This window comes from Pseudotabrizicola sp. L79, assembly GCF_036553525.1.
Lineage (GTDB): Bacteria > Pseudomonadota > Alphaproteobacteria > Rhodobacterales > Rhodobacteraceae > Pseudotabrizicola.
On sequence record NZ_JAZHDA010000041.1, the window covers coordinates 55,716 to 112,061 of the forward strand.

Here is a 56,346-nt window from a genome sequence, read left to right on the forward strand (position 1 = left end):
ACCACATGTATACCGTTGGCATGTCGCTGACCCAGCAATCCTACTTCATGCTGGCAACGATGGTCATCGCGGTGCCAACCGGCGTCAAGATCTTCTCGTGGATCGCCACCATGTGGGGCGGCTCGATCGAGTTCAAGACGCCGATGCTTTGGGCCTTTGGCTTCCTGTTCCTGTTCACCGTTGGCGGTGTGACGGGTATCGTCCTCAGCCAAGCTGCCGTGGACCGGGCCTATCATGACACCTATTACGTCGTGGCCCACTTCCACTATGTGATGTCGCTGGGCGCCGTGTTCGGGATCTTTGCCGGTATCTACTACTACTTCGGCAAGATGTCGGGCCGTGAATATCCCGAATGGGCAGGCAAACTGCACTTCTGGACCATGTTCATCGGTGCCAACCTGACCTTCTTCCCGCAGCACTTCCTGGGCCGTCAGGGCATGCCGCGCCGTTACATCGACTACCCCGAGGCCTTTGCCTACTGGAACTGGTTCTCGTCGATCGGCGCCTTCCTGTCCTTCGCCTCGTTCGTGTTCTTCATCGGCGTGATCTTCTATTCGCTGCGCTATGGCAAACGCGTCACCCAGAACAACTACTGGAACGAATATGCCGACACGCTGGAGTGGACCCTGCCGTCACCCCCGCCAGAGCACACCTTCGAGCAACTGCCGAAGCAATCTGACTGGGACAAAAGCCACGCCCACTAAGGCCTGACCTTCCCGCAAAAGGCCCCGGAGCGATCCGGGGCCTTTTCACATGACAGGATGCCCCCAATGCTTATGACTGCCCTGCCGCTGCTGTTGATCTGGCTTGCCCTGCCCCTTGCGGCCGTGCCGCTGTTTCGCCGCAGCAGCCTGCCAACGGTGACCATGGCCCTGACCCTGACGGCGGCCGTGCTGGCGGCGCTTGCCGTTGGCCTTGCGCCCGTTCTGCCGCCAGATCTTGGCACCACAGACCCAGCCACGATGCCCAGCAGCTTTCTGACACTGGGCCGCAGCCACTATCTCATTGGCCTCTCTATGTGGTTGCTGGGGGCCGGTGGGCTGGTCTTGCTTGCGGGTGGCTTGGCCAAGGGGCGCACCGCCGGGCTGATGCGCAATCTTGGGGCCGCAGGCCTTGTGCTGCTGCATCTGGCTGCGGCCTTGCAGATGCTGCGCCTGTTCTTGCCCCTGCCCGCGCCCCAGAACGGCAGCACTGACATGCAAAGCCTGTATTTCACCATCTCCATGGCCGACACCGTCACTGCCCTTGGCTTTTTCACCGGCAGTCTTCTGATCCTTGGCCTTGCGGTTCAGGGGCTGCTGTCGCTGCTGCGCAGGGGGTGAATTCCAGACCGTGACACGCCCGGTCTTTTGCGCCACCCTAAGACAGTCTCGCCCAAGGAACCCCGCATGCGCCGCCGTCTTGTCCTTTGCCTTGCCCTGACCGCCAGCCTTGCCCAAACCGCCTGCCAAACCACCCCAGAGGCAGAGCCGGACTTCAACGTCACCACCATGCCGACCACCGGCACCGAGGCTGGTGCCCAGGTCCATCTGCTTGACATCGAGCGCGCCTATACGCTGGAAGACCCGCGCGAGTTGGACTTCAAGGCCCGCATTGCCGCCGAGGCCGCGCAATATTGCGGCACCGCCCGCCACACGATCCAATCCACCCGCCCCTATGGCCCCGAACGGATTGGCGAGGATTTTCTTTACCGCATGGTTGAGGTTGGCATCACCTGCGCCCCCTGACAGCGCGTCGCAGCCCCGGCGGTTGGACATTGCGCCAAGCCACCCTAGACTCTGCCCCGCGCGACATTCAGGAACCCGGCCCCATGCCCTATCAATGGCTCCCCCCCCAAGGCGAGATCCGCCGCCTGCATCTCTGGCCCTATCGCTCTTTGCCCCGGCGTGGCTTTGTGCTGTTCATTGGCGCAACCGCCGCGCTTATCACCCTGCCGCTGCTGACTGTCATCGGCTCTCCGGTGCTGTGGGGGCTGCTGCCGTTTCTGGTTCTGGCTGTGGCGGGTGTGTGGTGGGCGCTGATGCGCAGCTACCGCGATGCCCAGATCATCGAAGACCTGACCTTGGCCCCTTCACGCCTGCAACTCACGCGCCACGGCCCGCGTGGCAAACGTCAGGAGTGGGAGGCAAACCCCTATTGGGTGCGGGTCGAGGTGCATCCGCAGGGTGGGCCTGTGGCCAATTACATCACCCTGCAAGGTGGCCCGCGAGAGGTGGAAATCGGCGCTTTCCTGTCCGAGGAAGAGCGCCTGACCCTTGCCCGTGAATTGCGCCAGACGCTGGCCGAGACACGGCGCTGATGCATCAGGGGGCCGCGCCGTGCCGCCCCCCCGTGCCGCGCCCGTGTCGGCCCGTCAGCTTAGCCGTTCTTTCACCATCGGGCCAACGGCGCCGAAATCCATCTGGCCGGTGTATTGGCCTTTCAGCACGGCCATCACTTTGCCCATGTCGCGAATACCGCTGGCGCCCGCCGCGCTGATTGCGGCTTGAATGGCGGCCTCAACCTCGGCTCTGTCCAACTGGCGGGGCAGGAATTCCTCGATCACCTTGACCTCGCCCAATTCCTTTTCCGCCAGTTCCAGCCGCCCGCCCTCTTCATAGGCGCGCGCCGATTCCTGGCGTTGTTTTACCATCTTGCCCAGAATGGCCATGATGTCGGCCTCACCCACCTCTTGCTCAGCCCCATCGCCCCGCGCTGCAATCTCGCGGTCCTTGATGGCGGCATTGATCAGCCGCAAGGTGGAAAGACGATCTGCCTGTTTTGCCTTCATTGCCTCTTTCAAAGAGGTCTGCAAACGCTCGCGCAGCGACATGGGATACCTTTGGGTCATTGGCCTATGCCAGCACCATACAGCGAAGCGCGGCCAAGCTCAACCAGATCGGAAATCACCAAGCCATTGATTAATATGAAAAAATCAATTGCACACATGGGCTTGACCCGGCCGCCTATCCCCCATAGGTTCCGGCAAATTTGCCCAAAGGAGAGTCGTGCCATGCCTGCCTCGCAGAAGCCAACAGCCTGCCTTGCACTTGCGGATGGAACACTGTTCTACGGGCACGGGTTTGGTGCGCCCGGCGATACCGTTGCCGAACTGGTCTTCAACACCGCGATGACCGGCTATCAGGAAATCATGACAGACCCGTCCTATGCCGGGCAGATCGTCACCTTTACCTTCCCCCATATCGGCAATGTCGGCGTCACGACAGAAGATGACGAAACCGCCGAACCCTTTGCCGCCGGGATCGTGGTGAAATGGGATCCGACCGAGCCGTCAAACTGGCGCGCCATGGGCGATCTGACCGAATGGCTTGAAAAGAAAGGCCGGATTGGCATCGGTGGCATCGACACCCGCCGCCTGACCCGCGCCATCCGCCAGCAGGGCGCCCCGCATGTGGCCCTAGCCTATCACCCCGACGGGGTGTTCGACATTGAAAAACTGGTTGCCAAGGCCCGCGCGTGGAAGGGTCTGGTCGGCCTTGATCTGGCCAAGGATGTGTCTTGCACCCAATCCTACCGCTGGGATGAAAAACGCTGGGCCTGGCCCGAAGGCTATACCAAGCGCGACGGCGATGGCCTGCGCGTGGTGGCCATCGACTATGGCGCGAAACGCAACATCCTGCGCTGCCTTGCCAGTGCGGGCTGCGATGTCACCGTGCTGCCCGCCACCGCCACCGCCGAGGATGTGCTGGCGCTGAACCCCGATGGTGTCTTTTTGTCCAACGGCCCCGGCGATCCGGCGGCCACGGGCACCTATGCCGTGCCGATGATTCAGGGCGTGCTGGCGGCTGACCTGCCGCTGTTTGGCATTTGCCTTGGCCATCAGATGCTGGCCTTGGCGCTTGGGGCCAAGACCCGCAAGATGAACCACGGCCATCACGGCGCCAACCATCCGGTCAAGGATCTGACCACCGGCAAGGTCGAGATCACCTCGATGAACCACGGGTTCACCGTTGATGCCGACAGCCTGCCGCAAGGCGTCAGCGAAACCCATGTCTCGCTGTTTGACGGCACCAATTGCGGCATTGCGGTCGATGGCAAACCGATCTTCTCGGTGCAATATCACCCCGAGGCCAGCCCCGGCCCGCAAGACAGCTATTACCTGTTTGATCGCTTTGCCGCCGCCATGCGCGCCCGCCGCGCGGCCTGAACGGCCTTTTGTTTCGGGCAGAGACCAACCTCTGCCCGAAGCTTAACCCCCTGTTAACCTTGAGTGCGCAGTGTCGTCCCCGAACATGGGGCCCGGATGAACGCACGGTCAGCACATCTTAGCATCGCCACAGCCGCGCCCATCGGGTTTGCGGCCCCGCCCGCTTCGTCCGATACCCTGCCGGTTGCCCTGCTGCGCGATGGCCTGATCAGCGGGGATCAGATGGTTCAGGCCCTGTCGCTGCAAACGCGGCGCAACGGGCGCATTGTCGATATCCTGCTGGCCCGCAATCTGGTGCCTCGGGGGCTGCTCTATCAGGCGCTCGCCCGGCAATGGGAAACCGATCTGGTCGATCCGCGCCAGATCAACCCGGATGTGCGCCTGCTCGACAAACTGGGCGCGACGGCCTGCCTGCGCCAACAGATCCTGCCGCTTTACCAGCGGGGCGGCGTTACCGTCATTGCCACCGCCTGGCCCGAAGATTTCTTCAAACAGCGCCCTTATCTTACGGCCCTGTTTGGCCCCGTTGCGATGACCATCGCCACCCCCGATGGGATCGAGGCCGCCGTGTTGCGCCTGCGCGGCCACCATCTGGCCCAACTGGCCGAAAAGCGGGTGCTCTCGGCCGAAAGTTGCCGTGATCTGGCGGGCCGGCAGTTGACAGCCCCGCTGCTGGCCATCGCTGTGGTATTGCTGGCCATGGCCCTGATCGCCCCCACGGCGCTGCTGTGGGGGCTGACGGTCTGGGCGGTGGTGACGCTGATCCTGGCCGCGGCGCTGAAAATCGCGGCCGCGGTCGCGTCTTTGCAGCCCGAGGCACCTCGCCCCCCGCCTCCGGTGATGGCCCGCCTGCCCGTGGTGTCGGTGATGGTGGCGCTCTATCGAGAATCTGATATTGCGCCTCGGCTGATCAGCCGTCTGGGGCGACTTGATTATCCGCAAGAACTGCTCGACATCGTTCTGGTGGTCGAGGCCGAAGATCAGATGACTCGCTCGGCCCTTGCCATGACCGACCTGCCCTCGTGGATGCGGGTGGTCGTGGTGCCTGATGGCAAGGTCAAGACCAAGCCGCGCGCGCTGAACTTTGCGCTGGATCACTGCCGGGGCACGATTGTGGGCGTCTATGATGCCGAAGATGCGCCCGAACCCGACCAGATCCGCAAGGTGGTTGACAGATTTTGCAGCCTTGGCCCCGAGGTTGCCTGCCTGCAAGGGGTGCTTGATTTCTACAACCCGACCACCAACTGGCTGTCGCGCTGCTTTACCATCGAATATGCCACTTGGTTTCGCCTGATCCTGCCCGGTTTGCAACGGCTGGGCCTGCCCATTCCGCTGGGGGGCACCACGCTGTTCTTCCGCCGCTCGGTGCTTGAGGATCTGGGCGGCTGGGATGCCCATAACGTGACCGAGGATGCCGATCTGGGCATTCGCCTTTATCGTCACGGCTACCGAACCGAATTGATCGACACCTCCACCGGAGAGGAGGCAAACTGCCGGGCCCTGCCTTGGGTCAAGCAACGCTCGCGCTGGTTGAAGGGTTATATGATGACCTGGGCCACGCATATGCGGGATCCGCGGCTGTTGTGGCGGCAGTTGGGGCCATGGCGCTTTGCCGGGTTTCAGGTGCTGTTTCTGTGCACCCTGTCACAATTCCTGCTGATGCCGGTGCTGTGGTCGTTCTGGCTGGCCGTGCTGGCGGTGCCGCATCCCGTGGCCGACGGCCTGCCCAGCATCGCGCTGCAGGGTCTGGGCGGCCTGTTTCTGTTCACCGAAATCGCCAACATCACCCTTGGCTGCATCGGTCTGCGCCGCACCAAGCACCGCCTCAGCCTGCTCTGGGTGCCCACCTTGCAGCTATACTTCCCGCTTGGCGCCCTTGCCTCTTACAAGGCCCTTTGGGAAGTGGTGCGCAACCCGTTCTACTGGGACAAGACGATGCACGGCAAATTCGACCCGGTCGAGGCGCCGCCCAGCCCCCAGCAAGGCTAGGCCTTTAACCGCAACTCGCCCGCATCCACCCGCAGCCGCGTCTCGAACGCCCGGCTGATATGGGTTTTCAGCGCCTGAAACGCCGCCTCGCCATCGCGCGCCTCGATGGCGGCGACGATCCGGTCATGCTCGGCCAAGGCCACTTCGCTGCGCCCCTCGGCCGCCAAGGACGTGGTCGCCATCAGCGCCATTGACCGATGCACCAGATCCAGTTGCTGCACCAGAAACCGGTTGTGGCTGGCCAGATGAATCTGCCGATGAAACCGCTTGTTCGCCCGCGCCAATTCGCGCGGCTGGTTCAACAGCAGCCGGTCTTCCTCAACCATCCCGCGCAGCACCCGGATCTCCTCATCCGTCGCATGCCGCGCCGCCAACCGTGCCGCAAGTCCTTCCAACTCGGTCCGCACCACATAAAGCTCGGCCAGTTGGTTGTGATCCAGCGAGGCAACAATCAAACTGCGGCCATCCCGCGTCAGCATCGACTGCGTCTCCAGCCGCTGCAACGCCTCGCGCACCGGCGTCCGGCTGACGCCCAGCCGCTCGGCCAGTTCCGATTCAACCAGACGATCCCCCGGCTTGTAGGTTCCCGCCTCGATCGCTTCGAGGATCAGCGTATAGGCATCTTTCTGCACCGGCTTTCCCATCCCTTGCCTTGGCCCGCGACGCTACATCCCAAGCCGCAGCCTTGGCAAGCCATCCGGGGCTATCCGTCGCATCCTGCCATTGCCCCCCGGCCCCCATCGCTCTATGTGCACTCCATGATGCAAGACAGTTTCTCTCATGTGACCACTTGGGTGTTCGACCTCGACAACACCCTCTATCCCCCCAGCATGCGCCTGTTCGATCAGATCGAGGCCCGCATGACCAACTGGGTGGCCCGCACCCTTGGCGTCAGCCATGACCATGCCAACCACCTGCGCGCCAGCTATTGGGCGCTTTACGGCACCACGCTGGCCGGGTTGATGCATGAACACGGGATCGAGCCGATGGACTATCTGATGGATGTTCATGACATCGACTTTACCGCGCTGACCCCCGATCCCGAATTGGCCGACCATATCGCCGCCCTGCCCGGCCGTCGCATCGTCTATACCAATGCCGATACCATCTATGCCGCCAAGGTGCTGCGCGCCCGTGGGCTGGATGGCCTGTTCCATGCCGTTTACGGCGTCGAAAACGCCCAGTATCGCCCCAAACCCGAACGCGCGGCCTTTGAGACGATCTTTGCCCTTGATGGGCTAGACCCCACCCGCGCCGCGATGTTTGAAGATGATGCCCGCAATCTGGCCGCCCCGCATGACATGGGGATGCGCACGGTGCATATCGCCCCCGAACCGGCCCCGGCCCCGCATATCCACTTTCACAGCCCCGACCTGACGGCCTTTCTGGCCCGCCTGCGCCAAAGCTGACTCTGCGCTGCGTCATTACGCCTTCTGGTGGGCCAGCCCCCCCATGCCTATCTCGGTCCCACCTCAAAACACGGAGAGACCGATGGCAACCGCTGAAACCACCCAGGCCCAACCCACGCAACGCCGTGGACTGCAGACCACCACATTGGTTCTGTTGGGCATCCTTCTGGCGGTTGTGGTGCTGGCCGGTGCGACCTTCCTGTTCGGGCCTGTGGCGCTGACCATGGCCGCGCTGGTGCTGGTGCCGGTGATGTTCATTCTGTTCCTGATGATCAGCCGGCCCTGATCGGCCGCTACGCTTTGTCGCTTCGCTTTGCCCGGCCCCAACTCTATGTTGGGTGGAAAGAGGGTGAACCATGACGCGCATCGACACTGATATCCTGATTTCCGGCGGCGGCGTCGCCGGTCTGACTGCGGCGGCGGCCTTTGGCTCGGCCGGGTTTTCCGTTGTCTGTGTCGATCCGTCGCCCCCCGTCACCGCAGCCGATGACGATGGCGCCGATCTGCGCACCACCGCCTTTTTGCACCCATCCATTCCGGTGTTGCAGGCCGCCGGCCTTTGGGCGCGGCTGGAACCCCATGCCGCTGCCCTGCAGGTGATGCGGATCATTGATGCCGGTGGGGCCGAACCCGAACCGCGCATCATCAAGGATTTCGACGCCGCCGATCTGTCAGACCTGCCCTTTGGCTGGAACCTGCCCAACTGGCTGTTGCGGCGCGAAATGGTGGCCCGCCTGGCCGAACTGCCCAATGTCGATTTCCGCCCTGGCACCGCAACCCAAAGCCTGCTTGCGCGTGAAACCGAGGCGCTGGTCGGCCTGTCTGACGGCACCAAGCTGCGCGCCCGCCTGGTGATTGGCGCCGATGGCCGCAACTCCACCGTGCGTCAGGCCCTTGGCATTCCGGTGGAAACCATCCGCTATGGCCAAAAGGCACTGGCCTTCGCCGTCACCCATCCGGTGCCCCATAACAATGTCTCGACCGAAATTCACCGCTCGGGCGGCCCCTTCACACTGGTGCCGCTGCCCGACCGCGATGGCAAACCCTGCTCGGCCGTGGTCTGGATGGAAACCGGGCCCGAGGTCGCGCGCCTGCAAGCCCTGCCGCAGCCCGAATTCGAAGCTGCGATGAACCTGCGGTCGTGCCATATTCTGGGGCCGCTGACGCTTGCCAGCCGCCTGACCGCCTGGCCCATCATCAGCCAGATCGCGGATCGCATGGCAGGCGAACGCACCGCCCTGATCGCCGAGGCCGCCCATGTCGTGCCGCCCATCGGTGCCCAAGGCCTGAACATGAGCCTCGCCGACCTGCGGGTGCTGCTCGATCTGGCCCAGGCCGCGCCCGACCAGATCGGCAGCGCGGCCATGCTGGACCGCTATCACCGCAGCCGCCACTGGGAAGTGCAGGCCCGGCTGCGCGGCATTGATGTGCTGAACCGGGCCTCGATGATGGGCGCCCAAGGCCTGCGCGACCTGCGCGCCACGGCCCTGAACGCCCTGTATTCGGTTGCGCCTGTGCGCAAGACATTGATGCGCGCAGGGCTTGGGGTGCGCTAGGGCCAAATTTCTTGCAAGAAATTTGACAAAATCCTGTGCAGGATTTTGGCGGTGCTACAGCACCGCCTCGGCCGCCCGTTCCAGCCGCGCCACTGTGCCCGGCACGTCTTTCAGCTTGTCCAGACCGAACAGGCCGATGCGAAAGGTCTTGAAGGCCGGGCCTTCGCCCACCTGCAACGGCACGCCGGCGGCTATCTGCAACCCCTGCTCGCGGAACTTGGCCCCGGTCTGAAGGGCCGGATCGTCGGTATAGCAGACCACAACCCCCGGCGCGCCAAAGCCCTCGGCCGCGACCGAGGCCACGCCCTTGCGCGCCATCAGCTCACGCACAGCCCGGCCCAGCGCCCATTGCGCCGCCTTGGCTGCCTCAAAGCCCATCTCTTTCGTTTCCACCATCGCATCGCGAAAGCCCACGATGGCATCGGTCGGCATGGTGGCATGATAGGCATGGCCCCCGCCCTCATAGGCCGCCATGATCGCGCGCCATTTCTTCAGATCAATGGCAAAGCTGTTCGACGTGGTGTCGTCCAGCCGCGCTTCGGCTGCGGGCGACAGCATCACCACCCCCGCCGAGGGCGAGGCCGACCAGCCCTTTTGCGGCGCACTGACCAGCACATCCACGCCCGTCGCCGCCATATCCACCCAGATGCAGCCGCTGGCGATGCAATCCAGCACCATCAGCGCCCCCACCTCATGCGCGGCATCGGCCATGGCCTTGATATAGTCATCAGGCAGAATGATCCCGGCACTCGTCTCGACATGCGGGGCAAACACCGCCTCGGGCTTCACCTCGCGGATCTTGGCCACCACCTCGTCAATCGGCGGCGGGGCATAGGGCGCACGCGCCTCGTTCCCGGTCTGGCGCGCCATCACCACGGTCTGTTCCTTGGCAAAACCGCCCGCGTCAAAAATCTGCGTCCAGCGAAAGCTGAACCAGCCATTGCGCACAATCAGCACCCGTCCCTGCCCGAACTGGCGCGCCACGGCCTCCATCGCATAGGTGCCACCGCCGGGAACCAGCGCCACCGCACTGCCGTGATAGACCTCTTTCAACAGGCCCGACACATCGCGCATCACCTGTTGAAACCTGGCCGACATATGGTTCAGCGACCGGTCGGTGAACACCACCGAGAATTCTTCCAACCCATCGGGGTCGATATGGGCGTGCATTCCTGCCATGCTGCATACTCCTCTTTGCTGCAACATGCCCGAAAAGCCTGCAAAGGCAAACCTTTCCTCTGCGCAAACCCGCCTCGGGCAGGCCGTCACCCCAAGGGGCCGGGACGGCGCTCTTCTGTCAACAGCACATTGGCCTCGACGTTGCCCACCCCCGGCAGCGTCATGATCCGCCGCCGCAGCACCCTCTCAAAATCCGAGATGTCGCGCGCCACCACCCGCAGCCGGTAATCGAACAGCCCCAACACATGCTGCACCACCTGCACTTCGGGGATGGCCTGCACCGCGCGTTCGAAATCTTCCAGGCTCACCCGCCCCTTGGTCGCCAGCTTGACCCCCAGAAACACCGTCACCCCAAAGCCCAGCGCCGCGCGGTCCACATCCACCCGCTGCCCCGCCAGCACCCCCGCCTCTTCCAAGCGCCGGATGCGCCGCCATGCCGCAGGCTGCGACACCCCCAGCCGCCGCCCGATTTCCCCCGCCGACAGCGTGGCATCGCCCGACAACAGGCGCAGAATCGCGCGGTCGGTATCGTCCAGGTCCATCATATCGGCAGCCCCTCGGCTTCCTTGATCGTCGCGATCAGCATCAAGGCCTCGACCTCGGCAATATGGGGCAGGGTCAGAATCCGGCGCCGATACACCTCTTGATAATGCGCCATATCGCGCGCCATCACATTCAACCGCACATCCACCCGGCCCAGAAAGGTTTCGATCGCCACCACCTCGGGCACGTCGCGCGCGGCCACAATGAATTCGTCAAAGGCCCGCGGGTTGGTCTTGTCCAGCGTAAAGCGCAGCGACACCTCGACCGCATAGCCCAGGGCCCGCCAGTCGATCACCGCACTTTCGGCCCGGATCACCCCTGCCTCGCGCAACCTCTCCAACCGCCGCCACAGCGTCGCCGGGGTCACCCCCGCCCGCTCGGCCAGCTTGGCCCGGTCCAGCCCCGGCTCGGCCAGATAATGCCGAAGAATACGCCGGTCTGCCTCATCCAGTTGCATGATTATTTCGCCAAATCCATTATTCGCGAATGATCTTTTGCAGAAATATGCATACCCGTCAAACATTGCAGCGGATAACGGCCCAATCCCCCTATTGTCACGCCATCAATAAGGAAAGGGACCGCCATGCGCGTCTATTATGATCGTGACTGCGACATCAACCTGATCAAGGACAAGAAAGTTGCCATCCTCGGCTATGGCAGCCAGGGCCATGCCCATGCGCTGAACCTGCGCGATTCGGGCGCCAAGAACCTTGTCGTCGCCCTGCGCGAAGGCAGCCCCTCGGCCAAGAAAGCCGAAGGCGAAGGCCTGAAAGTCATGGGCATCGCCGAAGCCGCCGCCTGGTGTGACGTGATCATGTTCACCATGCCTGACGAACTTCAGGCCGAAACCTACAAGAAATATGTCCATGACAACCTGCGCGAAGGCTCGGCCATTGCCTTTGCCCACGGCCTGAACGTGCATTTCGGCCTGATCGAGCCGAAGCCCGGCGTCGATGTCATCATGATGGCCCCCAAAGGCCCCGGCCACACCGTGCGCGGCGAATACACCAAAGGCGGCGGCGTGCCCTGCCTGGTGGCCGTGCATCAGGATGCCACCGGCAAAGCCATGGAAATCGGCCTCAGCTATTGCTCGGCCATCGGTGGCGGCCGTTCGGGCATCATCGAAACCAACTTCCGTCAGGAATGCGAAACCGACCTGTTCGGCGAACAAGCCGTTCTCTGCGGTGGTCTGGTCGAACTGATCCGCATGGGCTTTGAAACCCTGGTCGAAGCAGGTTACGAGCCGGAAATGGCCTATTTCGAATGCCTGCACGAAGTGAAGCTGATCGTAGATCTGATCTACGAAGGCGGCATTGCCAACATGAACTATTCGATCTCGAACACCGCCGAATATGGCGAATATGTCTCGGGCCCGCGCATCCTGCCCTATGATGAAACCAAGGCCCGCATGAAAGCCGTGCTGACCGATATCCAGACCGGCAAGTTCGTGCGTGACTTCATGCAGGAAAACGCCGTCGGCCAGCCCTTCTTCAAGGCCACCCGCCGCATCAATGACGAACACCAGATCGAACAGGTCGGTGAAAAGCTGCGCGCCATGATGCCGTGGATCTCGAAAGGCAAGATGGTAGACAAGGCCCGCAACTAAGGCCATCTGCAATCACCTTGAAAAGCCGGGGGCAACCCCGGCTTTTTGCGTCATGCCTGTCAGTGCACAGGCCGATTGCGCCGCAGCCAGGCCTGCCGCTCGGCCAAGGGCAGCAAAAAGGCGACGCCCCCCTGTGGCCCGTCTTTGGCAAGCGTTGATTTCGGGGGGTTGGGGTCGTGGCGGCGTTCCTCGACCCGCGCCTTGCTGACCAGCGCAAAGAGGGCAACCCCAAGCAGCGTCAGCATCGACAAGAACGGCACAATGGCTCCGGTCATCTGGTTTCCTTTCCTGATCATCCCCCGCGATGCCGACCCAAGCACGGGGCGGCGGCGCATCGGGGGCGTGGCATTGCCCCCCTAACGCCCCACCGCCGCAGCGGTTCCGCACGGCTGGGGCCCCTGGCCCGATTTGCCCACTGGCCCTGCGCCGCAGCGGGCGCTATAGCCACGCCATGCCCCAACCCACCCGCACCGATTGGCTGTCCATCCTTGCCCTTGGCCTGATCTGGGGCGGCACCTTCATGGTGATCAGTCTGGCCCTGCGCGGCTATGGCCCCGTCACCGTGGCAACGGCGCGCACCACTTTGGGGGCCTTGGCGGTGCTGGGGCTGGTGCGACTGACCGGGCGGCGGCTTCCCCGCTCGGCCGCTGTCTGGCGCAGTGCCGTGCCCATCGGGCTGTTGTCCACCGCTCTGCCGTTCTTTCTGCTGAGCTGGGGCCAGCAAAGCCTGCCCTCGGCCTTTGCCGGTCTGTCGATGGCCTCGGTCCCGCTGTTCGTGTTGCCCCTCGCACATCTGTTTTCCGACGAGCCCTTGTCACCGCGCAAGGCCCTTGGCTTTGGCCTTGGGTTTGTCGGGGTGCTGGTCTTGCTGGGGCCGCAGGCCCTTGGCAGCGGTGGCGGTATCCTGCCGCAACTGGCCTGCCTTGGCGCCGCCCTGTCTTATGCAATTGCCTCGATCCTGACCCGCCGTTGCCCACCGGTTGATCCGATCGGCCTTGCCGCGGCCACCTTGCTGGTCGGGGCCGCCGTTCTGGTTCCGGCCATGCTGCTGGTCGAAGGCACGCCCCATTGGGCAGGCCCTTTGCCGGGCATCGCAATCGTGTTTCTGGGTCTGGTGCCCACCGCCCTGGCCGCGCTGTTGCGCGTGACGGTCATTCGCAGTGCAGGTTCGGGCTTCATGACCCTGACAAACTATCAGGTGCCGCTTTGGTCGCTGGCCTTCGGCGCGCTGGTCTTGAATGAATCGCTGCCCGAAACCTTCTTCGCCGCCCTGATGCTGATCTTTGTCGGGCTGATCATCAGCCAGACCCGCTGGCCACAACGCGGTAAAAAAGCGTAAAAATGCGCTGCTAAGGTATTGATATTGCAGCGGTGAAAAGGTGTCTCTGCCAGAGACACCCCTGCCTTACACGGCCGCCTCAACCGCGCCGACGATCTCATCGACCACCGATCGAAGCATCCCCTCATCCTCACATTCCGCCATCACCCGGATCAACGGCTCGGTCCCCGACTTGCGGATCAGAATCCGCCCCTTGCCCTTGATCCGCTCGGCACTCGCCTCGATCACCGCCTTGACGCTGTCCACCTCCAGGGGCCGCGCGCCCTCGGCAAAGCGGACATTCTTCAGCATCTGCGGCACCGTCTCGAACTGATGGATCAAGCTGCTGGCACTCTTGCCCGTCCGCGCCATCTCGGCCAGAAATTGCAGGCCCGCAATTAGGCCATCCCCGGTCGTCGCGTAATCGGTCATCACGATATGGCCCGACTGCTCTCCTCCCAGATTAAAGCCCCCGGCCCGCATCCGCTCGACCACATAGCGATCGCCGACCGAGGTCCGCTCCAGCCGCAGGCCAAGACCCGTCAGGTGCCGCTCTAACCCAAGGTTCGACATCACTGTTGCAACAAGGGCGCCGCCCCGCAGCTTGCCCTCTTCTGCCCAGCGGGTGGCCAGCATCGCCATGATCTGATCGCCATCCGCCACCTTGCCGGTCTGATCCAGGATCATCACCCGGTCGGCATCGCCATCCAGACAGATGCCCACATCCGCCCCATGCGCCACCACCGCTTCGGCCGCGGTCTGCGTATAGGTGCTGCCGCAGCGGTCGTTGATGTTGGTGCCGTTTGGGGTAACCCCAATCGGAACCACGGTCGCGCCCAATTCCCACAGCACCTCGGGTGCCGCGCGATAGGCCGCACCATTGGCACAGTCGATCACCACTTTCAGCCCATCCAGCCGCAAGCCAGCGGGAAAGGTGGTCTTGACGAATTCCTGATACCGCCCGCGACCGTCTTCGATCCGCTTGGCCCGGCCGATGTTCTCGGCCTGCGCCAACTGGATGTCGCCCGCAACGATGCGCTCGATCTCGATCTCGGCCTCATCCGACAGCTTAAAGCCATCAGGGCCAAAGAACTTGATGCCATTATCTTCGCTGGGGTTGTGGCTGGCGCTGATCATCACACCCAGATCGGCCCGCATCGAGCGCGTGAGGAACCCCACCGCCGGGGTGGGCACCGGGCCAAGCAGCAGCACGTTCATCCCGGTGCTGGTCAACCCCGCCGTCAGGGCGTTTTCCAGCATATAGCCCGACAGGCGCGTATCCTTGCCAATCACCACACGATGCGCCGCGGTGCCATCACGGCGGAAATACCGCCCCGCCGCTGCCCCCAGACGCAGCGCCATTTCGGCCGTCATCGGATAGGTGTTGGCCCGGCCCCGCACGCCATCGGTGCCAAAAAACTTGCGTGTCATTCTGGTTTTCCCTGTGTTGCGGCCAGCCAAAGCGACAAGGCCTGCCGCGTTTCAGAAACATCATGCACCCGGATCATCTGCGCCCCCTGCGCCACCCCGGCAAGGGCCACAGCCACAGAGCCGGGCATCCGCCGCTGCGCCTCCTCGGCACCAGACAGAGTGCCGATAAAGCGTTTGCGGCTGGCCCCCAGCAAGATTGGCAGGCCGAGCCCATGAAACAAAGACAGCCGCGCCAGCAGGGCCAGATTATGCTCCAGCGTCTTGCCAAAGCCGATGCCGGGATCAATCGCGATGCGATCACGCGGGATGCCTGCGGCCTCGGCCTCGGCCACGCGGGCGGCAAGGGCATCATAGACATCCAGCACCACATCGTCATAGCGCGGGTCGTTCTGCATGGTTTGCGGCGTGGCGATGGAATGCATCAGAATAACCGGCGCACCAGATTGCGCCACGACCGAGGCCATCTCAGGGTCAAACCGCAGCGCCGTGACATCATTCACAACCGCCGCCCCAGCCTGCAGGGCGCGGCGCGCCACCTCGGCCTTGCGGGTGTCGATAGAAATCGGCGGGGCGATGCCCGCAGCGCGCATGGCCGCGATCACCGGGGCGGTGCGCGCGATCTCTTCGGCGACCTCAACTTCGGCCGCGCCCGGCCGGGTGCTTTCGCCGCCCACATCCAGCAGATCAGCCGCCGCCGCCATATCGCGCGCCGCCATCATCGCCGCCTCGGGCTTTAGAAACAGGCCGCCGTCAGAGAAACTGTCGGGCGTGACGTTCAGAATGCCCATGATCCGGGGGCGCATCATCCCCAGCCCGGCAAAATCGGGGCGCGGTGCTGTCAGCGGGGCAAGCTGAGCCGCAGACAAGGACGCGACGGGCAGAACCTGCGGCGCGCCGTCACGGCGCAGCAGTTCGACATGCGAAAAACGGCACCAACCGCCAGCAAGCGGCAAGGCCCCATCCGGGGCGGCGGCATCAATGATCGGGATCGGGCGTATATAATCCATGGGCATGGATTAGGCGGCAAAGGCCGACCTTGGCAAGGCCGGCATCAGGCGCGCTCGACAGGAACGCGACTTCCTGCCGGCACTGCAACATTGCCGTGAACGACTATGCCACTGGCGGCCATCCCCTCGGCCAACCACAGCGCAAGCGCCACCGGATCGGCCGATTTCGGGCCATCAACCGCATCCAGCACCATTTTGGACGGCGCCCAAACCACCGACCGACCGCGTTTGATCGCCCAGTCAATCTCGGTGCGGGTGGCCACCACGACGCATCGCGCATCCCGCGCCGCCAAAGACCAGGCGTTTTGTTCGATGGCCAGCAGATCGATCCGGCGCTGCGTCGGCCTGTGGCCGGTAACGGGGCGATCAAATTCGGGCAGGCCCACGGTAAAGATCACCGGTGCCCCCCGCCCCACCAGCGCATCAATGCGGGCCGACAGATCGGGCTGGGCAATGGTGGCATTGTCAAAATGCACGACCAAAGGGTGCACGGCCGATTCTTCGCCATCGCTGCCCATCACCCGCAGCGCCGCCTCGGCCCGGCTGCGCACGATTTCGACCCCCAGCTTATAGGGCCCGATATCCAGCTTTTCGATCCGCACGAACACCCGCATGGCCTGCGGCTCGGCCAGGATCCGCTCGGCCAGCCGTTCGGCCAGCGTTTCCAGCAGGTTCAGCCGTTCGGCGGCCAGTTCCGTGGCGATCGCCTCGGTGATGCGGTCATACGACAGGATGCGGTCAACATCATCGTTCAGCGGTTGCGTGACCGGCTGCACCTCGACCACCACATTGAACATCACCCGCTGCTTGTGGCCACGTTCCTTTTGAAAGGCCCCAATCTCAACCTCGACAACGTGATCGCGCAAGGAAATGCGGTCGCGCGGGTCGGCACTGGCCGAAGCGATCGAGCGTTCTTCGGGATGGGCAAAGGCAAGTCGGGTGTCGGTGGTCATCTGGCCCTCCCCGGACCGGTGGCGGACCGGTAAGATGAAATCGGGGGCAGACTAACGCCCGCCCCCGGTTTGGGAATGCCCGAAGCCGACGCCCCCTGCAAGGGGGACGACGCATCGCCCTAGGGTTGGCGATAAAACAGATGCGCGCCGATCTGCGCCGTGCGAGGAAAGCGATGCGCCCAACCCGGCCGCACGGCGCGGGTGTGGAAATGGGTGGCCCCTTCGGTCAGGGCGCGCGGTGCGCCATCCAGCATCAGCCGTGCGATCCGGCCCGCGCGATCTGCGGCGGCCTTTTCACGCATCACATCCTTGATACCGTCGCAGACGAACGAGAACTGGCAGCCTTTGCTGCTGCCCTGATTCACCACGCCACAGACCGACTTGGGGTATTTCGGGCTATCGACCCGGTTCAGGATCACTTCGGCCACTGCAAATTGCCCCTTCAGCGTTTCGCCGCGGGCTTCGTGATACAGCGCAGATTGCAGGCATTGCCATTCGGCATCGCCTTTGGGCGCCGGCAGCTGCGCCAGAAAACCGTCGTCATAGCGCAGAACAGTTGGCGTCTCGGCCTTGCCTGCTTTTTTGATCGTCTTCGGCCCTTGGGCCAAAGCCGCGAGTTTGGAGGCGGAAACCGCCCCGAGCGTTTCTTGTTCGGCCCCCATCAAAAGGGCGACCTGTTCTGCAATATCCAGTGCAGGGCTGTTGGACTGGCTCACCGTCACGTCGGCGAAGGCCGCTCCACCCGTGGCCAAAGCTGCACAGGCAGCCAGAGCCCAGATTTGTCGCAAGCGCATTGTCTAGTGTTCCGTCTTGTTGCCATGCCGCGCGACCCAGACTCACAAGCCCGTGATCAGCGCAACGATCGCAGGACGTAGGCGAAAGCAGCCCTTTCGTCCACGAAACGCCGAAAGACATGTCAGATTCGTCAAAATGTCGGCAGATTTCCGCCGATCACATTTGGCCAAATGGTCTAAAAACCGCCCCGACTACAGGATTTTGTGGCCCGTCTGGGCCTGCATACTACGGTCGTTCAGCGCCAGATGTGCGGCGGCGAGTCGGGCCAGGGGCACGCGATAGGGCGAGCAAGACACATAATCAAAGCCAGCACGCCTGCAAAACTCGATTGATTCGGGGTTGCCGCCATGTTCGCCGCAGATCGACAGGGTCAGATCAGGGCGTGTCTTGCGCCCGCGTTCCGCCCCGATCAGCAACAACTCTCCCACCCCTTCCACATCAAGAATGTGAAATGGATCTTCGGGGAACACGCCCTGCTGCACATAGATGTTCATGAACCGCCCCGCGTCGTCGCGCGACAGGCCATAGGTCATCTGGGTCAGGTCGTTTGTGCCGAAAGACAAAAAGGCCGCATGCTGCGCGATTTCCCCGGCCCGCAAGGCGGCGCGCGGGGTTTCCACCATCACACCCAGTTTGTAGTCAAACTCGCGCCCTGCCTTGATCTTGACGTTGGCCGCCACGGCGTCGATGCGGGCCTTGACCAGTTCGACTTCACGCTTGGCGCTGACCAGCGGGATCATCACCTCGGGCACCACAGCCGCGCCCCGGCGGGCCACCTCGACGGTGGCCTCAAAAATCGCCTGCGCCTGCATGTCATAAATCTCGGGCAGGACGACCCCAAGACGCACCCCCCGCATACCCAGCATCGGGTTGAATTCGGCCAAAGCCTCGACCCGCCGCGTCACCTCAGACAGCGGCTTGTCCAGCGCCTCGGCCAGTTCGCGCATGCCTTCGCGATCATGCGGCAAGAATTCGTGCAAGGGCGGATCAAACAGACGGATGCAAACAGGCAAGCCCGCCATGATTTCAAAAAGCTGAACAAAATCAGCACGCTGCATCGGCAACAGCCGCGCCAAGGCCGCGGCCCTATCTTCCGAAACATCGGCAAAGATCATCTCGCGCATCACCACAAGGCGATCTTCTTCGAAAAACATATGTTCGGTGCGGCACAGGCCGATGCCTTGGGCAGCAAATTTGCGGGCCGTGGCCGCATCGGCGGGCGTATCGGCATTGGCGCGGATGCCAATGTCGCGAAACTGATCGGCCCATCCCAGAAGTGTTTGAAAATGTTCATCCAAGGCCGGGGCCAGCATCTCGGCGGCACCCGCCAGCACTTGCCCGGTGGTGCCGTCGATGGTGATCAGATCGCCCTCACCAAAGCTGCGGCCCTCGGCATGGATGCGCTTGTCCCGCGGATCAAGCCGCAAATTTGCCCCCACGACGCACGGCAGGCCAAGGCCGCGGGCGATGACGGCGGCGTGGCTGGTCATGCCGCCGCGTTCGGTCAGCACGGCCGCGGCGGAATGCATGCCGCGAATGTCTTCGGGCGCGGTTTCGCGGCGCACCAGAATACAGGCCTCTCCCCGAGAGGCACTGGCCTGCGCGGCAGCCGAGGAAAACACGATGCGGCCCGTTGCGGCCCCTGGGCTGGCGGCAATGCCGCGCGCCACCACGTCGCGCGGGCCGCGCGGATCGACCTGCGAATGCAGCATTTCCGACAAGGCCCGCGGCTCTACCCGCAGCACGGCCTCTTCGGCAGAGATCACGCCATCACTGGCCAAGGCCACGGCAATCCGCAGGCTGGCCCGGGCCGAGCGTTGCACCCGCACGGCATCAAGAACCGCCAAGTGCCCGTCTTCTATGGTAAATTCGATCTGCATCTCTTCGCGCAACTTGGCGCGACAGGCCGCGCCATGGCGGATCAGGGTTGCAAAAATCTCGGGCGCGATATCTTCGAGAGAGGAGCCGCGCGGGTCGCGGGTGAGGTAAAGCGCCTTGGCGGTTTTCAGCGCGTCGCGGCCCTGGCCCTGGCCCAGATAGCGACCGGTGATCTGGGGTTGGCCGGTGACGGGATCGACGAATTGCATCACGCCCGAGCCGGAAATCCCCTGCCCCATCCCCTGGGCCATGGCCTGAACCACCAGCCCCAAGGGCGCCTCAAGCGGTGCGCCCTTGGCCTGACGCAGCAGGCGGGCGGTCGTTCCTTCCCATGCGCGGGCCATCGAGCGCAGCACATCGGCCAGTTGGCGGGCCGGATCTTCTGGAAATTCCTCATCCATTTCAAGAGCATAGACCCGAAGCGCGTCGCGGATGGCGTCGGGGGATGGGTCTTTGGCTTCGAACATGTCGGGGTCGAGGCGGGCGACGTGGGTGGCGTAGCTTTGGATGAACCGCAGCGAGATGGCGTTGGCGGCTTGGGCGCCGTGGCGTTTGACAAGGGCGTCGTGGCGGGCCTTGTTATGGCCGACATTCAGGATCGTGGCCGGGCCGCCCCAATCGGGATTGGCGGGGCTGGGGCGGACAGAGACCAGCGCATCATCGCCAAAATACGACAAAATCGCTTTGCAATCAATGGGATGGCCTGCCGCGATGGCCCGGACGGTGGCCGCCGGAATGGCCACGGTTTTCGGCACGGGCAGATCAAGCCGGATCAGGCGTTGCAGGCATTTAGCCCGCCAGCCATGGGCCTGACGGTCTATTTTCGCGGTCTGGGTGACTTCGGTGAAGTCCTCGATCGGCATAAGTTTCTGCACTGCGGCATTCCTTTTCACGCCCCGACCTTACGCCAAAAACGCCCCATGACAAGCGTGGTTTTCCTGTGGTTTTTGCGTGGTGCATCTGTAGTGCATCTGTGGTCACAGCGCGCCGGGGCCGGCGCCGCCCCCCAAGACGCAAAAGGGGGGCCAATGGCCCCCCGTTCGCACCGTCAGAACTGGCAGAAGATCAGCCTTCGAGTTTGGTCAGATCGGCCACCGACAGGCAGATGGTGCGGATGCGGTGCAGAAGGTTCAGCCGGTTGCGGCGGATGATTTCATTTTCCGTGTTGATCTGGACAGCGGTGAAGAAGGCGTCGATGGGCGCGCGCAGGGCGGCCATGGCCTGCATCGCGGCGCTGAAATCCTCGGCCTGCATCGCCGGGGCGATTTTGGACTCGGCACTGTCGAGGGCGGAAAAGAGGGCGCGTTCCTCATCGGTTTCGGCGAATTTCGGATCAGCGCCGAAGGAATATTCGACACCGTCTTTCTGTTCGGCCTGCGTCAGGATGTTGTTGGCCCGCTTGAAGCCCGCGACAAGGTTTGCGCCGTCTTCGGTGGCAAGGGTGGCATTCAGGGCGCGGGCGCGGTTGACGAGCAGTGTGAGATCGTCGCTGCCGGGCATAGCCAAGCAAGCGTCGATCACGTCATGGCGGATGCCTTCGTCTTTCAGGAAGACCTTGAGGCGGTCGTGGAAGAAGGAGAGGAGGTCGGCGGCAAGTTGATATTCGACGAAATCACCTTTCGCCCACTTTTTCGCCTTCAAGGACTCGTAGAACTTCGGCCAATCGAAATTCGCAAATTCTAGTTTTCGCAGTTCGTTTTCATCAACACCGGAATTTTCGGCATAGCTTTTCCGAAGCGACAGCGCGCTTTCAGGGTCGGCATCTCTGAAAGAACGCAAGGAATCTTCGAGGCAAAACTGAGCGTTCACTGACAGTTCCTCGAGCGATCCACGCACCCCATTCCCCAACACCAACCGGATCACGCCCAAAGCGGCGCGGCGGAGGGCGAAGGGGTCTTTGCTGCCCGTGGGCTTTTCGTCGATGGCCCAGAAGCCGGTCAGCGTGTCGAGTTTGTCGGCCAGCGCCACGGCGACCGAGACAGGATCGGTGGGCACATCATCGGTGGGGCCAAGGGGGGAATAGTGGTCGCGGGCGGCGTTGGCGATGGCGTCGGGTTCGCCCGCCGCGCGGGCATAATACATGCCCATCAGGCCCTGAAGTTCAGGGAATTCGCCAACCATGGCCGAGCGCAGGTCGAGTTTTGCCAGTGTTGCGGCGCGTTCGGCCTGAGCCGGATCGGCCCCGACCATCGGCGCGATGTCACGCGCAAGGGCCGCGATGCGGGCGATGCGGTCGGCCTGCGACCCCAGTTTGTTGTGGAAGGTGACGGATTTCAGGCCATCGCGCCAGTCATCCATCCCCGCCTTGGCCACGCGCAGGTCATTTTCCCAGAAGAATTTGGCATCCGACAGGCGCGCGGTCAGCACCTTTTGATTGCCCTTGAGGATGGTTGCGCCGTGGTCATTGGTTTCGGTATTGGCGACGGTCACAAAGCCTTCGATCCGGCCCGTTTTCGGGTTTTTCACCGAGAAGAACTTTTGATGTTCGCGCATCGAGGTTTGCAGCACCTCGGGCGGCAGGTCGAGGAACTGATCGGCAATGCGCCCCATCAGCGGCACCGGCCATTCGACAAGGCCCGCCACCTCGGTCAACAGGGCGCGGTCTTCGACCACCTGCATCCCGGCGGCAAAGGCAAGGTTCTGGGCGGTTTGCCAGATGGCCTGCTCGCGTTCAGCGCTGTCAAGGATGACATGGGCGCGTTTCAGTTTGGCGGCGTAATCGTCGAAATTATGAACGGCAAAGCGGCCCGGCGACAAGAAGCGGTGGCCCGATGTGGTGTTGCCCGCCGTGATGTGATCGACCGTCAGGGGCACGATGGTGCTGCCGGCTTCGTCGGACAACAGGCACAGGATGGAATGCAGCGGGCGCACCCACCGCAAAGACCCGCTGCCCCAGCGCATGGATTTGGGCCAAGGGAAATTGCGGATCGTCGCGTCGAGTGTTTCGGCGATGATCTCGGCAGCCGGGCGGCCCGGCTTTTGCAGGATGGCAAAATAGGCCTCGCCCTTTTTCTCGGCGCGGCGTTCCAATTGGTCGAGGGTCAGGCCGGTGGCGCGCAGAAAGCCGTCGATGGCCTGTTGCGGCGCGGTGGTGGCGGGGCCTTTGCGCTCTTCTCGGGTGGGTTTGGATTCGGCGGTCAGCCCCTCGATCGTCAGGGTCAGGCGGCGCGGGGTCGAAAAGGCACCGGCAGAGGCATAGGTCAGCCCTGCGGTCACAAGGCCATCGGTGACCAGCTTTTTCAGGTCTTCGCGGGCGCGGGCCTGCATGCGCGCCGGGATTTCCTCGGAAAAGAGTTCGATCAGAAGATCGGGCATGTCATTTATCCTTGGCGGCGGGGTTCAGTTGCGTCCAGGCGAAGGCGCGGCCATCGGGAAAGACAGCGACGACGCGATCGACATCGGTGTGGATGTTTTCTTGCGAGAGAAAGGCCAAAGCCTCTCCACGCTCTAGCGCCGTGCCGATTTCGACGGCATCAAAGCAGTCGAACCACGAAGGGGCGATCAGGGGTTCGGCCCCGTCATAGGCGCGGTAGGTTTCGGACAGCATGCCTTGGGTCAGCGGCGTGGTAAAGCAGGCGCGAAAACGCAGGGGCGAGCTGTCGGCATCAATGCCGGTGATGTTTTCGGCCAGGATCGGTTCGGGCTGGCCGGATTCGATCGGGGTCAGGGTGATTTCCTGACCGGGGGTGAAGGCCACCTCTCGGTAAAAGGCGTAAACCTGAAGGTAATAGATGGCGATGCCTGCGATCAGTGCCGAAATCACGATGAACCCCGCTGCGAACTTGCCGGTCATGCTGCATCTGCCCCGGCTGTGGTTTGCCGGAAGGCATCGGCGCATTTCTTGGCCAAGGCCCGGACGCGGCCGATATAGGCCTGACGTTCGGTGACTGAAATCACGCCGCGCGCGTCAAGCAGGTTGAAGATGTGGCTGGCCTTGATCGTCTGGTCATAGGCCGGGTGGGCCATGATGATGTGTTTGCCGGTTTTCGGATCATTGGCGGGAACCGCAAGCAGGCGTTCACATTCGGCCTCGGCATCCTTGAAGTGCTGGAACAGCATCTCGGTGGTGGCGCCGTCAAAGTTGTGGCGGGAATATTCTTCCTCGGTCTGGCGGAAGATGTCGCCATAGGTCAGCGGGATCGGGCTGGCCGGGTCGTTGAAGGGCATGTCCATGACGTGATCGACGCCCAGCACATACATGGCAAGGCGTTCAAGCCCATAGGTCAACTCGCCCGAGACGGGGCGGCAGTCGTGGCCGCCGACCTGTTGGAAATAGGTGAACTGGCTGACTTCCATGCCGTCGCACCAGACCTCCCACCCCAGGCCCCAGGCGCCAAGGGTCGGGCTTTCCCAATCATCCTCGACAAAGCGGATGTCGTGCAGGGCGGGGTCAAGGCCGATGGCGGCGAGGCTGCCAAGGTAGAGATCTTGTAGATCGGGGGGCGAGGGTTTGATGATGACCTGATACTGATAGTAATGCTGCAACCGGTTCGGGTTTTCGCCATAGCGGCCATCGGTGGGGCGGCGCGAGGGTTGCACATAGGCGGCGGCCCAGGGCTTGGTGCCAAGGCTGCGCAGCGTGGTGGCGGGGTGGAAGGTGCCGGCCCCCACTTCCATGTCATAGGGTTGCAAAACGGCGCAGCCCTTGGTGGCCCAATAGCTCTGAAGCCGCAGGATGATTTCCTGAAACGACCGTGGGCGCGAGATGGCGTCGGACATGGCGAGTCCCCCTTTGGCCCGGCCACCAGCAGCCAAGCCTTGAAATGCTGCTGCGTAATAGGCAAGAGGCGGGCAACGGTCAATGCGATGCGGTGGCTGCGGTGTGGGAAAGGGGCAAGAATGCCCCTACCCTTGGCGCAAAGCTGCCCTTAGGGTGGCCGCGTTAATTTTTTGAAGTGAGTGGGGCATGATGTTTGCAAGAATTGCTGCCGGGGTGGCAGCCTGGGTGATGGCAGCGGCCGTCTGGATCGGGGCGGCGGCGGCGCAAGACCGGGCGTGGGTGCAGGTTGAGGCCCAGCCGTCACTGGCCGAAGCGCAAGAGCGCGCCAGCGCCTATGCGGCGGTGCTGTCTGATGTGGTGGGCTATCAACTGGGGTCACGCTGGTATGGGATCGCGATTGGCCCCTTTGATCCTGACACCGCCGAAGCCACGCGGCGGCAGTTGCGGGCCGAGGGTCTTATTCCGCGCGACAGCTTTGTCAGTGATGGCACAAACTTTCGTGATCAGTTCTGGCCGGTCGGGGCCACCGATGCGGCCCCGCCTGCCGAAGCTGCCACAGACCCCGTCACCGCGCCTGCGGCAGAAGCGGCCGCTGAGGTCGCCCCCGAACCTGCGGCCGAGCCAGTTGCAGAGCCTGTGCCAGAGCCTGTGGCTGAACCCGAAGAAAGCCTTGCCGAAGCGCGTCAGTCGGAAGCGGCCCTGACGCGGGAGGAGCAGATGGAGTTGCAGCGCGCGCTGCAATGGAACGGCTTTTATGCGGCGGCAATTGACGGGGCCTTTGGGGCAGGCACGCGGCGGTCGATGGCCGAGTGGCAAAGCGCCATGGGGTTGGAGCCGACCGGTGTGCTGACCAGCCGTCAGCGCGACATGCTGCTGGGCAACTGGCGGGCCGATCTGGCGGAATATGGCTTTGAGGTTGTGACCGAAGCCGAAGCCGGGATCGAGATCGAACTGCCGCTGGGGTTGGTCGGATTTGACCATTACGAACCGCCCTTCGTGCATTTCAACGCGCTGAACGGGTCGGGGATGACGGTCATTCTGATCTCGCAGCCCGGCGATCAATCGGCGCTGTATGGCCTGTATGACATTCTGCAAACCCTGACCATCGTGCCGATGCAGGGGGAACGGGCGCGCCGCGAGCGGTCTTTCGAGATCAACGCCGCGAATGAAACGGTGGCAAGCTATGCCTTTGCCGAACTGTCTCAGGGGTTGGTGAAAGGCTATATTCTGGTGTGGAACCCCGCCGATGCCGACCGGGCCAACCGGGTGCTGACGCAGATGAAGGCCACGTTCCGCCCGGTGGGCAACCGCGCCCTGGACCCCGGCATGGTGGCCATGAGCGATGCGGCGCGCAAGGGTCTGCTTGCCGGGCTGGAATTGCGGCGGCCCAAGCAAAGCCGGTCAGGCTTTTACGTCGATGGCACGGGCCGGGTGGCAACCACGGTTGAGGCCGTGGCGCAATGCGGGCGCATCACGCTGGACGGGCTGACCGACGCCAAGGTGATTGTGGCCGATGCCGCCAGCGGTGTGGCGCTGCTGGCACCCGAGGCGGCACTGGCGCCGCCTGCGGTGGGGGCCTTGCAGATTGCGCCTGACCGGATCGGGGCCGAAGTGGCCGTGGCGGGCTATGCCTACGAAGACACGCTGCCCGCCCCGGTGCTGACCTATGGCACGCTGGAAGATGTGCAGGGCCTGGATGGCGAGCCGGGGCTGAAGCGCCTTGGCATTGCCACCCTGCCCGGCGATGCCGGTGGGCCGGTGATCGATGGCACGGGGGCTGTGCTGGGCATGTTGCTGCCGCGCGCCACCGGGGGCAGCCGGGTGTTGCCCGAGGGGGTGGAATTCGCCGTCTCGGCGGCCGGGATTGCCGATCTGATGGCGGCCAACGGTCTGGCACCGGCAGAAGCTGCGATGGCCGGGGCGCTGGCCCCCGAAGACCTGACGCGCAAGGCCATGGGCATGACCGTGCTGGTCGGCTGCTGGGAGTGAAACCTTCCTTGCCCAAGTGAAACAGCCGCCCCCGTGGGCGGCTGTTTTCGTTTCGGCGCGGGGTTGCCCCGATCAGGCCCGCCAGAACCGGCGCATGAACAGCACATAGACCGACATCAGTTCAAGCCGCCCGACCAGCATCCCCGCCATCATCAGCCATTTGGCGCTTTCGGGAAAGCCGTGGACCGCGCCTGTTGGCCCGACCTCGGGGCCAAAGACCGGGCCGACATTGGCCACCGATGTCCATGAGGCGGTGACGGCGGTCTTGAATTCCAGCCCGGCAAGGCCAAGGGCCACGGCCAACAGGCCGAAGGTCAGGATGAACAGGGTGAAGAACACGATGACGGAATCGACCACATCCTGCGCCACCGCCCCGCCCGAATAGCGCAGCCGGTTGACCGAGGAGGGATCATGCAGGCGGCGGATCTGCACGCGGATGGCCTCGAACAGGATCAGATAGCGGAACACCTTGACCGAACAGCCGGTCGAGGAGGTGCAGCCGCCGATCAGGCCGACCGCAATCAGGATGACAAAGGGAAACGGCCCCCAGACCGACAGATCGACCGAGGAAAAGCCGGTGCCCGAGAAGGTGGACACCACGTTGAAGGCAGTTTCGCGCAGCAGGGGTTCGACCGCCATGCCATGGGTCATCAACTCATACACAACGATGGCAATCACAGCATAGAGGTTCCAGCGCAGATAGGCCCGCACCTGCGCATCCACCAGCAGTGGCCGCAACGAGCCTTGGGCCAGTTGGATGAACCGGATGAACGGCAGGCTGCCCAGCAGCATGAAGACCACGGCGGCATATTCCGCAGGCCCCTGAAACAGGCCAAAGCTGCGGTCGCTGGTGGAAAAGCCCCCCGTGGACACGGTGGTCAGCGCGTGGACCACGGCCTCAAACCCCGACATGCCAAGGGCGAAATAGGTGACGGCACAGGCGACGGTCAGCCAGATATAGACCTGGATCAGCGCCGAGGAGATGTCGATGGCGCGCGGCAGCACCTTGCCCAGCGTGTCAAAGCCTTCGGACCGGAAATATTGCATCCCGCCCACCTTCATCACCGGCAAGAACAGCATGGCGACGATGACGATCCCAAGGCCGCCCAGCCATTGCAGGATGCCGCGCCACAGATTGGTGCCCTTGGGCAGGGCGTCGATGCCCTCGATCACCGTGGTGCCTGTGGTGGTCATGCCCGAGACGCTTTCAAACAGCGCATCGGTCAGCGACAGGCCCGGTGCGCCGATGATCAGCGGCAGCGCCCCGAAGGCCGGCATGGCGATCCAGACGCCCGTGGTCAGGATGAAGATCTGCTGCAAGGTCATGGTGCCGCCGGTGGCATTGGCCGTGGCAAGGGCCATGGCCCCGCCCGCCACAAGGCTGATCACCGAGGCCCGGAAAAACGCCCGCCAATGCGGATCGCCATTGGCCATATCCAGCGCCATGGGAAACAGCATGAACACCCCCAAGGCGGCAATCAGCAATCCGATGACATAGGCGATGGGGCGCAGATCAATCATAGGGGCACAGTTGGGCCGAAGCGGCGGCGCTGTCAATCGCCCGGCCCCGCCCTGCCCCGCCCGGCCCGGCCCGCGTGGCGCGCAGGTAACGTCAGCGCCGCCAGAACCGGGGCAGAACCAGCACGAACACCGCCAGCAGCCCCAACCGGCCCAACAGCATCGCCAAGGTCATGATCCATTTCGCCAGATCGGGAAAATCCCGAAAGGTGCCCGTTTCGGCCACCATGGGGCCAAAGCCGTAGCCGATATTGCCGATCGAGGTCCAGACGCCGAACAGGGCCGACTCGATATCCACCCCGACCAGCGTCATGGCGACTGACAGCACACCGATGGTCAGGATATAGCCGGTGACGTAAAGCATCATCGCGCTGATCGTATCCTGACCCACCGGCAGGCCCGCATACCGCAGCGGCACCACGCGGTCGGGGTGGGTGATCTCGGCCAATTGTGCCGCCAATGCGCCCGCCGCCAGTTGCACCCGAAACACCGACAGCGCCCCCGAGGATGACCCCGAACATCCCCCGATCAGCCCCAGCATGAAGGCCACCGACAGCGCAAAACTGCCCCAGCCGCCGAAAGAGCCGGAAAAGAACCCGGTTCCGGTCAGGATCGAGGTCAGGTTGAACACGGTTTCGCGCAAGACGGATTCGAACAGTTGTTCAGACGTCGCCACCCGCCACAGCGTGGTCATCGCCACCGCAACCGCCAGCCACAGCACGATGGCCCGCACCTGCGGGTCGCGCAAGATGCCCCAGGATCGCCCGGTCACCAGTTGCACATAGCGGATATAGGGAAGGCTGCCCAACAGCATGAACAGCGCCCCGGCATATTCGGCCGCACCGGGATATTTGCTGAACGACAGATCACTGGGCGCAAACCCCCCGGTGGCAATGGTGGCCGCCCCCATCACGATGGCATCCAGCACCGACATCCCCAAGGCGACATAGGTCAGAATGCAAATGACGGTCAGCCCGGCATAGATCATCAGCAGCGCCCGCGCGATATCGGTGGCGCGCGGCAGGGCCTTGCCAAAGGTATCAAAGCCTTCGGTCTTGAAAAACTGCATCCCCCCCACGCGCATGATCGGCAGAAAGATCATGGCGATGAAGGCAATCCCCAGACCGCCGATCCAGTTCAGCATCCCGCGCCACAGGTTCATCCCCTCGGGCAGGTGGTCAAGGCCCACGATCACGGTTGATCCGGTGGTGGTGATGCCGGAAACGGCCTCAAAATACGCATCGGTAAAGTTCAGCCCCGGCGCACCCAGCATGAAGGGCAAGGCGGCAAACAGGGGCAGGCCCAGCCAGATGGCGGCGGTCAGCAGATAGGCCTGCCGGATATCCAGCCCCCGCCGCAACCCGTTGCGCGTGGCCAATGCGATCAGCCCGCCGATACCGCCCGTAAAGATCGCACTTTCCAGAAAGTCGGCGCCATTTTCCAAACCGGCGCGATGATCAATGATCGCCGGGGCCAGCATCAAGATGGCCAGCACGATCAGCATCCGGCCGATCAGATAGGCAATGGGGCGGATGTCCACCATGGTGCGGCGATCTGTCTGCCTTTGCCCGATCCTTGTCAATATCCCGCAAAGTTCTGGCCTGCGCTTTGTGTTGCCAAGCCACGGGACCGCCGCAAAAAAGGGCGCGCCCGTGGCAAAAGGAAACGCCGCCCCCGCGCGGGGACGGCGTTTGGCAGAATGACCGGATGACGGTTAGCCGATGTGGAACAAGGTCTGGAACAGGCGCGGGTCAAGGCTGGTCTGCGCAAAGGTCGGGCCTTCGGTCAGCACGCTGACGGCATCATGGCTGTGCAGGCTTTCCTGATGGCTGGCAACGATGCGGAAATCGCCGACGCGCGGATCGCCTTTCAGGCTGGCGCAAAAGCTGCGGGCGGCATCTTCGACAAAGATCGGGTTGGCGGCGTTCAACTCGGCAAAGGCCTGCTCATCCTCGCGCTTGACCATCACTTGCGTTTCGGTGGGCACAGCGTCGCGGGCCAGTTCGATCATGTCTTCGAACCACATCCGCTTGCCGGGTTTGACCACCGCCGAAATCCGCGCGACCGAGCGTTGCGAATGCGGCGTGGCCAGTTGGCCGCGCGTCATGCGCGCATGTTCCGACAGTTCAAGCGAGCACGGGCAGGTCGAGGAATAGACGAAATCAAGATGCATGATCTTGGTGCGCACGCCGGCCACATCGACCAGTTCCAGCGCGATGTCGTAATATTGCCAGCCCGACAGGCCCGACCGCAGCGAGTTGACCTTGACCGGGAAGGAAAAGCGCATCTGGATGCGGGCGTCAAAGCTGCCCAGATCGCGCAGGTAATCTTCCAGCGCATGTTCGATCACGCCAAAGGAAAACTCCTTTTCGGAATGGGCATAGAACGACCGCATGATGCGGCTCATGTTGATGCCCTTCTTTTCCGCCTCAAGGCTGACGGTGCCGGTGACACTGGTTTCCAGCGTGACGGGGCCGTTGTCGCGGGTGTGATAGCGGATCGGCAGGCGGAAGTTCGAGATCCCGACATGCTGGATCACTTGCTTGGCCCCCACGATCAGGCTGGAGGGGCCGTTTTGCAGATCGGGCAGGCTGTCTTTATAGCCCTCGGTCACGACGAAATCCTGCGGATAGTCGCGCGACAGGGCCGGATAGCCCTGCCCCGGAATCAGATAGGCCACCGAGGAATCAAGTGTGGCGATCTCGTCATCCGAGGATTTTCCCGCCCATTGCCGCAGCAGGGCAAGTGCCTGTTCCGCCTCTTCCCTTGAGGGTTTGCGGTCAAGCTCGGGCGTGTGGATGTTCATCGGCTATCCTTTCGGTTCCGGCAGGGTGGGCCCTGTCCTTCAATGTCAGCAGGTATACGCGGCATGGCGCGTGCCGGATCAATCTAGGCACTGATTTTCCGGGCACAAGCCGCAATCCGACGGCTGTGATCGCACAAGCGACCCGGCACGGCGGGCGAACGCGGTTTTTGGCCCGCGCCCGCGCCCCGCAGAGGGACAGGATCAGGCCTGATCCAGCGCCTGCATCAGATCGGCGATCAGGTCGCCCGCATCCTCCAGCCCGACCGACAGGCGGATCAGGCCCGGCGTGATGCCAAGGCTGTCTTTCTGGTCTTGCGGCAGGCGTTGATGCGTGGTGGTGGCCGGATGGGTGGCAATGGTTTTTGCATCGCCCAGATTGTTCGAGATGCTGGCGATGTGCAGCGCGTTCATGAAACGGAACGCGGCCTCTTTGCCCGCCGCGATGTCAAAGGCCACCAAGGTGCCACCCGACCCCATCTGCGCCATGGCCAGATCATGCTGGGGATGGCTGGCAAGGCCGGGATAGATGACGCGGGCCAGTTTCGCATGGCCTTGCAAGGCGGTTGCAACGCGGGCGGCGCTGTCGGCCATGGCGCGGCAGCGCAGATCCAGCGTGGCCATGCCGTTCAGATGCATCCAGGCGGTGAACGGCGACATGCTGCCGCCGGTGTGTTTCATATAGGGTTCGGCCACCTTGCGGATAAAGTCGCGGGTGCCGCAGATCACGCCGCCCAGCGCGCGGCCCTGACCGTCGATATGTTTGGTGGTGGAATAGACGATGACATCGGCCCCCTGCTCGACCGCGCGCGAAAAGATGGGCGTGGCAAAGACGTTATCAACCACGACCAGCGCGCCGACGGCATGGGCGATTTCGGCCACCGACCGGATATCGACCAGTTGCAGCGTGGGGTTCGACATCGACTCGAAGAACACGGCCTTGGTGCCCGGTGTCACCGCCGCCCGCCATTGATCCAGATCGTCGCCATCGACAAAGGTGACGCGCACGCCATAGCGGGTCAGCACCTCTTCGAGGATGTAAAGGCACGAGCCGAACAGGGCGCGCGACGACACCACATGATCGCCCGCCCGCAGCATCGAGGTCAGCGCGCCATTCACGGCCGCCATGCCCGAGGCCGTGGCAAAGGCATCTTCGGTGCCTTCCAGCGCGGCGATGCGGTCTTCGAACATCCGGGTGGTGGGGTTGCCATAGCGGGCATAGATGAACTCATCCTCGCCCGCCTTGATGAACCGTGCCTCGGCGGCCTCGGCAGTGGGATAAACGAACCCTTGGGTCAGGAAAATGGCCTCGGCCATTTCGCCATATTGGCTGCGACGCAGCCCTTCATGCACCAGTTTTGTGCGCGTTTTCCAATCTTGTGACATCGCTTGCCCCCTTTGGCCAAGGAAAAACCCCGAAACCGGTCAGGCTTCGGGGTTTCGACCCAAGACCCTTTTAGCGGGTTATTTAACGTGGCCCGCAATCCGGCACAAAGCACCACGGGGCGCGGCATACGCCTTTGCGCCGCAACGGTCAATGGTTTGCGCGGTGGCGGCGTGCCATTGCGGGCGGTGGTCAGGCGGCCTGCCGGTGGCGATGCAGGATCGACAGGATCACCGCCGCCTCGACCGCGTGAATGATCAGCGGCAGCACGGCATACCAGACCATCAGGCCCCAGATCTCTAGCAAGGCGATCATGCCTTCGTTGAACAGCACCAAGGCGATGTTCCAGATCAGCAAGGCGCGGGCCAGTTCGGGATAGGCCGGGCGCAGCGCCACATTGGGCAGGCGAAAGCGCAGATAGCTGTGGTCGCCGTCGCGCAGATCGTTCAGCAGCGCAAGGCTGGCCACGGCAGCAAAGACCGAAAACAGCCGCAGGCACCAATCGGGGCGGTCGGCCAGCATGATCAGCGATGCAGGCCCCAAGGCGGCACAGACGGCAAGAACACTGGCCGTGCGCACCGAAAACCGCTTGCACCAATAGCGTGCCGCCCATTCGGCATAGCGTGCCAGAAACACCCACAGCCCCAGAAAGAACGCCGTGACGAAAGAGGCAGAGGCATCTTCGGTCAGCGCCAGCAACAGGGGATAAACGCCCAAGGCCATGATGCCCGGCAACAATTGGTTGGCATCGAAACGCGGCACAAGCGTGCGGCGCTGGAAATCTGACATGTGCTGGGCCTCCTGCCTTGCCCCGGTTGGGGTGGGTGGGCAAGGACTAACCCGGGAATTGGGCGCAAACGGGGCCGGATCTGGGCGGATCGAATGCATTTCCCCCCCGGCGGGGGGGGGCGCGCCGTTGCGATCAGCCCTTGGCGTCGTCGCCGGGGGCATCCTTGGCTTTGGCGGCGGCGTCAGGGTCGGCCGCAGGGTCGATCAGATAGGATTGCAGGGCAAAGATCTGCACCCAAAGAAACAGCACCAAGGCTGCGGGCATGGCAAAGGTTTCAAGCTTGACCCAAGTGTCGGTGGACATGGTGCGCCAGATGAATTCATTGGCCACCGCCAGCGCCACGAACATGCCCATCAGCCGCTTGGTCAGGATCATCCAGCCTTCGGGGCGCATGGGCAACAACTCGGCCATCACGAATTGCAGCCAGCTTTGCCCGCGGGCAAGGCCAATGCCCAACAGCCCGGCCATGCAGCCATAAACGATGGTGGTTTTCATCTTGAAGAACCGCTCATCATTGAACCAGGCGGTCAGGCCCCCGAAGAAAATGACCATGAAGGCCGTAAAGACCTGCATCCGGCTTAGCTGCCCGGTCAGCCGCCACAGCACCGCCATCGCCACCAGCAGGATCGGAATGAACACCAGCGCCGAGACGATGAAGCCCGAATATTCGGTGCCCGCGATGGTAAAGCTGTCTTCCTTGATGCGCAGGTAGATCAGGAAAAAGGCGATGGTGGGGCCCAATTCCAACACCTGTTTCAGGATGCCGTTGATCTGCTTTTCTGCCATATCCCTGCTGCCTATCCTGCAAATTCCATGATGACCGCCCCCAGGGCGATCAGCGCCATCAGCGCCGTGCGCACCGGCCCGACCTTGTCGCCCAGAACCAGCCAGGCGATCAAGGCGGCAAAGACGGTCGACGTTTCGCGCAGCACCGCCGCTTCGCCCACCTTGTCCAGCCGGGTGGCCAGCATGATCGAGCCAAATGAGAAATAGGCGACAAACGCGCCAAGCACACCCCGTTTCAGCAGCGGCAGGATTTCGCCCCCAGGCAGGCGCATCCAGCGGCGGGCCGTGACCAGCGGGATGAAGATGCCGTCGATCATGAAAAACCACGCAAGAAAGGTAAAGGGATCTGCCGTTGCGCGGATGCCCCAGGCATCATAGGTGGTATAGGCCGCCACCAGCGCGCCGGTGGCCACGGCAAAGCCCAAGGCCGGGATCATCTGGTCGCGCCCCTCGGTCACCTTGCGCAGGTTCCAGGCCGCAAGACCCAGGATGGCTGCAACCAGCAGGCCAAGGCCGAACCATTGCCAGCCATTATAGGTTTCGCCAAACACCACCCCCGCCGCCAGCACGGCAAAAAGCGGGCCCGTGCCGCGCACCACCGGATAGACCACCGAATAGGCGCCGCGTGTATAGGTCATCGCCTGCAACACCTTGTAGATGGCATGGATGACAAAGGCGCCAAGGAAGATCAGCCACATATGCGGCTCGGGCCAGGGCACGACGAAAAGGGCGAAGGGCGCGGCGATCAGGCCATAGCTTGCGTCGATGGCGGCGCGGCTGATCCAGGGGTCATGCCGCCCCTTTTGCAGTGCCCCGAACAGAGCATGCAGAAAAGCCGCCAAAAGCGCCAGGGCAAGGGCCACATCCTTGCCCGCCGCAGTGCCTTCGAGAGAGATCAGCCAATCTGACACGGTGGGTCTTTCGGAACCGGCGACCGGGGGCTTTGCCCCCGGACCCCCAGGATATTTGGAAACAGATGAAGAGGGTCAGCGGTCGAGCCCGACCAGCGCACGGGCGAAATCATCGGGGTCGAAGGGGGCCAGATCGTCGATCTGCTCGCCCACGCCGATGGCGTGGATCGGCAGGCCGAACTTGTCGGCCAGCGCGACCAGAACGCCACCCTTGGCGGTGCCATCAAGTTTGGTCATCACAAGGCCCGAGACATCGGCCAGTTTGCGGAAGATCTCGACCTGTGCCACGGCGTTCTGGCCGGTGGTTGCATCCAGCACAAGAAGGGTATTGTGCGGGGCGGTCGGGTCTTTCTTGCGGATCACGCGGATGATCTTGGCCAGTTCCTCCATCAGATCGGCGCGGTTTTGCAGGCGGCCTGCGGTGTCGATCATCAACAGGTCGGCGCCATCGGCCTGCGCACGGGTCAGCGCGTCAAAGGCAAGGCTGGCCGGGTCAGAGCCTTCGGGCGCGGTCAGGACCGGCACGCCGGCGCGGTCGCCCCAGACCTTGAGCTGTTCGACCGCCGCCGCCCGGAACGTGTCGCCCGCGGCGATGACCACCTTTTTGCCCGCGGCCTTGAACTGGCTGGCCAGCTTGCCGATGGTCGTCGTCTTGCCCGAGCCATTGACGCCCACCACCAGAACCACCTGTGGTTTTTGCGGGTAAAGCGGCATGGGTTTGGCCACCGGGGTCATGATGCGCGCCACCTCATCTGCAAGGGCAAGGCGCAGCTCTTGGGTCGAGATTTTCTTGCCAAAGCGGGTTTCGGCGATATTGGCGGTGACGCGCAGCGCGGTTTCGACCCCCATGTCAGCCTGAATCAGCAGCTCTTCAAGGTTTTCAAGCATCGCATCGTCAAGCACACGGCGACCGGTTTCGGGCGCAATGGCCGGGGCGCGCGGCATCAGGGCGGGCTTGGGTGCAACCGAGGGCGCGGCGGATGCGGGCGGGGTGCTGTCCTCGGGCGTCGGGGGGGCGGCTTCGGGGCCTTGGCCTTCGGCCACCAGCGCATCAAGGCCTGATCCGATCTTGTCGGAGGACTTGAACATCCGGTCCTTGAGTTTCTTGAAGAAAGACATGGGGGCCTCGCACCTTGGCTTTGCTTTCACCTAATCGCTTTGACGCCGCATGGAAAGGGGCCGCGCCCCTTGGCGGGCTAGGCTTGGGGGAAAGTCCAGAACAGAACGCTGCCGAAAAACAGCAAGAATTGCCCCAGCACATAGGCGGGCCAAAGCACGGCCCCCAGCAGGCGGCGCGGGGTTTCGCGCTGCAAGACGAACATCCGCACGGCCAGAAACAGATCGGAGGCGATGAACAAGGCCGCACCAAGGCGCAGTTCGGCCGTGCCGGGATTGGCCGGCACCAAAATGGCCGCAACGCCCATGGCGGCGATCAGAACCACATAGGCCCGCACCGGCCAACGCAGCGCCCCGGTGCGGGGGGCGAGCCAGATTTCGGTGGACACCACCAGGGCCACAAGGGCAACGGCGGCCCAGAACTCCAGGCCCGCGACACCATCAAACCCAAGCTCTGCCCCCCGCGCGATCAGGGCGGCGGCATAGATCAGATGCCCGATGCCAAAGGCCGCCATCCCGGCCAGAAAGGCGCGCGGGCCGGGGCGCGACAGGCAGAAATCGCCCAGCACTCCGAACCCAAGGCCCAGCGCCATGATCCAGACCGGGTCTTGCCCCAGATAGGAGGTGACAAGCCAGAACAGGGCCAAGGGCGCCAGAGTGGTGGTCTTGATCACGCTGCACAGCCAGTCATCCTCATCTCGCCAGCTGTAGGCCAGCCAATAGATCAGCCCGGCGATCAGGCCCAGACTGGCCACCACACGAAACATCAGGTCGAACATGCGCAGCCCCTTGTTGTCTGGACCGGGGCTTTAGCATTTGTCGCACCGCCTTGCCATGGATCGGCCAGAATTTCATGCTACACCCCCCGCATGACCGCAAAGCCGCTGCCCCTGATCCTGTTTGCCCTTGCCGCCCTTTTGCCTGTGCCGCTGTTGGCGGCGGGGGTCTGGCTGGGCGGGATTTGGGTCTGGGCGGGGTTTCTCTACATGGCGGCGCTGGTGATCTTGCTGGATCAGCTGGTGCCCTATGTGGCGGGCGACGCGCCCGAGGGGGCCGAATTTCCTGCGGGTGATGTGGTGTTGGTGGCGGTGGGGCTGTCGCATCTGGCGCTGATGCCGCTTGCCGTCTGGGCGGTGGCGGGGCCGTCGGCCTTGGGCACAGGCGAAAAGCTGCTGCTGTTTCTGGGGTGCGGCTATTGGATGGGGCAAGTGGCGCATCCCGCCGCGCATGAGTTGATCCACCGGGGCAACCGCTGGCTGTTCCGGCTGGGGGTGGCGATCTATACCAGCCTGTTGATCGGCCATCATGCCAGTGCGCATCGGTTGGTGCATCACCGCGCCGTGGCCACCCCCGAAGACCCCAGTTCTGCCGCCCCCGGCATCAGTTTCTGGCGGTTTGCGCCGCGGTCGTGGTGGGGCAGTTTTCGCGCCGGTTGGGCGGCCGAGGATGCCTTGCGGGCGCGGGTGGGCCGGGGCGGGGTGCATCCCTATCATGTCTATCTGGGGGGGGCCGTGGCCTTTGTGGGCTTGGGTGCGCTGATTGCGGGTTGGGCCGGGGCGCTGGTCTGGGTGGGGTTGGCGGCCCATGCGCAGGTGCAGATGGCCTTGGCCGATTATGTGCAGCACTACGGGCTGCGGCGGGCCAGGCTGGCCGATGGGCGCTATGAGCCGGTGGCAGACCGGCATTCGTGGAACACGCCGCACTGGTTTTCCTCGGCGATGATGCTGAATGCGCCCCGCCATTCCGACCATCACGCGCATCCCAACCGGCCCTATCCGGCGCTGCGACTGGACAAAGATGCCCCGATGTTGCCCTGGCCCCTGCCCGTGGCCTGCGCCATGGCCTTGCTGCCGCGCCTGTGGCGGCGGCGGATGAAGCCGCTGCTGGCCAGATGGGGCACGCCGGAAACCTGACGCAGCGGTGACTGGCCAAATGGGGCAGAGCATGGCAGCATGCGCCATGATCAGGAGAGCCGTGATGCGTTGGTTTGCCCTTTGCCTAGCCGTGATCCCCAGTGCGCTTGCCGCGGCCGAGACGGATATGGGCACGCCGCTGACGGGGGCCGAGTTTGAGGCCTATGTCACCGGCAAGACGCTGACCTTTTCATCACAGGGGCAGGTTTACGGGGCCGAGCAATATCTGCCCGGTCGGCGGGTGATGTGGGCCTTTACCGAAGATATTTGCCGCGAAGGCATCTGGTATGAAGAACCGGGGCAGATCTGCTTTGTCTATGATTACGACCCGGTGCCGCAATGCTGGGTGTTCTGGCAGGATGACGGGCTGAACGCATTGTTCATGGGCGAAGATGGCGGCACGCGGCTGACAGAACTGTCACAAACCCCGGCCCCGCTGGCCTGTGCCGGGCCCGAGGTTGGGGTGTAGCCTTTGTCAGTTTCGAACATTCTGCGCGGTTGCACCGGATAAAACGGGCGCAAGGCTTTACGGTTTCGAACCTAGAACAGGCTGCCTTGCGTTGGGGGTTTGGGGCTGGCTTTTTTCGGCGCAGCCGCCTTGCCACCAAGGGCGGGCAATTTGCCGTCGTGAAATTCAATCTCCAGCGCCGTTGCCTTTTCCGCCTCGGCCCGGCTGGTGACCACGGCGCCATCACCGCGCACCACCGCATAGCCGCGCCGCAGGGTTTCGGCATGGCCCATGGTCTGGCGTATCCGGTCCAGGGTTTCCAGACGCGCCGACAGATCTGCAAGCCGTTGCAGGGCCAGCCCGTCCAGCCGCTGACCGGCATCGGTCAGGCGCTTGCGGTCTTTGTCAAGATCGCGCGCCGCCCCACCCAGCAGACGCGACAGCGACGGGGCAAGGCGCGACGACCAATTGTCGAACCGGGCGCGCTGCTGATCCAGCTTGCGGGTCAGGCGCGCCTCGACCGCATCCCCGCGCCGCGACAGGGCCTGGCTTCGGTTGGCGATCAAAGACAGCAGCGCCTGGGGCGACATCCGGCCTGCGCGCCGTTCATAATCACCACGCTTGCGGCTGACAGCCAGCGACAGCCCCCCCGACAGCCGGCCGGTGGCGGCGTCAAGCCGTTGCGACGGGGTGGCCAGCAGCGTCTCGACCCGCGGCAAGGCGCGCGCCAGATCGCGCATGCGTTGGCCGCGCAAGGCAATGCCCTGCGCCAAGGCCCGCGACAGGCGCGCGCCCAGATCATCCAGCCCGGCCAGCAGGTCAAGCCGCACCGGCACCGCCATTTCCGCCGCAGCCGTCGGCGTTGGCGCGCGCCGATCCGAGGCATAGTCGATCAGCGTGGTGTCGGTTTCATGGCCCACGGCGGAAATCAGCGGAATCTGGCTTTCTGCCGCCGCCCGCACCACGATTTCTTCGTTGAACCCCCACAGATCCTCTAGCGAGCCGCCGCCCCGCGCCACGATCAGCACATCGGGGCGCGGAATCGGGCCACCGGGGGCGATGGCATTGAACCCCCGGATCGCGGCGGCCACCTCGGACGCGCAGGCCTGCCCCTGCACCGCCACCGGCCAGATCAGCACATGGCGGGGAAAGCGGTCGCGCAGGCGGTGCAGAATATCGCGGATCACCGCCCCCGAAGGCGAGGTGACAACGCCGATCACCTGCGGCAAGAACGGCAGGGGCCGTTTGCGGGCCGGATCGAACAGACCTTCGGCCTGCAAGGCGGCACGGCGCTTTTCCAGCATGGCCATCAGCGCCCCTGCCCCGGCGGGGGCCACGTCCTCGACGATCAGCTGATATTTCGACTGGCCCGGAAAGGTGGTCATCCGGCCCGTCACAACAACCTCCATCCCCTCTTCGGGGCGCACCTGCATGCGGGCGACCTGACCTTTCCAGCTGATGGCGGCAATCACGCTGCGGTCATCCTTGAGGTCAAAGTAAAGGTGCCCCGAGGCCGGGCGCGACACGCGCCCCACCTCTGCGCGCACCCGCACAAGGCCAAATTCGCCCTCGATCACCCGTTTGACCGCGCCGGAAAGTTCCGAAACGGTGTATTCCGGCTGATTGCCTGCGGGGGATGCGTCTTCGAAGATGTCCATGCGGCTTGCCTCCTTGCGGGGCTGACCTTATGACGCGCAAGACACAAGGCCAAGGGGGCGCACCCATGAACATCCTGATCCTCGGCAGTGGCGGGCGCGAACATGCGTTGGCCTGGGCGGTAAAGCAGAATCCGAAATGTGACCGGCTGATCGTGGCACCGGGCAATGCCGGGATCGCGCAAGTGGCAGAACTGGCCGACATCGACGTGCTGGATGGCGCGGCGGTGGTGGAATTTTGCGGCGAAAACGCGATTGATTTCGTGATCGTCGGCCCCGAGGCCCCCTTGGCGGCCGGTGTGGCCGATGCCACCCGGGCCGCCGGGATCGTGACCTTTGGCCCCTCGGCTGCGGCGGCGCGGCTTGAGGCCTCCAAGGGGTTTACCAAGGAAATCTGCGATGCCTGCGGCGCACCAACAGCGGGCTATGCACGGTTTGACACGGCGACGGAAGCGCGGGCCTATGTGACGCGCATGGGCGCGCCGATCGTGATCAAGGCCGATGGTCTGGCGGCAGGCAAGGGCGTGATCATGGGCATGACCCTGGATCAGGCCCTTGATGGCATTGACGAAATCTTTGGCGGGGCCTTTGGGGCCGCGGGCGCCGAGGTGGTGATCGAAGAATTCATGGAAGGTGAAGAAGCCAGCTTTTTCATCCTGTCGGATGGCGAAAACGCCCTGCCCATCGGCACGGCGCAAGACCACAAGCGGGTGGGTGATGGCGATACCGGGCCCAATACCGGTGGCATGGGGGCCTATTCCCCCGCCCCGGTGCTGACCGAGGCCCTGCAACGGCAAGCGATGGAGCAGATCGTGCTGCCGACGATCCGCGAGATGGCAGCGCGGGGCACGCCCTATCAGGGGGTGCTGTATGCCGGGCTGATGATCAAGGACGGGCAGGCGCGTCTGGTGGAATACAACTGCCGCTTTGGCGACCCGGAATGCCAGGTTCTGATGATGCGGCTTGGCGCGCAGGCGCTGGATCTGATGCTGGCCTGTGCCGAAGGGCGGCTGGACCGCGCGCAGGTGAACTGGGCCGATGACCATGCGCTGACGGTGGTGATGGCGGCGAACGGCTATCCGGGCGATTATGCCAAGGGCAGTGTCATCAACGGGTTGGACGCCCTGCCCGAAAGCAGCACCCAGATGGTGTTTCATGCGGGCACCAAAGCGCGCGATGGGGCCATTACGGCCAATGGCGGGCGGGTGCTGAATGTGACTGCGCGCGGTGACACCTTGGCCGAGGCCCATGCCCGCGCCTATGCCATGGTTGATGCCATCGACTGGCCCGAAGGCTTTTGCCGCCGCGATATCGGCTGGCGCGCGCTATAGGGCCCTGCGATGATTGTGCGCGACAAACCGGGTGTCTTGCAGCTTTTGCTGGCGATGCGCGGGTCTGTCTTGCCGCATATCGCGGGCACGCTGATCTTTATCACGCTGTGGTCAGCGGTGCTGGTCTGGGTGGATCGCAACGTCCTGACCATGGCCCATCTGGGCACGGCGCCCTTTGCGCTGTTTGGGGTGGCGCTGTCGCTGTTTCTGGGTTTTCGCAACAACGCCGCCTATGACCGCTGGTGGGAGGCGCGCAAGCTGTGGGGCGGGTTGATTGCCGACACGCGCAGCCTTGCGCGCGAAGTGGCGCTGTTTTTGCCCGCATCAGAAAACGCCCCCCGCTTGCTGCGGTTGATGCGGGCCTTTTTGCACCTGCATCGCGCCCGGTTGCGCAAGCTGACCCAGGACAAGGCGGCGCTGGATTGGGCCGCCAAGGCGGGCCTGCCACCCGATGCGGGCCCCGACACCGCGCTGACCGAAATGACCGCGCTTTTGGCGCAGGACTATGCCGCCGGCCGGCTGGATGGCTTTGGCGCGCGCACGCTGTCGCAGCGGCTGTCGGGCATTGCCCTGGCGCAGGCAGGGTGTGAGCGTATTCAGGCCACCCCCCTGCCCTATGTCTATTCCCTGCTGGTGTTTCGCACTGCGTGGCTTTATTGCCTGCTGCTGCCCTTGGCGCTGCTGGATGCGACGGGGTGGTGGACGCCTGTCTTCACGCTGATCGTGGCCTATACGTTTTTCGGTCTGGGCGAGGTGACAGAAGAACTGGCGCATCCTTTTGCGATGACGGGCAATGGCCTGCCGCTGGATGCGATGTGCCGCATTGCCGAAATCAGTCTGGCCCCGCATCTGGGCGAGGTCGCGCCGCCGCCGCTGGCGCCTGTGGCGTTTCGTCTGGATTAAGGCCAGGCCCGCGCCGCGATAGCCCTTGCGCCGGGGGGCTGTGCCGCATAAAAAGCGCGCGCAATTTGCGTCCGGCGTGGGAGGATCTTATGCCGCTTCTGGTGATGAAATTCGGCGGAACCTCTGTCGCCAATCTTGAACGCATCGAGAATGCGGCCAAGAAGGTGCAGAAAGAGGTCGAGCGTGGCTATGACGTGATCGTCATCGTCTCGGCCATGTCGGGTGAGACAAACAAGCTGGTCGGCTATGTCGAGGGCACGTCAAAACTGTATGACGCCCGCGAATATGATGCCGTGGTGGCCAGCGGCGAAAACGTGACAGCCGGTCTGATGGCGCTGCGTTTGCAGGAAATGGGCGTTCCCGCCCGGTCTTGGCAGGGTTGGCAGGTGCCGATCAACACCACCTCGGCGCATGGCTCGGCCCGGTTCATGTCGATCCCGCGCGACAATCTGGATGCGAAATTCGCCGAAGGGTTCAAGGTGGCCGTGGTCGCCGGGTTCCAGGGCGTTTCGGCCGAAGGCCGGGTGACGACGCTGGGCCGGGGGGGGTCAGACACCACCGCTGTTGCCTTTGCCGCGGCCTTTGATGCGGAACGCTGCGACATCTATACCGATGTGGACGGCGTTTACACGACCGATCCGCGCGTATCGGACAAGGCGCGCAAGATGGACAAGATCGCCTTTGAAGAGATGCTGGAACTGGCATCCTTGGGCGCCAAGGTGTTGCAGACCCGTTCTGTGGAACTGGCCATGCGCTATAATGTGCGTCTGCGCGTGCTGTCGTCGTTCGAAGACACCGATGAACAATCAGGAACGCTCGTCTGTGGCGAGGAGGAAATCATGGAATCCAAAGTCGTCTCTGGCATCGCCTTTTCGCGCGAAGAGGCCAAGATCACCCTCTTCACCATCGAAGATCGCCCCGGCGTCGCCAGCGCCATCTTCGGCCCCTTGGCCGATGCGGGTGTGAATGTCGATATGATCGTGCAGAACATCAGCGAAAAGGACTATGACGAGGCCCATCCCGGCGCCGTCACCGATATGACCTTTTCCTGCCCGATCAATCAGGTCGAGCGCGCCAAGAAGGCGTTGGAAGATGCGCAGGCCGCTGGCAAGATCAAATATGACGATCTGATCATCGACACCGATGTGGCCAAGGTTTCGGTCGTTGGCATCGGCATGCGCAGCCATACCGGGGTGGCGGCCAAGATGTTTTCGTCGCTGTCGGCCGAAAACGTCAACATCAAGGTCATCTCGACCTCTGAAATCAAGATCTCGGTCCTGATCGACCGGAAATATATGGAACTGGCCGTGCAGGCGCTGCACGACTGTTTCGATCTGGATAAGGCCTGATTTTCGGGCAGTTGCCTTTGGTCGGCCCGTCGCAAGGCGGGCCGTTTGCATTTGAGACGCGATGACACAGCTTGCCGATCTGCCGCGCTTGACGTTTTGTTTTTGACACGGCTGTGATCTAAGGAAGAAAACGCCGCCCATTTGGCGGCCCAAAATCAAGTTCAGGAATTTCCATGCCGGAACGGACCGAAAGCGAAAGCCGGAAATTGCTGCGCCGTTTGCGCGATACCCTGGCCACCACAGGCGGGGGGCAGGACCGGCTTGACCGCATCACCCATCTGATCGCAGATTCCATGGGCACCGAAGTGTGCTCGATCTATCTGTTCCGCGACCCCGAGACGCTGGAGTTGTGTGCAACCGAGGGCCTGAAACCCGAAGCCGTGCACCAGACCCGCATGAAGTTGGGTGAGGGTCTGGTGGGCCGGGTGGCACGCACCAACAGCGCAGTGAACACCGCCAATGCGCCCGCCGAAAAGGGCTTTCGCTATATGCCCGAAACGGGCGAAGAGATTTATTCCAGCTTTCTGGGTGTGCCCATTCAGCGCGTTGGTGAAAAGCTGGGCGTTCTGGTCGTGCAATCCAAGACCGACCGCAGCTATTCCGACGATGAGGTGTATGCGCTGGAAGTCGTGGCCATGGTGCTGGCCGAGATGACGGAACTGGGGGCTTTCACCTCGGACGATGAGGGGATGCGCGCCCTGCACCGCCAGCCGGTGATGTTTCGCGGCAGCACCGGGCAAGAGGGCGCCGCCGAAGGTCATGTCTGGTTGCATGAACCCCGCGTCGTGGTCACCAACCCGGTGGCCGACGATCCGCTGACCGAAATTGACCGCATCCGCGAGGCCGTGGGGCAGTTGCGCGTCTCGATCGAGGATCTTCTGGCCGCCCAAAGCCTGGACAAGGATCAGGTTCAGGTGCTGGAGGCCTATCGCATGTTCGCCAATTCGCGCGGCTGGCTGCGGCGGATGGAAGAAGACATCATGCGCGGCCTGTCGGCCGAAGCGGCGGTGGAAAAAGAACAATCCGCCGCCCGCGCCCGGATGGAACAGGTTGAAGACGGCTATCTGCGCGAACGCCTGTCGGATCTGGATGATCTGTCAAACCGGCTGCTGCGGCAACTGACGGGCCAAGGGGCCGACACAGGTGCCGAAATGCCCAGCGACCCCGTGCTGGTGGCGCGCAACATCGGCCCCGCCGAACTGCTGGATTACGGCCGCAAGCTGAAAGGCGTGGTGCTGGAGGAAGGCAGCGTCGGCAGCCATGCCGCGGTGGTGGCACGGGCGCTTGCGATTCCGCTGATCATCAATGCCGGGCGCATCACGTCCGAGGCGCTGAACGGCGACCATATTCTGGTCGATGGCGATCAGGGCATTGCCCATTTGCGGCCCGAAGAAACCGTCGCCCGTGCCTTTCGCGACAAGATCGCCATGCAGGCCGAGGCGCAACAGCGCTATGCCAGCCTGCGCGAACTGCCTGCCCAGACAGCCTGTGGTCAGGTCATCGGCCTGCATATGAATGCGGGGCTGATGGCCGATCTGCCCAGCCTCGAAGGCTCGGGCGCCGAAGGCGTGGGGCTGTTCCGCACCGAATTGCAGTTTCTGGTGCGCAACAAGATGCCAAGGCGCGCTGAACTGGCCCAGCTTTACGCCCGCGTGATGGATGCCGCCCAAGGCCGTCGGGTGGCGTTTCGCACCTTGGATATCGGGTCAGACAAGGTGCTGCCCTATATGAAACCGCAAGACGAGCCGAACCCCGCCATGGGGTGGCGCGCCATTCGGGTGGGGCTGGATAAACCGGGCGTGTTGCGCATGCAGGTGCAGGCGTTGATCCGCGCCGCCAATGGCCGCCCGCTGACGGTGATGTTTCCCTTTATCACGGAATTTTCCGAATTTCAGCAGGCCCGCAGCCATGTGCTGCGCGAATTGCACCGCGAAAAATCACTGGGCCATATCACCCCCGAAACCATCGAAATCGGGGCCATGCTGGAAACCCCCAGCCTTGCCTTTGCCCCCCGCGCGTTTTTCGACCTTGTCGATTTCGTCTCGATTGGCGGCAATGATCTGAAGCAGTTCTTTTTTGCCGCCGACCGCGAGAATGAGCGGGTGCGACGGCGCTACGACATGCTGAATTTCACATTCCTCAGCTTTATCGAGCAGATCGTGCAGCGGTGCGCGGAAACAGGCACGCCGCTGTCTTATTGCGGCGAAGATGCCGGGCGGCCGATCGAGGCCCTGGCCCTGGCCGCCATGGGCCTGCGCAGCTTGTCGATGCGGCCTGCCTCGATCGGGCCGGTCAAGGCCCTGTTGCGGCGCGTCGATCTAACCCAAGCGCGAGAGGTGATGATGACGGCACAAGAGCGGGGCGAAGACAGCGCACGCGACGCCTTGATGGGCTGGTTGGCCGAACTGCCGGTCTAGGCACGTTTCAGGCGCGGCTGACCGGCGGCGGCCATGAATTCGGTCAGCACCCGGTCGGCCCCGTGGCTTTGCGCCAGACGCAGCAGGGCAAAGCGGATGCGCGCCATTTCGCGGTAGTAACTAAGGAAGGCCGCATTTAGCCCGGCCCCCGCCAGCGCCCCCAACACCGGCACGGCCTGGGCCGCCAGTTTCTGGCCCAGAACTGCCGCCAGTTTGGGCGCAACCGTGGCGATCACCTTTTGCACCGCAGGCCCGGTCAGGGTCAGACGCGCCGACAGAAAACTGGTGTTGATGCCATCATCGCTGGCCATCGGACTGCCCGCGCCAAATGTGCGGATACATTCTGCCCGGATTTCGGGGGCGTCGGGGTCAAAGCCGGCGGCCCGCGCCTCGGCCCGGATGGCGTTCAAAATCAAGGTGATGGTCAGCGGCAACTCGGCAAGCGCCGTGGCAATGCCGCCTGCCCCACCCGCAGCCCCCGTGGCCATGGCCGCCGCCATCCGGCCCCGCGGGCCCGCATCGGGCAAACGATCGGCCTGCCCGGCCACGCTATAGCTGGTGGACAGGGCCAGCGCGACCGTGCGTTCCATCTGGCTGCGATAGGCGGGGGGAATCATCGCCAACTGGGTTTCAAAACTGCCGCCCAGTTTGTTCACCAAGGTCATCACCGGGCCATTGGCACGCTTGAAAGCATCCGCCAGCCGAGCAATCTCGGCCTGCGGCAGGTCTTGGGGTAAGGCGGGCAGCGTTTCCATGCCCCAGATATGGGGGCAAATGGTGGCAGAACAATAGGTCAGGTGCCCTTGGTCACCTTGCCCGTCACCCCGGCCCAAGCCCCGGCCTTCAACTCCAGCCCCAGAACACGGTCGGGGTTGGTGGGCGGGGGCATTTCCACGCCCTCCAGCTTGCGAAAGCCAAAGCGGCGGTAATAGGGCGCGTCGCCCACCAGCAGCACCCTTTCCCAGCCCAGACGCTTGGCCTCGGCCAGACTCTCGTTGATCAACAGGCCGCCCAACCCCTCGCCCTGCCGGGTTGGGTGCACGGCCACGGGGCCCAAAAGCAGGATGTCATGGCCCTGCACCATGGCGGGCCAGAACCGGATGGCCGCCGCCAAAGTGCCGGAATCATCGCGTAAAATCAGACACAAAGGGGCCACGGTCGGCACACCTTCGCGCAACCGGTAAGACGACAGCGCCGTGCGACCGGGGGCAAAGCACAGGTCAAGCAGGGCCTCGACCTCCCACCAGTCGTCTTCGGTCTCTTCTTCAAGACGATACACGCGCGCAAGCCCTCGAATCCGCTGGAAACGCCCCGTAACATGCTATTGTTTCAGGGGCAAATCGTGAAAGGATGCGGATGTTCTATCGACCCCAAGACGGCCACGGCCTGCCGCATAATCCGTTTAACGCCATCGTCACGCCCCGGCCCATCGGGTGGATCTCGACCACCGGGTCGATGGGCGACAATCTGGCCCCCTATTCGTTCTTCAATGCCGTCGCCTATGTGCCGCCGCAGGTGATGTTTGCCTCGACCGGGGAAAAGGATTCGATCCGTAACATACGGGAAACAGGCGTTTTTGCGGTGAATATCGTGGCCGAAGACATGCTGCACCAGATGAGTGCAACCTCGGCCATGCTGCCGCGCGGGCAAGATGAATTTGCGGCTGTGGGGCTGGAAAAGGCGGCCTGTGACACGATTGCCTGCCCGCGGGTTGTGGGCAGCCCTGCCACGTTGGAATGCCGGGTGACGCAGTTGGTGCCGCTGCTGGGGCAGGACAATACGCTGGTTCTGGGCGAGGTGACGGGCGTGCATCTGCGCGATGATTGTCTGGTGGACGGGCGGTTTGACGTGACGCGGTTTCGCCCCGTGGGCCGGCTTGGCTATCGCGATTACAGCACGGTGGATAGGGTGTTTGAGCTGGCCCGCCCCGGAGAAGGATAGGCAAGCCGTTGATGAAGAAGGGTTTTCACAGATGCAAACGATGATTGGTGTGATCGGCGGATCGGGGCTTTACCAGATTGACGGGCTGGAAGGGGCCAGCTGGGTCAAGGTGAAAACGCCCTGGGGCAAGCCGTCGGATGAGGTGCTGGTGGGGCGGTTGAACGGGGTGGCGATGGCGTTTCTGCCGCGCCATGGGCGGGGGCATGTGCAGTCGCCCAGTTCGGTGAATTACCGCGCCAATATTGATGCGCTGAAACGGTTGGGATGCACCGATATTGTGGCCGTTTCGGCTGTGGGGTCGTTGCGTGAAGACTATGTTCCGGGCGATTTTGTCATTGTAGATCAATACATTGACCGCAGCTTTGCGCGTGAAAAATCGTTCTTTGGGGCGGGCTGTGTGGCGCATGTGGGATTTGCCCACCCCACCTGCCCGCGTCTGGGGGCGGCGGCGCTGCGGGCGGCACAGGATGTTGGGGTCAAGGTTCATAAAACCGCAACCTATATGGCGATGGAGGGGCCTCAATTCTCGACCCTGGCCGAAAGTCGGCTGTATCGGCTAAGGGGGGCCGATGTGATCGGGATGACCGGTATGCCCGAGGCCAAGCTCGCCCGCGAGGCTGAAATGTGCTATACCTGCGTGGCGATGGTCACCGATTTTGACTGTTGGCATCCCGGCCATGCGGCGGTGGATGTGGCGCAAGTGATTGCAACCATGGGAAAAAATTCGGGCCATGCGCGCGACCTGATCGCGCGGCTGCCGGGCCTGTTGGGGGCTGATCGTGCGCCCTGCCCGCATGGCTGTGACCGGGCGCTGGATCATGCGATCATGACGGCCCCCAGCCAGCGTGACCCAGAACTGCTGGCCAAGCTGGATGCCGTGGCGGGGCGCGTTCTGGGCTGAAAGGGCCGTGATTGTGGCGTGGTGCATCCGTGGTGCATCTGTGGTGCATCTGTGACCACAGCCGCATCACCACACGAGTGCTGGTCACAACCGCCTGATGCCGCGCCCTGCCGCTGCGTCGGCCCTTGCCTCGCCCCCCGGTTTCGGGCCAGTTTGGCCCCGCGCATTGCCAAGCCGAGGGGAATATGGCCAAGACCGTGAAGGACTATATCCGCACCATCGTGGACTTCCCGCATGAGGGCATTCTGTTTCGCGATGTGACCACGCTGTTTGCCGACCCGCGCGGGTTTCGCATGTGCATTGACCAGTTGCTGGCCCCCTATGCGGGGATGCGGATCGACAAGGTTGTGGGGCTGGAGGCGCGGGGACTCATCCTGGGCGGCGCGGTGGCGCATCAACTGAGCACCGGGTTCGTGCCGATCCGCAAAAAGGGCAAGCTGCCGGGGCAGACCATCGCCCAAGCCTATACGCTGGAATATGGCGAGGCGGTGGTCGAGGTGCATGACGATGCGATCCAGCCCTTTGACAAGGTGCTGCTGGTCGATGACCTGCTGGCCACCGGCGGCACGGCCGAGGCCGGGATCAGGCTGGTCGAGCGGTTGGGCGGGGAAATCGTCGGCTGCGCCTTTGTCGTGGATCTGCCCGATCTGGGCGGGCGCAAGCGGCTGGAGGCCATGGGCATGGAGGTGCATGCCCTGTGCGCCTTTGACGGGCTTTAACCCCCGAGTAACCCTGAGTCGCTAGACCAGAGTTACCCGAGAGAATCTTTGGGTCAGGGGGCCAAAATGGCCTTCGTTTGAATAGGCCCTGTGGAAATGGGGCGGCTTGGGCCCCGCAGGAAATGCGGGGCCTTTTTGCGCGCGGGGCGTTTGCGGCTGTCACCGGTCTGTCGGCCTGCTATGGTTTCGCCCATTCCGGCACGCCACCCGGATGCCCATAAGCGACCGGAGCCCGCCTGCCATGACAGACCAGACCGCCCCGCGGCCCGACCTTGCCAGCCTGACGCGGGTGTTTCTGCGCATCGGCTGTTTGTCGTTTGGTGGGCCTGCGGCGCAGATTGCCTTGATGCACCGCGAATTGGTGGAGGACCGGCCCTGGCTGAGCGAGAAGGATTATCTGTCGGCCCTGTCGTTTTGCATGTTGCTGCCCGGCCCCGAGGCGATGCAACTGGCCACCTGGGCCGGATGGCGGTTGCAGGGCACGCTGGGCGGGGTGATCGCGGGCTTGCTGTTCGTGCTGCCGGGGGCCGCAGTGGTGCTGGCCCTGTCGGCGGTTTATGCGGGCCTTGGCCATGTGCCGCTGATGGCGGCGCTGTTCACGGGGATTCAGGCGGCGGTGATCGCGGTGGTGATCGAGGCGCTGATCCGGGTGTCGAAAAAGGCGTTGCGGGGGCCGGGGGCGCGGGTGATTGCGGCGGCAAGTTTTCTGGCGCTGTTCGTGTTCAACCTGCCGTTTCCACTGATCATTCTGGTGGCCGGGCTGTGGGGGGCCTGGGCTGCGCGCGGGGCCGTTGGCACAGCCCCGGCCCCGGCGCCGATACGGGCGGGCAGTTTTGCCACGCTGGCGATCTGGGGGGCGGTGTGGCTGGTGCCGCTGGGGCTGTTGTGGGGTCAGGGCGGGCTGTTGTTCGACATCGGCTGGTTCTTTTCCAAGCTGGCGGTGGTGACTTTTGGCGGGGCCTATGCGGTGCTGGCCTGGATGACGCAAGAGGTGGTGGCCGTGCAGGGCTGGCTGACCACGGGGCAGATGATGGCCGGGCTGGGGCTGGCCGAGACGACGCCGGGGCCGCTGATTTTGGTGACGGAATTCGTGGGCTTTATGGCGGGTTTTGCAGCAGGCGGCTGGGGGCTGGCGGTGGCGGGCGCTGTGGTGGCGCTGTGGATGACCTTTGCGCCCTGCTTTTTATGGATCTTTCTGGGCGCCCCCTATGTGCAGCGGATCACAGCGGCGCCGCGTCTGGCCGGGGCGCTGGCGGCGATCATGGCGGCGGTCGTGGGGGTGATTGCCAATTTGTCGCTGTGGTTTGCGCTGCATTTTCTGTTTGGCGATCTGGCGCTGCTGCGGCTGGGGCCGGCGCATCTGTTGATTCCGGATCTGACCAGTCTGCGCTGGCCGGCCTTGGGATTGGCGCTGCTGGGCGCGGTGCTGCTGTTGCGGCTGCATCGGCCCCTGTGGCAGGTGCTGGTGGCGCTGGCGGCCCTGTCGGCGGGGGTGTCGGCGGGGCTGTCGCTGATCTGAGCGGGCCAGAAAGCGGGGTAGAAAGCTGGTTGTGCCCCTTCCCTTCGAGGGCAAATCCCCTATGCTGGCCGTATTGGATACGAGGTGAACATGGCGCGGTCGATTGATTACGGAAATCTGATGCATCGCGCGATGCGGGGGCTGATCCAGTCTGTGCTGGAGGATGTGGCGGCCAACGGGCTGCCCGGGGCGCATCATTTCTTTATCACCTTTGACACCACGGCCGAGGGTGTGGAAATGGCCGATTGGCTGCGCGCCCGCTATCCGACCGAGATGACGATCGTGATCCAGCATTGGTTCGACAATCTTGAAGTCACCGAAGACGGCTTTTCGATCACGCTGAATTTCGGCAACCAGCCCGAGCCGTTGATCATTCCCTTTGACGCCTTGCGCACCTTTGTTGACCCATCGGTGGAATTCGGCCTGCGCTTTGAAAGCCATGCCGAGGACGAGGAAGACGACGAGGACGAAGACCTGTCAGACGATGAGGGCGATGATGGCGACGACGAGCCGCCGCCCCAGCGCGCCGCCGATGTGGTCAGCCTGGACAAATTTCGCAAGCAATAGGCGGATGCGACAGCATGGTCGCGGTATGCAACTGTATGCCGATTGATTTCAGGCCCGATCCGCCTTAGGAACGGGCCGAGAAAAATCAGGAGGCTTGCACCCCATGTCCGCGACCCGCACCGAAACCGACAGCTTTGGCCCGCTTGACGTTCCTGCCGACAAGTATTGGGGCGCGCAGACCCAACGCTCGATCATCAACTTCCCCATCGGGTGGGAGCGTCAGCCAGTGCCGATCATCCGCGCGCTGGGGGTGATCAAGAAGGCGGCGGCCCTGGTGAACGAAGGCTTTGGCGATCTGGACCCGGCGCTGTCGAAGGCCATTCAGGCTGCCGCGCAAGAGGTGATCGACGGCAAGTTCGACGACAACTTTCCGCTGGTGGTCTGGCAGACCGGGTCGGGCACCCAGTCGAACATGAATGCCAATGAGGTGATTTCAAACCGCGCCATCGAGATGATGGGCGGGGTGATGGGCAGCAAGAAGCCGGTTCATCCGAATGACCATTGCAACATGGGCCAGTCGTCGAACGACACCTTCCCCACCGCGATGCATGTGGCGATCGGCATGTTGGCCCGCGATGTGCTGTTGCCGGGCCTGCGCAAGCTGCATGGTGCGCTGGCGGCCAAATCGGACGAGTTCAAGGATATCATCAAGATCGGCCGCACCCATACGCAGGATGCCACCCCCCTGACCCTGGGGCAGGAATTTGGCGGCTATGCGCATCAGGTGGCCCAAGGGATTCGCCGCGTCGAGATGTGCCTGCCCGATATCTATGAGCTGGCGCAGGGCGGCACGGCGGTGGGCACCGGGTTGAACACGCGGGTGGGCTTTGCCGAAAAGGTGGCGGCAGAGATCGCGGCGATCACCGGCCTGCCCTTTGTTACCGCGCCCAACAAGTTCGAGGCCCTTGCCGCGCATGATGCGATGGTGATGTTCTCGGGCGCGCTGAAAACCGTGGCCGGGTCTTTGTTCAAGATCGCCAATGACATGCGCCTGTTGGGGTCGGGTCCACGGTCGGGCCTTGGCGAATTGATCCTGCCGGAGAATGAGCCGGGATCGTCGATCATGCCGGGCAAGGTGAACCCGACCCAGGCCGAGGCGCTGACCATGGTTTGCGCCCATGTGATGGGCAATGACGCAGCCGTGGGCTTTGCCGGATCGCAGGGGCATTTCGAGCTGAACGTCTATAACCCGATGATGAGCTATAACGTGCTGCAAAGCATGCAGCTTTTGGGCGATGCGGCCAGTTCGTTCACTGACAACATGGTGGTCGGCACGCAGGCCAATGTGGCGCGGATCGACAAGCTGATGAAGGAATCGCTGATGCTGGTGACGGCACTGGCGCCGACCATCGGCTATGACAATGCCACCAAAGTTGCCAAGACGGCCCATAAGAACGGCACGACGCTGCGCGAAGAGGCGATTGCCTTGGGCTTTGTCGATGGCGAAACCTTTGACCGCGTGGTGCGGCCCGAAGACATGATCAGCCCGAAAGGCTGAGGCAGATGGCGGAGATCATCAATCTTCGCACCGTGAAAAAGCAGGCGGCCCGCGCGGCCGCCCGCAAGTCGGCCGATGCCAATGCCGCGAAATTCGGCCGCAGCCGCGCCGAACGCAGCCTGACCGAGGCCGAGGCCGAACAGGCCGCGCGCAAGCTGGACGGCCATCGGCGCGAGACGGGGGCTGCCGGGGCAGACGAGAGCGACAAGCCGGATTAACCCCGCGTTTACGCTGATCGGCCAGTCTGGCGCGATCAGGAGGTGCGCCAAGAGGTGCGCAATGTCAGACCTGCCGCGTGTGGTCACGCCCGACCGTTGGTTTGTGCAGATGTTTTCCGCCAGAAGCGTGGCCGAAGGCGGCATCATCCGCCGCAAGGTGGGCGATGTGGAACGGTTGATCGGCCGCGACCGGTTCTTGTATGAAGTGCGCCGCCGCGGCTTTCGCGCCATCGAGAATGCCGGACAATTCGTGATTTTCTGCAACCGCCAACCGGTGCATGTGCTGGACTGACACGGCCGGGACAGGCAAATCTTTTCGAAAAGATTTGCAAAATCCTGCGAAGGATTTTGCCAGCGCCCTGTTGCCCGGCTATGGTTGCGCGATGACCGCACGCCCCATCAAGCACTCGCTGACCCTGCACGGCCACCGCACCAGCGTTTCGCTGGAGACTGCCTTTTGGGAGGCGTTTTGCGAGATTGCCAAGGCGAAGAATGTGGCGGTGAATGCGCTGGCGGCCGAGATCGATGCGGCGCGGGCGGGGGATGAGGGTTTGGCCTCGGCCATTCGGGTGTTTGTCTTGCGCCATCATCAGGCGCGTTAGGGCGGCGCCGCTTTTTTGGCAACTGCAGGCTGGCGGCGGGGCGCGGTTTGCGCTATGCCGCCGCCATCGCTGCCAGCCGGAGTGCGCCCCATGAAAGCCGCCGTCATCACCTTCCCCGGGTCGAATTGCGACCGTGACCTTGCCGTCGCCTTTGAGGCCGCTGGTTTCAGCGTGACGCGGGTCTGGCACAAGGACAGTGCCCTGCCGCATGGCGTGGATGTGGTCGGGGTGCCGGGGGGCTTTAGCTTTGGCGACTATCTGCGCTGTGGTGCGATTGCCGCCCAGTCGCCGATTGGCGCAGCGGTCAAGGACCATGCGGCCAAGGGTGGCTATGTGATCGGCATTTGCAACGGGTTTCAGGTGCTGACCGAGATGGGCCTGCTGCCGGGTGCGCTGATGCGCAATGCCGGATTGAAATTTGCCTGCAAGCGTCAGGCCCTGCGGGTGGAAACCACGCAATGCGCCTTTACCAACCAATATGGCAAGGGCCAGGAAATTCTGGTGCCGATTGCGCATCATGACGGCAATTACACCATTGATGCCGAAGGTCTGGCCCGGTTGCAGGGCGAAGATCGGGTGGCCTTTACCTATCTTGGCAACCCGAACGGGTCGGTGGCGGATATTGCCGGGGTCTTGTCCGAGAACCGTCGGGTTCTGGGTATGATGCCGCATCCCGAGCGGGCGGCGGACCCTGTTCATGGTGGAACCGATGGCACGGTGCTGTTTGCCAGCCTGATGGGCGGGATGGCGCTTGCCTGAGCCGCATCGGCTTGAGGAGGGCCAGCCCCGCGCCTAGACTCGGGCCATCAGGATTGGGGCCATGAGCGACACGAACAGCGATCAGATCAGGGATGGTGTTTCTGCACAGGTGGTGTCCTGGCGGATCAAGGTCATTATCACCAGTCTGGTGGTGGTGGCGATTGCGGTGGTGTTGGTGACCAACCGCTGGCTGACCGAGCGTTTCACCGAGACGACGCGGAACCGCACCGAACTGCGTCTGGCCTTGTATTCAGGCAATATGATTTCGGAATTGCAGCGCACCTCGGTGGTGCCATTGCTGCTCTCGGGCGACCCGACCCTGAATGAAAGCCTGAAATCGGGCAATTTCAGCGCGACTTCGCAGCGTCTGATCAAGGTGCAATCGGAAATCGGTGTGGCCTCGATCATGCTGCTGGACCGCGAAGGCCGGGTGGTTGGGGCGACCAATCGCAACCAGTTGGGCATGAATTTCCGCACATCGGCGTTTTATGTCGATGCGCTGCGGGCCAAGGATACGGTGTTTTCGGCCGAGCGGCGTGAGTCGGGGGGATATGATTTCACCTATTCCCGGTCGATCCAGATTGATGGCAAGGCCGCCGGGATCATCGCGGTTTCGGTTGATCTGATGAAATATGAACGGGCCTGGGCCGCGTTTCAGGATGCGGTGCTGGTGACCGACAGCGAAGGCACGGTCATTCTGGCGACCACGCCGCAATGGCGCGGGGTGCCGGTGGCCGAAGCCCTGGCCGTGCGTGAGCCGCTGTCGCCGCTGGGCCGGGCCTTGCAGGCCACGGCCGATTGGGCGCAGCACCCGCCAGATGCCTATGTGCAGGGCCAGGCGGTGATGAAGACCGAGGCGCGGGTGCCGTTTCGCGGGTGGCGGATGATCACCTTTACCGCCTATGATTCGGTGCGCGAGCGGGTGAATGGCGTGCTGGCGCTGGAGATCATGGGCTTTGCCATTCTGCTGGCGCTGACCTTTTATGTGCTGTCGCGCCGGGCATGGTCACAATCCTTAAGCTTTCAGCGCGAATCTGCGGAACTGCGGCTGCTGAACGCACGTTTGCAGCGCGAGATTGCCGAGCGGGAAAAGGTGCAGAAGGATTTGGCGGTGGCGGAACTGACCCTGGCGCAATCGTCCAAGCTGGCGGCTTTGGGCGAGATGTCGGCTGCGGTCAGCCATGAGTTGAACCAGCCGCTGGCCGCGATGAAGACCTATCTGGCGGGCGCGCGGCTGCTGTTGCAGCGCCGCCGTCCTGAAGAGGCGCTGTCCTCGTTTCAGCGGATCGACGATCTGATCGAGCGGATGGGCGCGATCACGCGGCAGTTGAAATCCTATGCCCGCAAGGGCGGCGAGGCGTTTGAGCCGGTGGACATGAAGCAGGCGGTCAGCTCGGCCCTGTCGATGATGGAGCCGACGTTGAAAAGCCGGGTGATCAAGATCACCCGCACCCTGCCCCGCCAGCCGGTGTTGGTGATGGCCGACCGTATCCGGCTGGAACAGGTGATCATCAACCTGTTGCGCAATGCGGTGGATGCGACGAAAGACAAACCCAGCCCGCAGATCGACCTGTTGCTGTCGCAGGGCGAAACGGCGGTGCTGACGGTGCGGGACAATGGCACCGGCATCACCGATCTGGAGAATCTGTTCGAGCCTTTCTACACGACCAAGAAACCCGGCGAAGGGGTGGGGCTTGGCCTTGCCATCTCGTCCGGGATCGTGGGCGAGTTGGGGGGGCGGTTGACCGCGCGCAATGCCGAAGGCGGCGGCGCGGTGT

Annotated in this window: 55 protein-coding genes and 1 riboswitch (2 of these 56 running past the window's edge); of the genes, 29 read left to right on the forward strand and 26 right to left on the reverse strand. The window is 63.5% G+C overall.

Translation table 11 applies throughout. The annotated features are described in order from the left end of the window. From ctaD to V3C85_RS02980, 4 genes are all read left to right on the forward strand, one after another. Positions 1–704, forward strand: the end of a protein-coding gene (ctaD, locus tag V3C85_RS02965) for a cytochrome c oxidase subunit I (RefSeq protein WP_331793594.1). Its footprint begins 967 nt before the window's first position; the window shows 704 of its 1,671 coding nt (coding positions 968–1,671); the start codon falls outside the window, past its left edge; its stop codon occupies positions 702–704. A 66-nt stretch (positions 705–770) separates the two neighbouring features. After that, positions 771–1,322, forward strand: a complete 552-nt coding sequence (locus tag V3C85_RS02970; protein ID WP_331793595.1) for a hypothetical protein — start codon at positions 771–773, stop codon at positions 1,320–1,322. 66 nt (positions 1,323–1,388) lie between these two features. Next, on the forward strand, positions 1,389–1,727 hold the full coding sequence (locus tag V3C85_RS02975) for a hypothetical protein (RefSeq protein ID WP_331793596.1): 339 nt from the start codon (positions 1,389–1,391) through the stop codon (positions 1,725–1,727). 83 nt (positions 1,728–1,810) lie between these two features. Then, complete coding sequence (locus tag V3C85_RS02980) at positions 1,811–2,299, forward strand: DUF2244 domain-containing protein (RefSeq protein WP_331793597.1); 489 nt, start codon at positions 1,811–1,813, stop codon at positions 2,297–2,299. Between the two features lie 54 nt (positions 2,300–2,353). Here V3C85_RS02980 and V3C85_RS02985 read toward each other — a convergent pair whose 3' ends face one another. Next, on the reverse strand, positions 2,354–2,812 hold the full coding sequence (locus V3C85_RS02985; protein ID WP_331793872.1) for a GatB/YqeY domain-containing protein: 459 nt from the start codon (positions 2,810–2,812) through the stop codon (positions 2,354–2,356). A gap of 180 nt (positions 2,813–2,992) precedes the next feature. On the opposite strand from V3C85_RS02985, the gene carA reads away from it, so the two are divergent. Both carA and V3C85_RS02995 read left to right on the forward strand, forming a co-directional pair. Then, complete coding sequence (carA, locus tag V3C85_RS02990) at positions 2,993–4,147, forward strand: glutamine-hydrolyzing carbamoyl-phosphate synthase small subunit (RefSeq protein ID WP_331793598.1); 1,155 nt, start codon at positions 2,993–2,995, stop codon at positions 4,145–4,147. A 96-nt stretch (positions 4,148–4,243) separates the two neighbouring features. Beyond that, on the forward strand, positions 4,244–6,136 hold the full coding sequence (locus V3C85_RS02995; protein ID WP_331793599.1) for a glycosyltransferase family 2 protein: 1,893 nt from the start codon (positions 4,244–4,246) through the stop codon (positions 6,134–6,136). Here the strand turns inward: V3C85_RS02995 and V3C85_RS03000 are convergent. Continuing rightward, the gene (locus V3C85_RS03000) at positions 6,133–6,768 is read right to left on the reverse strand and encodes a GntR family transcriptional regulator (protein ID WP_331793600.1); all 636 of its coding nucleotides are present in this window, start codon (positions 6,766–6,768) and stop codon (positions 6,133–6,135) included. The two genes, V3C85_RS02995 and V3C85_RS03000, sit on opposite strands and share 4 nt — an antisense overlap. 126 nt (positions 6,769–6,894) lie before the next feature. On the opposite strand from V3C85_RS03000, the gene V3C85_RS03005 reads away from it, so the two are divergent. The 3 genes from V3C85_RS03005 (at position 6,895) to V3C85_RS03015 (ending at position 9,101) form a co-directional block, all read left to right on the forward strand. After that, positions 6,895–7,545: a pyrimidine 5'-nucleotidase gene (locus V3C85_RS03005; protein ID WP_331793601.1), complete on the forward strand. Its 651-nt coding sequence runs from the start codon at positions 6,895–6,897 to the stop codon at positions 7,543–7,545. A gap of 82 nt (positions 7,546–7,627) precedes the next feature. After that, the gene (locus V3C85_RS03010; protein ID WP_331793602.1) at positions 7,628–7,831 is read left to right on the forward strand and encodes a hypothetical protein; all 204 of its coding nucleotides are present in this window, start codon (positions 7,628–7,630) and stop codon (positions 7,829–7,831) included. 70 nt (positions 7,832–7,901) lie between these two features. Then, positions 7,902–9,101 (forward strand): UbiH/UbiF family hydroxylase, encoded by a 1,200-nt coding sequence (locus V3C85_RS03015; protein WP_331793603.1) that lies wholly within the window; start codon positions 7,902–7,904, stop codon positions 9,099–9,101. A gap of 54 nt (positions 9,102–9,155) precedes the next feature. Here the strand turns inward: V3C85_RS03015 and V3C85_RS03020 are convergent, their stop codons facing one another. From V3C85_RS03020 to V3C85_RS03030, 3 genes are all read right to left on the reverse strand, one after another. Beyond that, positions 9,156–10,280, reverse strand: a complete 1,125-nt coding sequence (locus V3C85_RS03020) for an aminotransferase class V-fold PLP-dependent enzyme (protein WP_331793604.1) — start codon at positions 10,278–10,280, stop codon at positions 9,156–9,158. An 86-nt stretch (positions 10,281–10,366) separates the two neighbouring features. After that, positions 10,367–10,825, reverse strand: a complete 459-nt coding sequence (locus V3C85_RS03025) for an Lrp/AsnC family transcriptional regulator (protein ID WP_331793605.1) — start codon at positions 10,823–10,825, stop codon at positions 10,367–10,369. Next, a complete protein-coding gene (locus V3C85_RS03030; protein ID WP_331793606.1) occupies positions 10,822–11,280 on the reverse strand; it encodes an Lrp/AsnC family transcriptional regulator in 459 nt (152 codons plus the stop codon). The genes V3C85_RS03025 and V3C85_RS03030 overlap by 4 nt, the downstream gene beginning before the upstream one ends. Before the next feature lie 126 nt (positions 11,281–11,406). On the opposite strand from V3C85_RS03030, the gene ilvC reads away from it, so the two are divergent. Further along, positions 11,407–12,429, forward strand: a complete 1,023-nt coding sequence (ilvC, locus tag V3C85_RS03035) for a ketol-acid reductoisomerase (RefSeq protein WP_331793607.1) — start codon at positions 11,407–11,409, stop codon at positions 12,427–12,429. Positions 12,430–12,488: 59 nt separating this feature from the next. Here ilvC and V3C85_RS03040 read toward each other — a convergent pair whose 3' ends face one another. Continuing rightward, positions 12,489–12,704 carry a hypothetical protein gene (locus V3C85_RS03040; RefSeq protein WP_331793608.1) on the reverse strand — a complete coding sequence of 72 codons (216 nt, stop codon included), beginning with the start codon at positions 12,702–12,704 and terminating at the stop codon, positions 12,489–12,491. A gap of 176 nt (positions 12,705–12,880) precedes the next feature. Here V3C85_RS03040 and V3C85_RS03045 point away from each other — a divergent pair, with 176 nt between their 5' ends. Continuing rightward, positions 12,881–13,768 carry a DMT family transporter gene (locus tag V3C85_RS03045; protein WP_331793609.1) on the forward strand — a complete coding sequence of 296 codons (888 nt, stop codon included), beginning with the start codon at positions 12,881–12,883 and terminating at the stop codon, positions 13,766–13,768. Between the two features lie 66 nt (positions 13,769–13,834). Here V3C85_RS03045 and glmM read toward each other — a convergent pair whose 3' ends face one another. From glmM to V3C85_RS03085, 8 genes are all read right to left on the reverse strand, one after another. Next, entirely contained in the window at positions 13,835–15,178 is a 1,344-nt protein-coding gene (gene glmM, locus V3C85_RS03050) for a phosphoglucosamine mutase (RefSeq protein ID WP_331793610.1), read from the reverse strand. Continuing rightward, positions 15,175–16,185, reverse strand: a complete 1,011-nt coding sequence (folP, locus tag V3C85_RS03055) for a dihydropteroate synthase (RefSeq protein ID WP_331793611.1) — start codon at positions 16,183–16,185, stop codon at positions 15,175–15,177. Before folP ends, glmM begins: the two co-directional genes overlap by 4 nt. 44 nt (positions 16,186–16,229) lie before the next feature. Next, the gene (locus V3C85_RS03060; protein ID WP_331793612.1) at positions 16,230–17,138 is read right to left on the reverse strand and encodes a dihydroneopterin aldolase; all 909 of its coding nucleotides are present in this window, start codon (positions 17,136–17,138) and stop codon (positions 16,230–16,232) included. 119 nt (positions 17,139–17,257) lie between these two features. Next, positions 17,258–17,932 (reverse strand): cell wall hydrolase, encoded by a 675-nt coding sequence (locus tag V3C85_RS03065; RefSeq protein WP_331793613.1) that lies wholly within the window; start codon positions 17,930–17,932, stop codon positions 17,258–17,260. Between the two features lie 192 nt (positions 17,933–18,124). Then, positions 18,125–20,686: a putative PEP-binding protein gene (locus V3C85_RS03070; RefSeq protein ID WP_331793614.1), complete on the reverse strand. Its 2,562-nt coding sequence runs from the start codon at positions 20,684–20,686 to the stop codon at positions 18,125–18,127. A 190-nt stretch (positions 20,687–20,876) separates the two neighbouring features. After that, positions 20,877–23,126, reverse strand: coding sequence for a glycine--tRNA ligase subunit beta (glyS, locus tag V3C85_RS03075; protein WP_331793615.1), 2,250 nt, complete (start codon positions 23,124–23,126; stop codon positions 20,877–20,879). Position 23,127: 1 nt separating this feature from the next. Continuing rightward, a complete protein-coding gene (locus V3C85_RS03080; protein WP_331793616.1) occupies positions 23,128–23,604 on the reverse strand; it encodes a DUF6446 family protein in 477 nt (158 codons plus the stop codon). Further along, positions 23,601–24,530 carry a glycine--tRNA ligase subunit alpha gene (locus V3C85_RS03085; protein ID WP_331793617.1) on the reverse strand — a complete coding sequence of 310 codons (930 nt, stop codon included), beginning with the start codon at positions 24,528–24,530 and terminating at the stop codon, positions 23,601–23,603. The genes V3C85_RS03080 and V3C85_RS03085 overlap by 4 nt, the downstream gene beginning before the upstream one ends. A 187-nt stretch (positions 24,531–24,717) precedes the next feature. Here V3C85_RS03085 and V3C85_RS03090 point away from each other — a divergent pair, with 187 nt between their 5' ends. Then, positions 24,718–26,520 carry a serine protease gene (locus V3C85_RS03090; protein WP_331793618.1) on the forward strand — a complete coding sequence of 601 codons (1,803 nt, stop codon included), beginning with the start codon at positions 24,718–24,720 and terminating at the stop codon, positions 26,518–26,520. 72 nt (positions 26,521–26,592) lie between these two features. Here the strand turns inward: V3C85_RS03090 and V3C85_RS03095 are convergent, their stop codons facing one another. The 9 genes from V3C85_RS03095 to V3C85_RS03135 all read right to left on the reverse strand — a co-directional run bounded on the left by V3C85_RS03095 (position 26,593) and on the right by V3C85_RS03135 (position 36,607). Next, the gene (locus tag V3C85_RS03095) at positions 26,593–28,041 is read right to left on the reverse strand and encodes a TrkH family potassium uptake protein (RefSeq protein ID WP_331793619.1); all 1,449 of its coding nucleotides are present in this window, start codon (positions 28,039–28,041) and stop codon (positions 26,593–26,595) included. A gap of 91 nt (positions 28,042–28,132) precedes the next feature. After that, entirely contained in the window at positions 28,133–29,581 is a 1,449-nt protein-coding gene (locus V3C85_RS03100) for a TrkH family potassium uptake protein (protein ID WP_331793620.1), read from the reverse strand. A gap of 171 nt (positions 29,582–29,752) precedes the next feature. Continuing rightward, complete coding sequence (folE2, locus tag V3C85_RS03105) at positions 29,753–30,844, reverse strand: GTP cyclohydrolase FolE2 (protein WP_331793621.1); 1,092 nt, start codon at positions 30,842–30,844, stop codon at positions 29,753–29,755. Between the two features lie 201 nt (positions 30,845–31,045). Further along, a complete protein-coding gene (gene metZ, locus V3C85_RS03110) occupies positions 31,046–32,227 on the reverse strand; it encodes an O-succinylhomoserine sulfhydrylase (protein WP_331793622.1) in 1,182 nt (393 codons plus the stop codon). A 49-nt stretch (positions 32,228–32,276) separates the two neighbouring features. Further along, positions 32,277–32,353: riboswitch (SAM riboswitch) on the reverse strand. 64 nt (positions 32,354–32,417) lie between these two features. Continuing rightward, entirely contained in the window at positions 32,418–33,014 is a 597-nt protein-coding gene (locus V3C85_RS03115; protein ID WP_331793623.1) for a hypothetical protein, read from the reverse strand. 133 nt (positions 33,015–33,147) lie between these two features. Continuing rightward, positions 33,148–33,801, reverse strand: a complete 654-nt coding sequence (locus V3C85_RS03120; RefSeq protein WP_331793624.1) for an inner membrane-spanning protein YciB — start codon at positions 33,799–33,801, stop codon at positions 33,148–33,150. A gap of 11 nt (positions 33,802–33,812) precedes the next feature. Further along, positions 33,813–34,712 carry a DMT family transporter gene (locus tag V3C85_RS03125; protein WP_331793625.1) on the reverse strand — a complete coding sequence of 300 codons (900 nt, stop codon included), beginning with the start codon at positions 34,710–34,712 and terminating at the stop codon, positions 33,813–33,815. A gap of 75 nt (positions 34,713–34,787) precedes the next feature. Then, on the reverse strand, positions 34,788–35,831 hold the full coding sequence (gene ftsY, locus V3C85_RS03130) for a signal recognition particle-docking protein FtsY (RefSeq protein WP_331793626.1): 1,044 nt from the start codon (positions 35,829–35,831) through the stop codon (positions 34,788–34,790). A 77-nt stretch (positions 35,832–35,908) separates the two neighbouring features. Then, complete coding sequence (locus V3C85_RS03135) at positions 35,909–36,607, reverse strand: lysoplasmalogenase (RefSeq protein WP_331793627.1); 699 nt, start codon at positions 36,605–36,607, stop codon at positions 35,909–35,911. Between the two features lie 90 nt (positions 36,608–36,697). On the opposite strand from V3C85_RS03135, the gene V3C85_RS03140 reads away from it, so the two are divergent. Together V3C85_RS03140 and V3C85_RS03145 are read left to right on the forward strand one after the other, a co-directional pair. Then, positions 36,698–37,741 (forward strand): alkane 1-monooxygenase, encoded by a 1,044-nt coding sequence (locus V3C85_RS03140; protein WP_331793628.1) that lies wholly within the window; start codon positions 36,698–36,700, stop codon positions 37,739–37,741. A 64-nt stretch (positions 37,742–37,805) separates the two neighbouring features. Then, entirely contained in the window at positions 37,806–38,210 is a 405-nt protein-coding gene (locus V3C85_RS03145; protein ID WP_331793629.1) for a hypothetical protein, read from the forward strand. Positions 38,211–38,281: 71 nt separating this feature from the next. On the opposite strand, the gene xseA is transcribed toward V3C85_RS03145, so the two are convergent. Then, positions 38,282–39,847 (reverse strand): exodeoxyribonuclease VII large subunit, encoded by a 1,566-nt coding sequence (xseA, locus tag V3C85_RS03150; RefSeq protein ID WP_331793630.1) that lies wholly within the window; start codon positions 39,845–39,847, stop codon positions 38,282–38,284. 65 nt (positions 39,848–39,912) lie between these two features. On the opposite strand from xseA, the gene purD reads away from it, so the two are divergent. The 4 genes from purD to ptsP all read left to right on the forward strand — a co-directional run bounded on the left by purD (position 39,913) and on the right by ptsP (position 45,844). After that, complete coding sequence (gene purD, locus V3C85_RS03155; protein WP_331793631.1) at positions 39,913–41,175, forward strand: phosphoribosylamine--glycine ligase; 1,263 nt, start codon at positions 39,913–39,915, stop codon at positions 41,173–41,175. Between the two features lie 9 nt (positions 41,176–41,184). After that, a complete protein-coding gene (locus V3C85_RS03160) occupies positions 41,185–42,078 on the forward strand; it encodes a bestrophin family protein (protein ID WP_331793632.1) in 894 nt (297 codons plus the stop codon). An 89-nt stretch (positions 42,079–42,167) separates the two neighbouring features. Beyond that, a complete protein-coding gene (locus tag V3C85_RS03165; protein WP_331793633.1) occupies positions 42,168–43,427 on the forward strand; it encodes an aspartate kinase in 1,260 nt (419 codons plus the stop codon). Positions 43,428–43,600: 173 nt separating this feature from the next. Then, a complete protein-coding gene (gene ptsP / locus V3C85_RS03170; protein WP_331793634.1) occupies positions 43,601–45,844 on the forward strand; it encodes a phosphoenolpyruvate--protein phosphotransferase in 2,244 nt (747 codons plus the stop codon). Here ptsP and V3C85_RS03175 read toward each other — a convergent pair. Together V3C85_RS03175 and V3C85_RS03180 are read right to left on the reverse strand one after the other, a co-directional pair. After that, complete coding sequence (locus V3C85_RS03175) at positions 45,841–46,599, reverse strand: EcsC family protein (protein WP_331793635.1); 759 nt, start codon at positions 46,597–46,599, stop codon at positions 45,841–45,843. The two genes, ptsP and V3C85_RS03175, sit on opposite strands and share 4 nt — an antisense overlap. A 38-nt stretch (positions 46,600–46,637) precedes the next feature. Next, positions 46,638–47,123 carry a GNAT family N-acetyltransferase gene (locus V3C85_RS03180; protein ID WP_331793636.1) on the reverse strand — a complete coding sequence of 162 codons (486 nt, stop codon included), beginning with the start codon at positions 47,121–47,123 and terminating at the stop codon, positions 46,638–46,640. A gap of 77 nt (positions 47,124–47,200) precedes the next feature. Between V3C85_RS03180 and V3C85_RS03185 the strand changes: the two genes are divergently transcribed. From V3C85_RS03185 to V3C85_RS03235, 11 genes are all read left to right on the forward strand, one after another. Beyond that, the gene (locus V3C85_RS03185; protein WP_331793637.1) at positions 47,201–47,785 is read left to right on the forward strand and encodes a flavin reductase family protein; all 585 of its coding nucleotides are present in this window, start codon (positions 47,201–47,203) and stop codon (positions 47,783–47,785) included. A gap of 31 nt (positions 47,786–47,816) precedes the next feature. Then, positions 47,817–48,686 (forward strand): S-methyl-5'-thioadenosine phosphorylase, encoded by an 870-nt coding sequence (locus tag V3C85_RS03190; protein ID WP_331793638.1) that lies wholly within the window; start codon positions 47,817–47,819, stop codon positions 48,684–48,686. Between the two features lie 185 nt (positions 48,687–48,871). Continuing rightward, complete coding sequence (locus tag V3C85_RS03195; RefSeq protein WP_331793639.1) at positions 48,872–49,405, forward strand: adenine phosphoribosyltransferase; 534 nt, start codon at positions 48,872–48,874, stop codon at positions 49,403–49,405. Between the two features lie 241 nt (positions 49,406–49,646). Further along, the gene (gene chrA, locus V3C85_RS03200; protein WP_331793640.1) at positions 49,647–50,924 is read left to right on the forward strand and encodes a chromate efflux transporter; all 1,278 of its coding nucleotides are present in this window, start codon (positions 49,647–49,649) and stop codon (positions 50,922–50,924) included. A 90-nt stretch (positions 50,925–51,014) separates the two neighbouring features. Beyond that, a complete protein-coding gene (locus V3C85_RS03205; protein WP_331793641.1) occupies positions 51,015–51,491 on the forward strand; it encodes an SspB family protein in 477 nt (158 codons plus the stop codon). A 103-nt stretch (positions 51,492–51,594) separates the two neighbouring features. Further along, a complete protein-coding gene (fumC, locus tag V3C85_RS03210) occupies positions 51,595–52,989 on the forward strand; it encodes a class II fumarate hydratase (RefSeq protein WP_331793642.1) in 1,395 nt (464 codons plus the stop codon). Between the two features lie 5 nt (positions 52,990–52,994). Next, positions 52,995–53,207: a DUF4169 family protein gene (locus V3C85_RS03215; protein WP_331793643.1), complete on the forward strand. Its 213-nt coding sequence runs from the start codon at positions 52,995–52,997 to the stop codon at positions 53,205–53,207. 61 nt (positions 53,208–53,268) lie between these two features. Next, positions 53,269–53,499 carry an N-(5'-phosphoribosyl)anthranilate isomerase gene (locus V3C85_RS03220; RefSeq protein WP_331793644.1) on the forward strand — a complete coding sequence of 77 codons (231 nt, stop codon included), beginning with the start codon at positions 53,269–53,271 and terminating at the stop codon, positions 53,497–53,499. Positions 53,500–53,590: 91 nt separating this feature from the next. Beyond that, positions 53,591–53,809: a ribbon-helix-helix domain-containing protein gene (locus V3C85_RS03225; protein WP_331793645.1), complete on the forward strand. Its 219-nt coding sequence runs from the start codon at positions 53,591–53,593 to the stop codon at positions 53,807–53,809. A gap of 90 nt (positions 53,810–53,899) precedes the next feature. Further along, positions 53,900–54,568, forward strand: coding sequence for a phosphoribosylformylglycinamidine synthase subunit PurQ (gene purQ, locus V3C85_RS03230; RefSeq protein ID WP_331793646.1), 669 nt, complete (start codon positions 53,900–53,902; stop codon positions 54,566–54,568). Between the two features lie 61 nt (positions 54,569–54,629). Then, positions 54,630–56,346, forward strand: partial view of a sensor histidine kinase gene (locus V3C85_RS03235; RefSeq protein WP_331793647.1) — the 5' portion only. 56 nt of this gene lie beyond the right edge of the window; 1,717 of the gene's 1,773 nt are visible here — the first part of the coding sequence; it begins with the start codon at positions 54,630–54,632; its stop codon lies off the right edge, out of view.

Bases quoted from the DNA above. Each gene is read 5' to 3' on its own strand.
- V3C85_RS02970 (WP_331793595.1), top strand. From the start codon at position 771: ATGCTTATGACTGCCCTGCCGCTGCTGTTGATCTGGCTTGCCCTGCCC.
- V3C85_RS02995 (WP_331793599.1), top strand. From the start codon at position 4,244: ATGAACGCACGGTCAGCACATCTTAGCATCGCCACAGCCGCGCCCATC.
- V3C85_RS03205 (WP_331793641.1), top strand. From the start codon at position 51,015: ATGGCGCGGTCGATTGATTACGGAAATCTGATGCATCGCGCGATGCGG.
- V3C85_RS03005 (WP_331793601.1), top strand. From the start codon at position 6,895: ATGATGCAAGACAGTTTCTCTCATGTGACCACTTGGGTGTTCGACCTC.
- V3C85_RS03025 (WP_331793605.1), bottom strand. From the start codon at position 10,825: ATGATGGACCTGGACGATACCGACCGCGCGATTCTGCGCCTGTTGTCG.
- V3C85_RS03195 (WP_331793639.1), top strand. From the start codon at position 48,872: ATGGCCAAGACCGTGAAGGACTATATCCGCACCATCGTGGACTTCCCG.
- glyS (WP_331793615.1), bottom strand. From the start codon at position 23,126: ATGCCCGATCTTCTGATCGAACTCTTTTCCGAGGAAATCCCGGCGCGC.
- V3C85_RS03120 (WP_331793624.1), bottom strand. From the start codon at position 33,801: ATGGCAGAAAAGCAGATCAACGGCATCCTGAAACAGGTGTTGGAATTG.
- V3C85_RS03065 (WP_331793613.1), bottom strand. From the start codon at position 17,932: ATGCGCTTGCGACAAATCTGGGCTCTGGCTGCCTGTGCAGCTTTGGCC.
- V3C85_RS03185 (WP_331793637.1), top strand. From the start codon at position 47,201: ATGTTCTATCGACCCCAAGACGGCCACGGCCTGCCGCATAATCCGTTT.
- V3C85_RS03100 (WP_331793620.1), bottom strand. From the start codon at position 29,581: ATGGTGGACATCCGCCCCATTGCCTATCTGATCGGCCGGATGCTGATC.
- V3C85_RS03020 (WP_331793604.1), bottom strand. From the start codon at position 10,280: ATGGCAGGAATGCACGCCCATATCGACCCCGATGGGTTGGAAGAATTC.
- V3C85_RS03220 (WP_331793644.1), top strand. From the start codon at position 53,269: ATGTCAGACCTGCCGCGTGTGGTCACGCCCGACCGTTGGTTTGTGCAG.
- purD (WP_331793631.1), top strand. From the start codon at position 39,913: ATGAACATCCTGATCCTCGGCAGTGGCGGGCGCGAACATGCGTTGGCC.
- V3C85_RS02985 (WP_331793872.1), bottom strand. From the start codon at position 2,812: ATGTCGCTGCGCGAGCGTTTGCAGACCTCTTTGAAAGAGGCAATGAAG.
- V3C85_RS02975 (WP_331793596.1), top strand. From the start codon at position 1,389: ATGCGCCGCCGTCTTGTCCTTTGCCTTGCCCTGACCGCCAGCCTTGCC.
- V3C85_RS03145 (WP_331793629.1), top strand. From the start codon at position 37,806: ATGCGTTGGTTTGCCCTTTGCCTAGCCGTGATCCCCAGTGCGCTTGCC.
- V3C85_RS03030 (WP_331793606.1), bottom strand. From the start codon at position 11,280: ATGCAACTGGATGAGGCAGACCGGCGTATTCTTCGGCATTATCTGGCC.
- V3C85_RS03045 (WP_331793609.1), top strand. From the start codon at position 12,881: ATGCCCCAACCCACCCGCACCGATTGGCTGTCCATCCTTGCCCTTGGC.
- glmM (WP_331793610.1), bottom strand. From the start codon at position 15,178: ATGACACGCAAGTTTTTTGGCACCGATGGCGTGCGGGGCCGGGCCAAC.
- V3C85_RS03095 (WP_331793619.1), bottom strand. From the start codon at position 28,041: ATGATTGATCTGCGCCCCATCGCCTATGTCATCGGATTGCTGATTGCC.
- ptsP (WP_331793634.1), top strand. From the start codon at position 43,601: ATGCCGGAACGGACCGAAAGCGAAAGCCGGAAATTGCTGCGCCGTTTG.
- V3C85_RS03225 (WP_331793645.1), top strand. From the start codon at position 53,591: ATGACCGCACGCCCCATCAAGCACTCGCTGACCCTGCACGGCCACCGC.
- V3C85_RS03190 (WP_331793638.1), top strand. From the start codon at position 47,817: ATGCAAACGATGATTGGTGTGATCGGCGGATCGGGGCTTTACCAGATT.
- V3C85_RS03135 (WP_331793627.1), bottom strand. From the start codon at position 36,607: ATGTTCGACCTGATGTTTCGTGTGGTGGCCAGTCTGGGCCTGATCGCC.
- chrA (WP_331793640.1), top strand. From the start codon at position 49,647: ATGACAGACCAGACCGCCCCGCGGCCCGACCTTGCCAGCCTGACGCGG.
- V3C85_RS03060 (WP_331793612.1), bottom strand. From the start codon at position 17,138: ATGACCACCGACACCCGACTTGCCTTTGCCCATCCCGAAGAACGCTCG.
- fumC (WP_331793642.1), top strand. From the start codon at position 51,595: ATGTCCGCGACCCGCACCGAAACCGACAGCTTTGGCCCGCTTGACGTT.
- V3C85_RS03175 (WP_331793635.1), bottom strand. From the start codon at position 46,599: ATGGAAACGCTGCCCGCCTTACCCCAAGACCTGCCGCAGGCCGAGATT.
- folP (WP_331793611.1), bottom strand. From the start codon at position 16,185: ATGGATTATATACGCCCGATCCCGATCATTGATGCCGCCGCCCCGGAT.
- V3C85_RS03160 (WP_331793632.1), top strand. From the start codon at position 41,185: ATGATTGTGCGCGACAAACCGGGTGTCTTGCAGCTTTTGCTGGCGATG.
- V3C85_RS03215 (WP_331793643.1), top strand. From the start codon at position 52,995: ATGGCGGAGATCATCAATCTTCGCACCGTGAAAAAGCAGGCGGCCCGC.
- ftsY (WP_331793626.1), bottom strand. From the start codon at position 35,831: ATGTCTTTCTTCAAGAAACTCAAGGACCGGATGTTCAAGTCCTCCGAC.
- ilvC (WP_331793607.1), top strand. From the start codon at position 11,407: ATGCGCGTCTATTATGATCGTGACTGCGACATCAACCTGATCAAGGAC.
- V3C85_RS03010 (WP_331793602.1), top strand. From the start codon at position 7,628: ATGGCAACCGCTGAAACCACCCAGGCCCAACCCACGCAACGCCGTGGA.
- V3C85_RS03165 (WP_331793633.1), top strand. From the start codon at position 42,168: ATGCCGCTTCTGGTGATGAAATTCGGCGGAACCTCTGTCGCCAATCTT.
- V3C85_RS03115 (WP_331793623.1), bottom strand. From the start codon at position 33,014: ATGTCAGATTTCCAGCGCCGCACGCTTGTGCCGCGTTTCGATGCCAAC.
- V3C85_RS03140 (WP_331793628.1), top strand. From the start codon at position 36,698: ATGACCGCAAAGCCGCTGCCCCTGATCCTGTTTGCCCTTGCCGCCCTT.
- metZ (WP_331793622.1), bottom strand. From the start codon at position 32,227: ATGTCACAAGATTGGAAAACGCGCACAAAACTGGTGCATGAAGGGCTG.
- V3C85_RS03080 (WP_331793616.1), bottom strand. From the start codon at position 23,604: ATGACCGGCAAGTTCGCAGCGGGGTTCATCGTGATTTCGGCACTGATC.
- carA (WP_331793598.1), top strand. From the start codon at position 2,993: ATGCCTGCCTCGCAGAAGCCAACAGCCTGCCTTGCACTTGCGGATGGA.
- V3C85_RS03040 (WP_331793608.1), bottom strand. From the start codon at position 12,704: ATGACCGGAGCCATTGTGCCGTTCTTGTCGATGCTGACGCTGCTTGGG.
- folE2 (WP_331793621.1), bottom strand. From the start codon at position 30,844: ATGAACATCCACACGCCCGAGCTTGACCGCAAACCCTCAAGGGAAGAG.
- xseA (WP_331793630.1), bottom strand. From the start codon at position 39,847: ATGGACATCTTCGAAGACGCATCCCCCGCAGGCAATCAGCCGGAATAC.
- V3C85_RS03090 (WP_331793618.1), top strand. From the start codon at position 24,718: ATGATGTTTGCAAGAATTGCTGCCGGGGTGGCAGCCTGGGTGATGGCA.
- V3C85_RS03085 (WP_331793617.1), bottom strand. From the start codon at position 24,530: ATGTCCGACGCCATCTCGCGCCCACGGTCGTTTCAGGAAATCATCCTG.
- V3C85_RS03015 (WP_331793603.1), top strand. From the start codon at position 7,902: ATGACGCGCATCGACACTGATATCCTGATTTCCGGCGGCGGCGTCGCC.
- V3C85_RS02980 (WP_331793597.1), top strand. From the start codon at position 1,811: ATGCCCTATCAATGGCTCCCCCCCCAAGGCGAGATCCGCCGCCTGCAT.
- purQ (WP_331793646.1), top strand. From the start codon at position 53,900: ATGAAAGCCGCCGTCATCACCTTCCCCGGGTCGAATTGCGACCGTGAC.